The sequence below is a fragment of the Polaromonas sp. P1_E11 genome, assembly GCF_056405995.1.
On sequence record NZ_JBFUBA010000006.1, the window covers coordinates 1 to 55983 of the forward strand.

Below are 55983 nucleotides of genomic sequence, written 5' to 3' on the forward strand. Positions count from 1 at the left end.
CTCTCCAATACCAATACCGACAAGGACACGCCATGGCGTGTCCTTCTTCAGGTGTCCGGGTTCTGGTATTCGGTTGTTGGCTGTTCGGCATTCCTTCCCCCACCCTTTGTGGATGCGCCGAGGAGCGCAGGGCCAGACGGATCAGGGCAAAAACTTGTTTGAGCCGCAGGCGAGTTGTTTTTGACCCCGGCTGGACCGAGCACCGCAGGTTGCCCGTAGCGAAGCGAAGGGACGCAGGAACCAGGGTCGCCTTTCTTTTGCTTACTTTCTTTTGGCGAAGCAAAAGAAAGTGAGTTGCATGCCGGGCAACCCCCGGCCAGCAATCCTTAGCAAAAAACGCAAAGGCCGGAGCAAGACCCGGCCCGATGAAAACCTACCCCGCCAACTGCTTGCGCATCACCTCATGCCGGTGCCGGTAAGTCCCCAACACCTCTTTGAACTGCTCCCGCTGCGCACTGATGCCGGGCAGCTTTACCTTGGTGGTCTTGGCCCCCAACAGGCCTTTTTCAGTCATGGTAACCGTGAGGACATCGCCGCCAAACCCGTTTTCATAGCCAAGGTTCTGGATGTCATCCCACGAGAGTTCATCGGGCTTGCCAGGCAGCTGCAGGCCGCTGTATGTCACACCGACAGAGAGGGTGCCCTTGAGCTGAAACAGCACAGGGGGAAAGTAGCGCAGCACCAGTGCCTGCTCCATGTCATTGTCCGGCCCGTAGCGGTAAGCGAGGGTACGTTCATGGTCGGCGGCAAAACCCTGCTCGTATGCCGACCACAGTCGTTGCTCAATCTGCGGCGCGCTCTGTATGTCGTCAGCCCAGTTGCGCAATGGTGGATCAGTCACGATGGCGCCGAAGGCATCGGGCTTGACCAGGTGGCGCACGTTTTTCATGCGGTCCAGCATGGCCGGGTGCGAGTCAAACGGATGCGGCACGCTGGCTGTTCCCATGGCCTTCACGAATTTGGTAGAGGCGGCGTAGGGTGCCAGGCCCGAGGCCACAAACTGCGCAATGCCGAGTTGCTGGCCGTGCTGCCGGTCGTGCTCGAACAGTTCACGCTCGATTTCCGAGCGGTAGCTCGCGTAGGCGGTAATCTTGATCAGCGATTCCACAATGGCCTGCGGCGAAACCAGCTTCGCGGCGGCGCGGTCGGCCTTGAATTCGCGCTCGCGGCTGTCGCGCATCAGCGCGAACTCAAAGATCACCCGGTACAGGTACATCAGGTGATAGACCGCCACCGTCAGGCCGCCGCCACGCATCAGGCCGAGGTAGTGGTCGTACTGCACCAGCTTGGGGCCAAGCCGGGCGCTGCTGGCGGCATCGCCACCGCGAAAATGCGCGAGCTCATGGCCCAGCACAGCATCGGCCTGGGCCCGGTCCAGCAGCCGCAACAGCGGCAGGCTGACAAACAGCGTGCGGCCGGTGAGCGCCTGGCCGGCCACCGTGAGCGGCGCTTCGGTGACAAAAAAATTGGTGTCGATGCCCGCCACGATCTGTTTGGGCGGTGCGGTCTTCAGGCGTGCAGCCAGGGCGCGGGTATTGGCCCACAGGCCCGGCGCGTCGCTGTCGCTGACCAGCGCCCCGTCGATGGTGTTTGCCATTGCGGGGCGCCGCAGCAGCCCGGCAATCGCAAAGAACACCGCGACAGCCACCACAAAGCCGATCAGCGCGATCAGCTTGATGTAATACACGTGAAAGAAAAATGCCGTCACCCAAAAGGACAACCAGACAAGCATGGTGCCCTGCACGAGCATTTGCGCCGCGCTGGCAAGGCTCAGCAGGCGCCAGCCGGTCACAAAACTCAGGTACTGGGCCTTGCGGTTCCAGAAAGCCACGGCGCCCAGCAACAGTTCGAGCAGCAAGATGGCCACACCGCCAGCGATCGTCCATTTGGCGATGACATGCGCTGCGTAAAACTGCCAGACTTCGGAGAACGGCTCGCAGAACATGTCCCTGTCCTGTACGAGGTCGGCGTTGGCGTCGGCGCATATGCGGGAGACCGGGTTGTCACGGTAAAACTTCTTGGTGTGCGCCTTGCTTTCGGCGGACATGCTCGAGTCCTGGTCGACCTGCCGCTCTATCGACTGGATGATGGTGCGGTCGAGTTGCTGTTGCGCGTGCCTGGCGAATAGCAGGGTTGAACCCGGAACCAGAAACAGGGTCACCAGCGCCAGGGCCAGAACCTTCAGCAGGTCTTTGCGGATCCTGCTGCTTACCGTATTGCTGTCTTCACCAGCGACTGCCATGCGTTACCCCCCTTTTTTTATTAACCGCTTCGCTCAAATGGCGAATAGGTGGCTAATATACCGGCGCTTATCGGCACTTACCGGCTTCGAAGGCGGGGAAAAAGCAGGCGCCGGCGGTCAAACCGGCCAGACCACGCCCTTGTCGTTCAGGATGGCATCGAGCGGAATGTCGTGCGGCTCGGGCTCCATGTCGGGCAGCCAGCCCTGGGTATAGCCCAGGCCCACTGTGAAAGGCCGTGGTTGCAGCGTGGCCAGCGTGCGGTCGTAAAAGCCCCCGCCATAGCCCAGCCGGTAGCCTCCGGGCCCGTAACCTACACAGGGCACGAACAGCAGAGTGGGAATAATCACCTCTGTATCTTTTGGTTTCGGAATACCGTAGGCGTCTTCTTCCATGGGGCAGCCCGGGTACCAGGCATGGAAAGTCAATGTCTTGTGCAGCTTGTTGACCACCGGCAGACCGATCTTGCGCGGCGACCGCGCTGCTATGCTTTCAGTAGCTAGTTGCGCACGTTCCACTTGGTCCAGCGCCGGATTTGATGATGAATCCTGGCTCAAAATGGCATCTTCCTGCCAGCGGTACAGCGCAGGCAGCGGATCGAACTCGCCCTTGATGGGCCAATACGCGCCAATCACCTCGTGCGTGGAACCTACCAGCCAGATGCGCATCACACGCTGCAGCAGGTCAGCCCGCACCAGGCGGTCAGGCATGTTCAGTCGCGCTTCCACCAGCGCCTTGCGTATGCTTAATTTGTCCATAATGTCCCGATGCTATACAAATTTCTTAACGGCCCGGTACGTGCGGCCTCCCTGCCCGCCATTTTTTCCGCGATTGCCTCCCTGACGCTGCTCGTCCCTGCAACCGCCCAAACCACCCTTCCCGCAAGCGCCAGCGCAGCCGACAACGTGATTGTGGAGATGAACAAGGCTTTCAAACGAGGCGACAAGGGCCGGCTGGCACAACTGCTGCCCCAGGCCCGGGGCCACGCGCTCGAACCCTGGGCCGCCTACTGGGAGCTCAAAGCCCGCCTGGGGGAAGCCAGTGCGCAGGAAGTGCAGGATTTTTTCGGCCGCTACGCCGGCACCTACCAGGAAGACCGCCTGCGCAACGACTGGCTGCTGCTGCTGGGCCAGCGCCGCGACTGGGCCGGCTTTGCCGCTGAATACCCCAACTACCGGATGAACGACGACAAGGAAGTACGCTGCTACGCACTGCTGGTCGAACACCTCAAAAATCCGGTGGCTGATGCGCGCCTGGCCGACGAAGTGAAAAAAAACTGGTACGCCCAGCGAGAGGCAGACGACGGCTGTAACTCGGCCGCCGAGCGGCTGGCCTCCACCAAAAACCTCACAGCGCAGGACGTCTGGATCAAGGCCCGCCTGGCCACCGAGGCCAACCGGCCACGCGCAGCGACCAGCGCGGTACAGATCATTGCGCCCGACGCTGTCGGCATGGTCAATGAACTGAACGCCAGCCCCATCAAGTTCCTGTCCGGCAAACACCTGGCGATCAGCAAGGCGCGGCGTGAAATCATTACGTTGGCATTGATCAAAATGGCGATTTCCGACACCGAAGGCGCCGCATTCCAGCTGGAAAACAAATGGGGCATGCAGCTGAACACCGAGGAGCGCAACTGGGTCTGGGGGGCAATCGGCCGCCAGGCCGCCACACGCCTGGGCGCCGCACCGGCAGGCGACGCACTGCAATACTTTGCCAAGGTCACCAAGGACACCGACCTCACCGACGACATGCTGGGCTGGAAAGCCCGGGCGGCATTGCGCGCGGGCACACAGCCCAACTGGACGCTGGTGCTGGCGGCCGTCAACGCCATGAGCGACGACGCACGCAAGGACCCCACCTGGAGCTACTGGAAAGCGCGTGCGCTGCTGGCCACCGCGCCGCCTGACGCGGCGCCCAAAGTGCCTGTGGTCGTGGCAACCACCCCGGGGGTTACGCAAACCATCAGCACCGGCATCACCATCGCGCCGCAACGGGCCGAGGCCCTGGCCCTGCTGCAGTCCTTTGCGTCGACCCGTGGCTTTTATGAACAACTCGCGCTGGAAGAGCTGGGCCAGAAGATCACGGTGCCGGCCAGGCCAGCGCCGCTGACGGCCGAGGAAAAAGAGACTGCACGGCTGAACCCGGGCCTGAACCGCGCCGCTTATGCCATTGCCATCGGCCTGCGCCCCGAAGGCACGCGCGAATGGAACTACAGCACCAACCTGCACAAGCGCGGCGGCATGGGTGACCGCGACCTGCTGGCAGCTGCCCAGTTCGCCTGCGACCGCCAGATCTGGGACCGATGCATCAACACCAGCGAACGCACCAAAGGCGAGATCGACTTCGAGCAACGCTTCCCGATGCCGTTTCGCGAAACGGTGACCAAACGCAGCCAGTCCATCAACCTGGATCCGGCCTATGTGTATGGCCTGATCCGCCAGGAAAGCCGCTTCATCATGGACGCGCGTTCCGGCGTGGGCGCCTCAGGCCTGATGCAGGTCATGCCCGCGACGGCGCGCTGGACCGCCAAAAAAATCGGCCTGGAAGGTTTCACGCAAGAGCAGCTCAACGACCGCGACACCAACATCGCGATCGGTACGGCCTACCTCAAGTTCGCACTGGACGACTTCAACGGCTCCATGCCCATGGCCGCGGCCGCCTACAACGCCGGGCCAGGCCGGCCGCGCACCTGGCGCAACGGCCCGGTGCTGGACGCTGCGATCTGGGCCGAAAACGTGCCGTTCAGCGAAACGCGCGACTACGTGAAAAAAGTGCTGTCCAACACCACCAACTACGCGGCCATCCTGACGGGGCGGCCGCAGTCGCTGAAAGCCCGGCTTAGCACCGTGGGGCCGAGGGATGCGGCGCAGCCGGAACCTTATAAAGATTTGCCTTGAAGTCCTTTAGGGACGGGCGCGAGCAGCTATTGAATTAATAGCGGTTTTTAGGATCGTCATTGATTTGACGGCGCGCTCTTTGCTGAGGATAGTTGGCCGGGGGTTGCCCGGCCAGCAACCCTCAGCAAAAAGCCCAACGCCGGAACAAGCCCGACCGCTATCCGGCCCAGCCTAAGCCGGGTAGATCGCCCCCAGCACCCGCAACCCCTTTGCCCCCGTCACGCTCGGCAAATTACCGAGCCTGCGCAACAACGCCTGCTGTGCCAGCCATGCAAAGGCCGCCGCCTCCACCTGCAAAGGCGGCAAGCCATGCTGGCCGGAAGTCTCAACCTTGAGCTGCGGCAACCCGGCCTGCAGGCGCTCAAGAAGGTAGGTATTGAAGGCGCCGCCGCCGCAGACAATCAGCAGGCTGCTGGCTTTTCCATGGCTGTTGACGTCCGCCGCGCAGACGCTGGCAGTGAATTCAGCGAGGGTGTTCTGGACGTCTTGTGGCCGCGCCACAGAAAAGGGCGCGAGCTTGCCGGCCAGCCAGGCCATGCTGAAAAGATCGCGGCCAGTGCTTTTGGGAATCGGTTGCGAAAAATAGGGCTCGTCCAGCAGGCTGGCCAGCAGGTCTGGCAACAGCTTGCCCGTGGCGGCCCAGGCGCCGCCGGCGTCATAAGGCTGACCGGTATGTTGCAGGCACCATGCATCCATCAGGGCGTTGCCCGGTCCACAGTCAAAGCCCAGCACGGGTGACGACGCTCCAGGCGGCAGCACGCTGAGGTTGGAAATGCCGCCCAGGTTCAGCACCGACACCGTGGCGTCAGCATGGCCGAAAACGCCCTGATGAAATGCCGGCACCAGAGGTGCGCCCTGGCCACCGGCCGCCACATCGCGGCTGCGGAGATCAGCCACCACATCGATGCCCGTGAGCTCTGCCAGCAAAGCCGGGTTGTTGAGCTGGAGCGTGTAGCCTGCGCCCGCCGGGTCGGGTGATGTTCTTTGCGGCTGGTGCCGCACCGTCTGGCCGTGCGCGCCAATGGCGCGAACCTGCGAGGCGGCGATACCCTGTGCCGCAGCCTGGGTAAGCAGCGCATCGACGACTTTGGCATAGGCTGCCGCAATATGGTTGGCGGCTATGGCAGCGCGGTGCAGTTCATTGTGCGTAGGCGAATTCAGCGCCAGCAGCTCCGCACGGAAAACCCCATCAAAAGATTCAGTCGCCGCGGCAAGAACGCGCAGTTTTCCACCGGAAAGATCGACCAGCACGCCATCAGCGCCGTCGAGCGAAGTGCCTGACATCAGGCCAATGTAGTAATCGGACGTTATAGGCATGGGCCTATTTTGCCGCAGCGGGCGAATGTGAACGCACCGTCTTTACCAGCAGGGGCCGCGGGCAGTGTCCTCTGAACTCTTAAACCCAGCATGAGCCGTGGAACCGGCTTTGCCGGGCCACAGGCGGGCGGCCCCCTCGGGGGGCAGGGAGCTACACGAAGTGAGCGACCGTGGGGGCCACTTACTCAGCGCGGGTTTGCGTGATGGTGGCGGCCGCTTGCAGCTGAGTCTTCACGCCTGCTGAGAGCTCCCTGAATGCCGGCATGGCGGCCGTAGACACGGGAATGGTCTCGCTCTGCTTGGCGATCGTCATCGGGTCCTGCTGGGTGCCGTTGACGCGGAACTCGAAATGCAGGTGTGGGCCGGTGGCCCAGCCGGTGGAGCCGACAAGACCGATGGTCTGGCCCTGGCTGACGTTCTGGCCGCGCTGCACCATGATTTTGCTCAGGTGGGCATAGACGGTTTCATGGCCGTTGCGGTGGCGAACGAACACCACGTTGCCGTAACCGTTTTGGACACCCGAAAACTCCACCACGCCATCACCGACGGTACGTGCAGGCGTTCCCGTAGCCGCTGCGAAGTCGGTACCCAGGTGGGCGCGCCATTTTTGCAGGATGGGGTGAAAGCGCATCGAAAAGCCGCTGCTGATGCGCGAGAACTCGACGGGCGAGCTCAGGTAGGCGCGGCGCAGGCTCTGGCCGTCGAGGGTGTAGTAGCCGCCCCTGTTGGCAGCGCCCGTGGCGTCCACGCCCGGAGGCTGGAACCACATGGCCTGGTAGGCCTTGCCGGCGTTGACAAACTCGGCCGACAGCACGCGGCCGGTGCGCAGCGGCTCGCCGTCGGCTTCCAGGCTTTCATAGACCACGTTGAAACGGTCGCCCTTGCGCAGTGCGCGGCGGAAATCGATGTCACTGGAGAAAATTTCGGCCATCTGCACCGCCACGCCGTCGGGGATGCGGGCGTCGTCGGTGGCGGCGAACAGCGATGTCTGGATGCTGCCGCTGGACAGGCGCGCAGTGGCGACGTAGGGCGCGGTTTCGATGCGCGATGTGAAGCCGGTGGCGCCGCGCTCGACCACGAGGCGCTTGAACATCGTTTCGTCATCCGTCGGCCAGCGCATGCTGAGCTTGAGCAACTGCTGGCTGTCGCTGGCTTCGGCGGTCACGTTCTTGCCGGCGCGGCCCGCAAGAATGGTGCGGGAATTGGCGTCGCTGCGCAAGAAGGCGGCTGCGGCGCTGTCATCAATGTTCAGGCGCTTGAGCAGGGTGTCGGCGGTGTCGCTGCTGCGGGTGCTTTCGGTGCGGAACAGCTTGAAACGGAAATCGGTGAGGGAGTCGGTCTGTATCTGCGTGGGCAAAGGCTCGACCGCTTCGAGTATCTGGCGGACCGGCAGGTTGGCCGCATCGGGTGCCAGGGGCGCAACGCCGAATGCGGTGACGCCTGTGCCCAGCAGCAGCGCTGCAAGGCTGGCGGTGACCCGTTTGGGATGGCGACGGAGGCTGTCGGCGATGGGAAGCAGTATCTGGGAGGGAGATGGCAGTGACAAAGCAGTATTCCCAACAAAAGTGCATCGGGCGCTAGGGAGCACCGGACTGCTGTATAAAAGGTGGAGAGCTTTGGCGGCCAGCCCTGAATGCAGGGGTGGGGCCGGAGCCATCCGGTAATGAGTTTCCTGATCAGCAAATTGCAGGCCAACTAAAATGGCTCCGCCGCTGCAGGAGAGCCGCCAGTATATCTGTCGGACAATTCCTCGACATGTGAAAAACCCTTATGAATCAAGAGCTTGTTACAAAATTCCCCGTCACCGACCGCGTCAGGGAGGCCTTGGCTGTGTCCTTGCGCGGCTGCGATGAGCTGATCCCGGAAAACGATTGGATACAAAAACTGGCCAAATCGGAGGCCACGGGCGTCCCGCTGCGCATCAAACTGGGGCTGGATCCGACGGCGCCTGACATTCATGTCGGACATACCGTGGTGCTGAACAAAATGCGTCAGCTCCAGGATCTGGGCCATACAGTCATTTTTCTTATAGGCGACTTCACCAGCCTGATCGGCGACCCGTCCGGCCGCAACACCACCCGGCCCCCGCTCACGCCCGAGCAGATCAAGGTCAACGCCGAAACCTACCGGGCCCAGGCCGACAAGATCCTGGACCCCGCCAAAACCGAGCTGCGCTACAACAGCGAGTGGAGCGAACCGCTGGGCGCTACCGGCATGATCAAGCTGGCTTCGCACTACACCGTGGCCCGCATGATGGAGCGCAACGACTTCAACGACCGCTACAAGGCCGGCACGCCTATCAGCGTGCACGAGTTTTTGTACCCGCTGATGCAGGGTTATGACTCCGTGGCCCTCAGGAGCGACCTCGAACTCGGCGGCACCGACCAGAAGTTCAACCTGCTGATGGGCCGGCACCTGCAGCAGGAGTACGGGCAGGAGCCGCAGTGCATTTTGACCATGCCGCTGCTCGAAGGCCTGGACGGCATCGAGAAGATGTCCAAGAGCAAGAACAACTACATCGGCATCAGCGAAGACGCCAACACCATGTTCGCCAAGGTGCTGTCGATCTCCGATGTGCTGATGTGGAAGTGGTACACGCTGCTGTCGTTCAAGAGCGAAGCCGACATCGCGGCGCTGAGGGCCGAAGTCGAGGGCGGGCGCAACCCCAAGGACGCCAAAGTGGCGCTGGCCAAGGAAATCACTGCGCGCTTTCACTCGCCCGCTGCGGCCGATGCCGCCGAGCAGGACTTCATCAACCGCAGCAAGGGCGGCGTGCCCGACGAGATTCCCGAGGTGTCGCTGTCAGGCGCACCGATGGGCATTGGTGCGCTGCTCAAGGCTGCGGGCCTGGCGCCCTCGGGCAGCGAAGCCACGCGCCTGATCGACGGCGGCGGCGTGCGGATTGATTCCAGCGTGGTGAGCGACAAGGCGCTCAAGCTGGCAGCCGGAACGTATGTGGTGCAGGTGGGCAAACGCAAGTTTGCCAGGGTCACGCTGGCCTGAAGCGCGGCACGGGGCGGCGACCGAGCGCTACAGTTTTAATAGCTGCTTGCGCCCGTCCCTATTGGGCTGCAGGGTAATTTCACTTGAATTCTGGCGATTTCCCTAGCGGACCTCGATGGCCACGCGCCGGTTGCGCGGTTCTTCCACTTCATCGGCGGTAGGCACGGCCAGGTCGCGTTCACCCCGGCCCGCCGCTTCGATGCGCTCCGCCGGAAACTGGCGGTCAATCAATATCTGGCGCACCTGCTGCGCCCGCTGGGCCGACAGCACGTCATTGCTGGCGCCAGCGCCCACAGTGTCGGTATGGCCGGTGATCACGATGTCGCCGCCACTTCGGGCCAGCGCATCGGCGAGCACGTCTTCCATGATCTTTTGCGACTCGGCGGTCAGCACCGTGCCGCCCGCATCAAAGTACACGGTGTAGCGCTTGCCCCGAGGCGGCGCCATGTCATACAGCGCAGCGTTATCGGCGCGAACCTTGGCCGGATCAGCCTGGTCCACCTTGGGGGCACCCGTTGAACCCCGCGCTGCCGTGGCGCGCTGAAAAGGCACGGACAGCACGGCTTCGGCGCCTGCGCCTTCCCTGGCGCGCACCACCACGGCGGACGGCGTACCGTCCTCCTGCGGCAGCAACACAACACGGGTGCCGGTGGAACAAGCCGCCAGCAACGTGCTCAGGAGAATGGCGGAGAGAAGGGGGAAATGGATCCTCATGGCTGTGGGTCCGCCTGCACGATGAAATCGGTGCCGCGAATGCCGATGAAAGCGGTCTTGGTCTCGATGCGCACGGTCTCGGGGTGGGCTTTGCCCACCAGGCCGCTCATCATGCGCAGCGACCCTTGCAGCAGGGAGAGCAGCAGGCCGCCCTCTTGTGTGGTGGCATCAAAGCTGAAACCCTTGATGTCCAGTTGCGAAGCCGGACCCACCACCACCGTGGTGCCGTCGCGCAGGACCAGGCTGGCGGCGGAGTCGGCGCCGGTGACGATGCGGCCGGCGGGCAACACGGGGTCTCCGGCCTTTGCCGGTCGCGCTGCGCCGCCGGCTTCCAGCAGCTTGACGTCACCGCGCAGGGTTTTCAGAAAGCCGGCCTGCCCGGGGGCGAGTGGAGGTGGCGGCAAGGGTACAGAAGCGGGTGGGGCCGATGCCTCGGCTGGCGCGGCTGCCGGAGTGGGGACGGCCACGGCAGGCTCCGGCGGGGTTTGTGCGGCGGCTTGCACGGCTGCAAGCATCAGTCCGGCCAAGGCTGTCAGATAGCGATGTTTCATGAAGACCTCTTTGGGCGGATTATCCATTACCTTTGGTTACGATTCACCGGGCAAGTCTTGTCACCCCGCCACCCTCTCCGGTTTGTTACCCGGCATGCCCCCATACCTCACAATGCACAAATGAATTTTCCCGCCTGGCAGTCCCTGACGCCGCAACGGCTGCTGCGCGCTTCCGTCGCAGTGGCCGCAGTCACCATCGTCCTCAAGACGGCAGCCTGGTACATCACGGATTCGGTGGGCCTGCTGTCTGACGCCATGGAGTCTTTCGTCAACCTGGCCAGCGCCCTCTTTGGCCTGGCCATGGTCACGATCGCACAGCGCCCGGCCGACGACGACCACCCTTATGGCCACCACAAGGCCGAGTATTTTTCGTCCGGCTTCGAGGGCGCACTGATCGTCGGTGCGGCAGTGGCCATCATCTGGGCTGCCGCGCACCGCATGCTGGATCCTCGGCCGCTGCAGCAGCTTGGCTGGGGCCTGGCGTTGTCGGTGGGCAGCTCGGCACTCAACGGCCTGCTGGCCTGGGCGATGTTCCGCGCGGCCCGGCTGCACCGGTCCATCGCGCTTGAGGCCGACGCCAGGCACCTGGTGACCGATGTCTGGACCTCAGCCGGTGTGGTGGTCGGCATAGGCGCTGTCATGTTGACCGGCTGGCTTTGGCTGGACGCCGTGGTAGCGATCGGCGTGGCCCTGAATATCCTGTGGGAGGGAGGCAGACTGGTCTGGCGCTCGTCACAGGGCCTGATGGATGAGGCAGTGGAGCCTGAAGTGCTGGCCGAGATCCAGAAAACACTCGCAGGCTTCAGCCACCCCACCATTCGCTTTGACCACCTGAGCACGCGCCGCGCCGGCCAGCGGCGCTTTGTCGATATGCACATGCACATGCCGGCCAGCTGGTCGCTGGGCCGCGCGGCGGCCGTGCGCGCCAGCGTTGAGCAGGCGCTGATGAGCGCCGTGCCCGGCCTGCGCGCCAGCATCCAGCTGCTTCCCAGCGATGTGGAAGCCCATTTCGACGACGAGGCCGACCTGATCTGACGTCCTGCCGCCCTCTTCCGGCCGCCGATAATTTCCCCGACCTTCCGACCTTCTACCCATTAGTCCAGGAGCCTTGATGACACGAACCCCTCTTGCGCTTGCCGCCCGCGTCCTTGCCTGCGCACTGCTCAGCGCCGCCGCGCAGGCGGCAGAGCTCCAGGTGCTGAGCGCCGGTGCCATCGAGCCCGGCCTCAAGGCGGCCGCGGCCGCTTTTGAAAAGCAGACCGGCCACACCGCCAAAATCACCTTCAACACCGCACCCGAGCTGAAAAAGCGCATGGACAGCAATCCGGCGTTTGACGTGGTGATTGCGCCGCCGGCCGTCATCGGCGAATTTGCCGCGGCTAGCAAGCTGGCGGAAACGCGCGCCAACGTCGGCCGTGTCGGCATGGGTGTGGCTGTGCGCGAAGGCGCGCCGGTGCCCGACATCGCCAATGCCGAGGCACTCAAACGCTCGGTGCTGGCCGCCGACTCGCTGGTGTTCAACCGCGCCTCCACCGGCTTGTACCTGGAAGGCCTGCTCAAGAAGATGGACGTGTATGCGCAGGTGGAAAGCAAAACCACGCGTTACCCCGATGGCGCCTCGGTGATGGAGCACGTGCTCAAGGGCAAGGGACGCGAGATCGGTTTCGGTGCGATGACCGAGATTCTTCTGTACAGGGACAAGGGCCTGAGGCTCGTCGGCCCGGTGCCGGCCGAGGTGCAGAACTACACGTCGTACACCGCCGCGCCGCTGGCTTCCGGCAAACAGCAGGACGTGGCCCAGCAGTTCGTCAGTTTCCTTGCCGGCCCGGTCGGCAAGCCGCTGTTTGTGGCTGCCGGTGTGACCGACTGATGAAGGCAGTGCTGCAGCGCGTGGCCGAAGCCCGCGTGGTGATTGCCGGCGAAACCGTCGGCCAGATAGGCGGCGGGCTGCTGGTGCTGGTGTGCGCCGAGCGCGGTGACACGGAGGCGCAGGCTGACAAGCTGCTGGCCAAGATACTCAAGCTGCGGATTTTTTCAGACAGCGCGGGGAAGATGAATCTGAGCGCGCAGGACGTCAAGGGCGGGCTGCTCATCGTGAGCCAGTTCACGCTGGCGGCCGACGCCTCGGGCGGCAACCGGCCCAGCTTCACTGGCGCAGCCCCGCCTGACGAAGGGCGCCGGCTGTACGACTACTTTGTGGCCCAGGCCCGCAGCCTGCACCCGCAAGTCGAAACCGGGCAATTCGCAGCCGACATGCAGGTGCACCTGGTCAATGACGGGCCGGTGACCATTCCCCTGCAGGTTCTGCCGGGCACGTGAACTCGCTATCAATTCAATAGCTTCTTGCGCCCGTCCTTATTGGTCTTCAGCCCAAAAATCCTTGAATCTCAGCGGTAAGGGTTTTGGATGCCCAGGCCAGCCAGGATCTCGATTTCACGCGCTTCCATGGCTTCGGCATCGGCTTCGCCGGTTTCATGGTCCCAGCCCTGCGCGTGCAGCGTGCCGTGTACCAGCAGATGGGCGTAGTGGGCCTGCAGCGTTTTTTTGTTCTCTTTCGCCTCTTTGGCCACCACCGGCGCGCACAGCACCAGGTCGGCCGTGACCACCGGCTCTCGTGTGTAGTCGAAGGTCAGCACGTTGGTGGCGTAGTCGCGCTGGCGGTAGTCGCGGTTCAGCGCCTGGCCTTCTTCGGCGTCGACGATGCGCACGGTGATCTCGCCGTCGTGCGCGAGCGCGTGGCGGATCCAGCGGGCCACGCTGTGGCGCGGCAGGGCTGCGCGGTGGCGGGCGGCGTCTTTCAGGTCACCAAACTGCAAGGACAGGCTCAGGTTTTTAAGAGCCATTTCGGCTCCTGGCGCTGGTGCGGCGTGCGGGAGCAGCTATCGAATCTGTAGCAACTTCTGCTGCGATGCCGGGCCGCGTCTTGTCGTACGCATCCACAATGCGGGCCACCAGCGGGTGGCGCACCACGTCGGCACTCGTCAGCCGCGTGATCGCAATGCCTTTGACGCGCTTGAGCACGCGCTCGGCGTCCACCAGGCCGCTCAGCTGCGTGCGCGGCAAATCAACCTGGCTGATGTCGCCCGTCACCACGGCCTTGCTGCCAAAGCCGATACGGGTCAAAAACATCTTCATCTGCTCGGGCGTGGTGTTTTGCGCTTCGTCGAGGATGACAAAGGCATGGTTCAGCGTGCGGCCGCGCATGAAGGCCAGCGGCGCGATCTCGATCTGCTGGCGCTCAAAGGCCTTTTGCACGCGCTCGAAACCCATCAGCTCATGCAGCGCGTCATACAGCGGACGCAGGTAAGGGTCCACCTTCTGGCTCAGGTCGCCCGGCAGGAAACCCAGGCGCTCGCCGGCTTCGACCGCCGGGCGGGTCAGCACGATGCGCTGCACCGTGCTGCGCTCCAGCGCATCCACCGCACACGCCACGGCGAGATAGGTCTTGCCGGTGCCGGCCGGACCGATACCGAAAGTGATGTCGTGGGTGGCGATGTTTTCCAGGTAGGTGCCCTGGTTGGTGGTGCGGGCGCGCAGGTCGGCGCGGCGGGTCGACAGCGCCATGGCGCCGTCGGGTGCGATGCTGAGCGCGGTGTCGCCGGCCAGCATCAGCTGCACGGTTTCGGGCTCTATGGGGCGCTGGGCGATTTCGTACAGGGCCTGCAGCACTTCCAGCGCCTGGTTGGCCTTCACCTTGGTGCCGTCGATCTTGAACTGCTCGAAACGGTGGGCAATCGTGACGTCCAGCGCCACTTCGATGGTGCGGATGTGGCTGTCCATGGGTCCGCACAGGTGGCCCATGCGGGTGTTGTTCGGCGGCGTGAAAGTGTGACGAAGAATCAAGGCGGTGGTTTTCCTGAAAAAACGGCGGTTAAAGGCGAAAAAACACAATTGTCCGCCCAAACAGGCGCCTGCGTCTGACTGATAAGATTTGCCCATGATTGGAAGACTCTCTGGCCAGCTGGCCGAAAAAAATCCCCCGGAAATCCTGGTGGACTGCAACGGCGTCGGCTATGAAGTGCTGGTGCCCATGAGCACCTTCTACAACCTGCCCGGCCTGGGCGAAAAAGTCAGCCTGCTGACGCACTTTGTGGTGCGCGAGGACGCGCAAATCCTCTACGGTTTCGGTAGCGCTACCGAACGCGCGGCCTTCCGCCAGCTCATCAAGATTTCAGGCGTCGGCCCGCGCACCGCGCTCAGCGTGCTTAGCGGCATGAGCGTCGAGGAGCTCTCGCAAGCCGTCACCCAGCAGGAGGCCGGCCGCATCATCAAGGTGCCCGGCATCGGTAAAAAGACCGCCGAACGCCTGCTGCTCGAATTGAAAGGCAAGCTGGGCGCCGACATCGGCATCCAGGTCAGCGTCGCCAACGATGCCCAGTCAGATATCCTGCAGGCCCTGGTGGCGCTCGGCTACAGCGACCGCGATGCGGCGCTGGCGTTGAAAGCGCTGCCGAAAGACATCGGTGTGAGCGACGGCATCAAGCTGGCGTTGAAGGCGCTGGCGAAATAGGCCGGTAACCCAGTATGAGCATACAAACCGACGATTTCGCTCCCGGGGACTTCCCGCCCGCCAAGCGCGTGATGTCGGCTGCCCCGGCCTCACCCGGCGAGGAAGCGATCGAGCGCGCGTTGCGCCCCAAACTGTTTGACGAGTACGTCGGCCAGACCAAGGTGCGCGACCAGCTTGAGATCTTCATCGGCGCGGCAAAAAAGCGCGGCGAGGCGCTGGACCACGTGCTGCTGTTTGGCCCGCCCGGTCTGGGCAAGACCACGCTCTCGCACATCATTGCGCATGAGCTGGGCGTGAACCTGCGGCAGACCTCGGGTCCGGTGCTGGAAAAGCCCAAGGACCTGGCGGCGCTGCTGACCAACCTTGAAAAGAACGACGTTCTCTTCATCGACGAAATCCACCGCCTGAGTCCCGTGGTCGAAGAAATCCTCTATCCCGCGCTGGAGGACTACCAGATCGACATCATGATCGGCGAAGGCCCGGCAGCGCGCAGCATCAAGCTCGATTTGCAGCCCTTCACCCTGGTGGGAGCCACCACGCGCGCCGGCATGCTGACCAATCCGCTGCGTGACCGTTTTGGCATCGTTGCGCGGCTGGAGTTTTATACGCCCGACGAACTGGCACGCATTGTCAAACGTAGCGCCAAGCTGCTGAACGCTCCAATGGATGAGGAAGGCGGCTTTGAAATCGCCCGCCGCTCACGCGGCACGCCTCGCATCGCCAACCGCCTGCTGCGCCGCGTGCGCGACTATGCGGACGTGAAAGGCACCGGCCACATTTCGCTGGACATTGCCAACAAGGCACTGGCCATGCTGGACGTGGACCCGCAAGGCTTTGACGTGATGGACCGCAAGCTGCTGGAAGCGGTGATCCATCGCTTTGACGGCGGCCCAGTCGGCCTGGACAACATCGCCGCCAGCATCGGCGAGGAGCGCGACACAATTGAAGACGTGATCGAGCCCTATTTGATCCAGCAGGGCTATCTGCAACGCACACCGCGCGGGCGTATCGCCACGCTGGCTGCGTATCGGCACCTGGGGGTGACCCCGCCGCAGACTGAAGGCGGGCTGTTTTCTGTGGAGTGAGGAAATGGCTTCTTGCGCAGGTGGAGCGCGCGCGAGTAGCTATTAAAAACAGAGCAATGCGACGGGCTTGGGTCCCATCCCATGTTGTGCGGAGCAGTGGGCTTATTTCAAGCCACGCAAGTCTCGCCATTGCAGCCGCGCAAACCATGCGCATACCGTGCCCAATACCGCGTAGAACGCAAACAGGCCCCAGTTCACTGCGGGAAAATCCCAGACGGCTCCGACGATGTACAGGGTGCTGATGGCGCACAGCAGGCCTGACAGTAGACACCATACCAGTGCCAGCACACGTTCCACGCCCGTTTTGACGGTGCCCAGGGCGGTTTGCGTTTGCTGCCAGGCATCGGCTGCGTCGGCCAGCGGGCTTTGCTGCTGCTCCGCCAGTGCTCCAGCGATCGACTGGCGCTGTACCAGTGCAGCAAAGTCACCTTGGCGGGGCCGCGCAGCACGCTTTCGCCACCACAAAATCAGAAACAGCAACACGACGGCCGTGATGATGAGGCCGGCATATAACAGCTGCTCCCACCACGGGTGGGCGGCTGCGTGCATCCAGTAATGCAGCATGGTGGAGTGCTTCAGGCGCTGGTTTCGTCCAGCGCGTTATCGAGCGGCGGCAGGGGGGCGCCGCAGGTACCGGCCTTGCCGCGCACAGTGCGCCAAGGGGATGTGGGAGAGGTGGGGACAGCGCGCACTGGGGCGAGGCGGTGCATCATGGAAGAGGTCCTGGCTTCGGGGAATGTTGCATCGACTATAGCCATAAGCGCTTGCGTGTTTCAGCCCGGGGACACGCTATAGTGACCAGCCCACCCTCTGCCCTCTGCCGTGTCCATCCAGACTGATGATTTTGCTGTGCCGCCGCCCAAGCATCGCCACGCTGGCCGCTTACCGTCACCTGGGTGTGGCGCCGCCGGTCAGTGGCAACGACATTTTCAATTAAAGGGCGGCAGCATGCGCAGGAACCTGTACTCTTCGGCTGGCGGCGTCACGCTGGCCGGCATTGCCCTTCTGGTAGCCGGCTGCACGGGCCCCGCGCCTACACCGCGCACGCCCAACCCAGCCGTCCCTCTGGCGGCCACCTCCAGCTTGCCGGAATTCCCCGAGCTGTTCCGGCAGATGAGCAAGCTCTACGCCGACCATCCGCAAGCGCCGGCGATGCAGGACGGCGACGGCATGGGGCAAAAGATTGCCATCGCACGGGTGCGCAAGCCCGGCGCGCTGGACGCCTTGCAGGCTTACCGTGCGCAGGGCGTGCATGGCCGCATCGTCGTGATTTCGCTGCTGGACGCCGAAGGCCGCTTGCTTGATGCGCGCGTGCTGTCGTCCACACATGCCGAACTCAATGAGGCGGTGCTGCAGTCGGCGCGGGAAGCAGAGTACCGGGGCGGGCGCATCAATGGCGCCCCTTCGCCGATGTACGCTGTTTACGGGGTGAACTTCTAGGCGCGCTGTTCTACGCGCAGGGGAGTCAGGTCAGCGCGCCGCGGGCGTCGACCTGGTAAATGCGCTGCACCGTACCGTGGCGCAAGCCACCGGCCACGCCGATCATGGCGTCGTGCAAATTCACGGTAGGGTCGCAGTGGCCGGGAATCAGCCACAGCATGCTGCCCAGGCCGGGCAGGCGTTTGCTGTCGCCGGCGGGCCGCAAAATGCCGTGCTCGTCACCGCCGTTGAAATAGGCCAGCTCGCTTTCACTGTCAAAGGCATGCACCAGCGGCAGGCCGGAATCAATGGCGTGGCTTTTGTGGCCGGCGTCGCACACGGCATGGCCGGCGTGCGTGCTGACGACCTGTGTTTTGACAAACAGCGCGTGCTCAAACTGCGGCTGCGACGGGTCTCTTTCGTTTTGGGCGTAGTCGGCGTCCATGAACATGAAAGAGCCGGCCTGCAATTCGCCGTAGACGCCGCTGGCGGCCTCCAGCATCAGGCTACCGGTGCCGGCACCCGTGACCAGGTCTACCGTGATGCCCTGGGCTTCTACCAGTTTGCGCGTCAGGAGCACGGCCTCCACCGCCCTGGCAATGGCGTCGCGCCTTTCCTGGGCGCTGCGCATGTGCTGGGCCTTGCCATGGTAGGCCTGCAAGCCGGCAAAACGCAGCGCGGGGTGTTTGCGGATTTCCAGCACCAGCGTGACAGCGGCGGCGCCGGGCTCGACACCGCAGCGCCCCTGGCCGACGTCGATTTCCACAAACACGTCGATCACGGTGGCACCCGCATTCTTGTTGTTGATGCGGGCCTCCGTCATGGCCTGTGCCAGACGGATCACACCCTCGGTGCTGTCCACCGCAATAGCAAGGTGGCCTCCCTGGGCCGCGACTTTTTGGGTGAGCGCCGCCACACGGGCCAGCTTGGCCGGGGCGATCACTTCATTGCTGATGTAGACGTTGTACACACCGCCGGCCACCATGATTTCGGCTTCGGACGTTTTTTGCACGCACACGCCAATGGCGCCGGCCCGCATCTGCGCCTTGGCCAGCGCGACGCTTTTGTGCAGCTTGGCGTGGGGACGCCAGCGGACATTGTGCTTCTTGGCAAATTCAGCCATGCGCGCAAGGTTGCGCTTCATTGCGTCCAGGTCGATGACCAGGGCGGGCGTGTCGATGTCGTTGACCGGTTTCCCGATCAGTTCGGCCAGGCGGGGCGGCTGTGTGCTCATGAGTGCATTGATGTTTATTCTGCGCTTATTGTGCGCCGAGACGGGCGCCGGCATCGCCGCTGGAAAATCCGTTGTCGTCCAGTGCGTCGTTTTCCAGGTGCTGCGTGTCGGCCCAGCCCACCAGGGAGAAGCCCTGGGGCGTCCAGAGCAGGCGGTTGATGGCCGTGTTGCCCAGCGCCCAGGTACGCGGGGCCTGGATGTCCAGCCGCGTGGCGGCGCGGTAAAGCACGTCCATCACCCCGCCATGGCCCACCATGGCGATCAGCTCGCCCGGGTGGGCGGCTGCCAGGCGCTCGGCGGTGGTGACCACCCGGCTACGCAAGTCGAGCAATGATTCACCGCCAGCGGGCGCAAATTCCGGGTCCCGCTTGCGCCAGCGCATCGACTGGTCAGGCAGCAGGGCTTCAATCTCCGCAAAGGTTTTCCCTTCGAAGTCGCCGAAGCCGCGTTCGCGCAAGCCTTCTTCGCGCGTCACCTCGATGCCCAGCACACGGCCCAGGTATTGCGCCGTCTCCCAGGCGCGCGTCAGGTCGCTGGCGTAGATCGCGGTGATCGGTTCGTCGGCCAGCGCGAGCGCCATGCGTTCGGCCTGCCGGCGGCCGGTGTCGTTGAGGGGAATATCCAGGTGGCCCTGAATGCGGGTGTCCACATTCCAGGTGGTTTCACCGTGACGTATGGCAATGACGCGCGTTGATTCCATTCTTATCGGGGAATCTCGACATTGATGCGGCGCGTACCCGGCGGCGGCTGCGGAAAGCCGCGCAGGGCCGAGTCCAGCATGGCGGGCAGCACGGCCGGCGTGTCCGACCAGACGCCGTCGTGCAGCGCCCGTGTTTCATAGGCGACCTGGTTGGTTCGAAGGTCGCGCATCACGATGCTCAGGTCCCGCTTGAAATAGGTTGGCTCCGAAATTCCGCCGCCGATTGGGAACGACAGGCCGACCCCGACGCCGCGGCTGCCGCCGCCCATGAACACACCGCTTCCAAACCCAAAACCGCCGTAGGGACTGTAGCCATAGGGACCGCGGTCCACGATCTGGGTGTTGGCCACAATCTGCACGCTGTAGCGTGCGGCGGGCGGATTGAGCTCCATTCCCACCTTGGCCAGGGCGCTGCGCGCCAGGCCTTCAACGGCATCCTGCGGTGAGCCGGCGGCCTGCTGGGAAGGCAGGCGCTCAAAGCGATACGGTGTGCCAGGCGCAGGCGGCGGGCCGTTCCAGTTGTAGAAGGCGGTGACGTCACTGTCGACCAGGCGCACGGTGGAACAGCCCGCCATGACAAAAGCCATGGCAGCCATGAAGAAAATCGCGAACGCACGTTTCATGAGGCCTCCAAAGCAATGAGTTGTTGAAAACGAAGAGCGCCGAAAAATCAATCAGCCCGAATGCACGCCGATCACGGACAGCCCCGGCGGCACCGGCTCCCGGAACTCTTCGGTATCAAAAGCCTTGTCGCCTTCCGGCTCGGCAATGCCGGTTGCCTTGATGCCCTTGAAATCATGGCGCTTGTTGTCCATCAGGTGCGAAGGCACGATGTTTTGCAGTGATGCGAACATGTTTTCCAGCCGGCCGGGGAATTTTTTCTCCCATTCGCGCAGCATGTTGCCGACCTGCTTGCGCTGCAGGTTTTCCTGGCTGCCGCACAGCGTGCACGGGATGATGGGAAATTCGCGCACCTGCGCCCATCGCGTCAGGTCTTTCTCGGTCACGTAGGCCATGGGGCGGATGACGACGTTCTTGCCGTCGTCGCTCACCAGCTTGGGCGGCATGCCCTTGAGCTTGGCCGCAAAAAACATGTTGAGGAAAAAGGTTTGCAGCATGTCGTCGCGGTGGTGGCCCAGCGCAACCTTGGTGCAGCCGAGTTCACCCGCGACACGGTACAAAATGCCGCGGCGCAGGCGTGAGCACAGCGAGCACAGTGTTTTGCCTTCGGGGATCACGCGTTTGACGATGCTGTAAGTGTCCTGGTTTTCGATATGGAAGGGTACGCCCAGCTTGCCGAGATAGTCTGGCAGGATGTGCTCCGGGAAACCGGGCTGCTTCTGGTCGAGGTTGACGGCCACCAGTTCGAAATTGATTGGTGCGCGCTTTTGCAGCTTGAGCAGGATGTCGAGCATGGCGTAGCTGTCTTTACCGCCCGAGACGCACACCATGACCTTGTCGCCTTCTTCAATCATGTTGAAGTCGACGATGGCGCGGCCGACTTCGCGGCACAGGCGTTTTTCGAGCTTGTGGTCTTCGCGCTCAATCTTCATGCTGTTTTGCACGCGTGCAGAACTCTCCTGCTGCTCATGCTGTTGTACGGCTTCTTCCCACACAGCGTCCATATCGTTCGCTCCCATATCGTTCACCACTGTCCCGTCTCGATGCGAATGGCTACTTCGCAGTCGTCAAAAATTTCAAGTTTGGCGATCTTCACCCGCACGCCCAGCACGCCGGGCAACTTCATCAGCCGGTGCGCCAGCTTGCCGATCAGGCTTTCCAGCAGGTTGACGTGTTCAGACGTGCATTCGGTGATGATGATCTGCCGCACCTTGCGGTAATCCAGCACATGGTGGATGTCGTCGTCATGGGGCAGCAGCGGCTGCGCGCCCAGGTTCAGTTCGGCATCGACCTGGATCGGTTGCGGCGCAGTTTTTTCGTGATCCAGAATGCCCAGGTTGGCGTCAAAGCGCAAACCGGTGAGGTTCAGGATTTGGGTGCCCCGGGAATTGAACATGGTGCCAGTCTGTAGTGGGTCGGTTGTGGTGATGTGTAAGCCGTTGCCGATGGCTTACATCAGCGAAAAATCGCGCTCGAACTTCATCAGGTGCTGGCCACCATCCACCAGCAGCGTGGTGCCGGTGATGGAGCTGTTCTCCAGTGCAAACTTCACCGTGGCCGCCACGTCGGCGGGGGTGGACGACCGGCCCAGCGGCGACAGCTTGTGGCGGGCCTCGAATTGTTCGTCGGTGAGCAGGTGGCTGGTGAGCGTCAGCCCCGGCGCAACGCCGACCACACGAACCTGTGGCGCCAGCGCCAGCGCCAGCATGGTGCCGGCTGCTTCCAGTGCAGCCTTGGAAAGCGTGTAGCTGAAAAAGTCGGGGTTCTGGTTCCAGAGCTTCTGGTCCAGCAGGTTGACGACGGCGCCCCTGGCACCGCGCGAGGCCACATGCGCATGCAGGGCCTGGGCCAGCACGATGGCGGCACCGGTGTTGCTGTGCAGATGCCGGTCCATGGCGGCGAAACCGAAGCTGGCGGCACTGTCTTGCTCAAAGGTCGAGGCGTTGTTCACCACGGCATCGACCTGGCCCATGCGCTCCACCACGGCCGGCAGCAGGCCGCGCACCGCCGTTTCGTCGTTTAAATCTGCATGAAAAGCGGCTGCAGCGCCCGACAGCTGTGCGCAAGCAGCTACTGTTTTAATAGCGTCTTCTTCGGAGCTGCGGTAGTGCACTGCCACCTGCCAGCCGCCGGCCGCGAGCGCCAGCGCGATGTCGCGGCCCAGCCGCCTGGCGGCGCCGGTCACGAGGACAACGGGTCGGGATGATGGCGGGGTTGGGGTCATGGGTGATAAGGGTTGGCAAAAAGGTCAGGGACGTATCGCCGACAATTGCAGGCGGTGACAAACATGACCCAGACGACCAATCCCCCCATTTTACCGACCGGCCTAGCCGACCACGTCGCCAGGGCCATTGACGCTGCCGGCGGCTGGATCGGGTTTGACCGTTTCATGGAGATGGCGCTTTACACGCCCGGCTGGGGTTATTACGCCAATGCCTCGCGCAAATTCGGCCTGATGCCGCAGTCGGGCAGCGATTTTGCGACGGCCCCGGAGATGTCCGCCCACTTTGGCAGGGCGCTGGCCAGGCAGGTGAAAGAAGCACTGGCGGCAACCGGCACCACGGAAATCTGGGAATTCGGCGCCGGCTCGGGCGCCCTGGCGCACCAGTTGCTGGATGCGCTGGGCGACTCGGTCACGCAGTACCGCATCGTCGATTTGTCGGGCAGCCTGCGTGAGCGCCAGCAGGAACGGTTGCAGGCTTTTGCCCACAAGGTGAACTGGGTAGCGGAGCTACCGGCGCAGATGCGGGGCGTGGTGGTGGGCAACGAAGTGCTGGATGCCATGCCGGTGAAGCTGCTCGCGCGGCTCAACAACATCTGGCATGAGCGCGGCGTAGCCCGCTTTGAGGGAGGATTTGTGCATGCCGACAACCCGACCGCGCTGCGTCCTCCCATTGAAGTGGAAGGCGAACACGATTACGTCACTGAAATCCATCCGCAGGCGGAAGGCTTCATGCGAACACTGGCCGACCGGCTGGAGGCCGGCGCTGTGTTCCTGCTCGACTACGGCTTCCCCGAACACGAGTACTACCACCCGCAGCGCAGCATGGGCACGCTGATGTGCCACCGCGGCCACCTGGCCGATGCCGATGCGCTGGCGGACGTGGGCGACAAGGACATCACGGCGCATGTCAACTTCACCGGCGTTGCCCTGGCAGGGCAGGAAGCCGGCCTGCAGGTGCTGGGCTACACCAGCCAGGGGCGATTTTTACTCAATTGCGGCTTGCTGGACGGCATGGAAAACGCCAGCCTGCCAGACCGGGTGATGCTGCAAAAGCTGGTGAACGAGCATGAAATGGGCGAGCTGTTCAAGGTGATCGGCTTTGGCGCAAAGGGAAGTCCACCATGGGAACCCATAGGCTTCGCCGCTGGCGATCGAATACACACACTCTAGAAGAAGCACCCCGTCCAGGCTCACCGCGCGTAGCCTGTTCCCCCTCAAGGGGACGGCTCCTGCAATCTGGCAAAGCCAGTCCCGCGGCGCCTTGGCTGTGCTCACTGAATTCCTAAGCCAGCATGAGCCGTGGAACCGGCTTTGCCGGGCCACAGGCGGGCGGCCCCCTCGGGGGCAGGGAGCTACACGAAGTGAGCGACCGTGGGGGCTAAACTAACCCCATGATCCGCTGGTTCATCGTTATCTTCCTGGCCCTGATGCTCATTAGCTGGTTCAGCCCGCTGCTGCAGAAGTTAGGCTTCGGCAAGCTGCCCGGCGATTTGCGTTTTCGCCTGTTCGGGCGCGAATGGTTCATCCCGCTCACCACCACGGTCCTGCTGAGCTTCATTGCCAGCCTGATCGCCAAGCTCATTTGAGAATAAGGCCCTGCACATGAAAGCCTGCGTCGACCTGGGCGGCACCAAGATTGCCGTCAGCCTGATTCCCTCAGCGCCCGAGATAACGCTCGCCCATGCCTCATTGGCCCTGCAGTCCCGGCGCACGGAACCCACCGGAAAAGAAGGCCCGCGCGACACACTGGCATGCCAGGTCTTGCGCATGCTGGACGAGGCCTGCCATGCGGCCGGCATCCGCGTACAGGATCTCGATGCGGTGGGCGTTTCGTCCTGTGGCCCTTTCGTGATGAGGGACGGCATGCTGGAGATATCCAACCCCAATATCTGCGGCGGTATGGCAGGCCCGGCACGCGGCCTGCCTAACGACTGGGTGAGCGTTCCGCTGGAAGCGCCGCTGCGCCGGTGCTTTGCCGAAAAACTCCGCATCGAGAACGACGGCGTGGGCGCCCTGCAGGCCGAACGCCGCTGGGGCGCACTGCAAGGCTCCAGCCACTGCGCTTACGTGACATGGAGCACCGGTATCGGCTTTGGTCTGTGCGTGGATGGCCGGATTCTGCGCGGCAAGCATGGCAACGCGGGCCATGCAGGCCATTCCTTTGTCAGCGACAGCAGCGATGCGCTGTGCGGCTGCGGCAATATGGGCGACCTCGAAGGCGTTGTGGCTGGCAACGCGATTGCGCGGCGCTTTGCCGGTGCGGGTTACCCCGGTGCTTCCGCATTGTTCGCCGCTGCGCAGGCGGGCGACGTGGCCGCCATCACAATCGTGGATGAACTGTGCCGGGTACTGGGACGCGGTCTCTACAACCTCGTCGTCACGCTGGACCTGGAGCGCATCAGCATGGGCGGCGGCGTATTCTGGAATCACCGCGATTACCTTTTGCCGCGTCTGCGGTCGCAGATTCACGGGAAGCTGCCCGCCTTGACGGATGATTTTGAGCTGGTGGCAGCAGGGCTGGGCGAACGGGTCGGGGACTTTGCAGCTTTGGCACTGGTGAGTTGACGCGGCTGCCGGCAGATAAAACTAGCCCTGCCCCGAAGCCTCGGTCGCTTCAGCCTTCTTCACCACCCTCACCTGCGGCGACAGCTGCCAGAAAATCCCCGCTGACGCCAGCGTGATCAGCCCCATTGCGGCAAACGTTGCCTGGAAGGAATGCAGCGTTTGCACGGCCTCGCCCGTGCCAAAGAAGCCCGTGAAAGCGGCCAGCACCGCGCCCGCTGCGGCCACGCCCATGCTCATCGCCAGCATCTGCACCATCGACAGCAAACTGTTGCCGCTGCTGGCCATGCTGCTGTCCAGGTCGCGCAGAGTCACGGTGTTCATCGCAGTGAATTGCATCGAGTTGACTGCGCCAAAACACGCCAGCTGGAGGATGTGCAGCCACAGCGGCTGCGCCGGTGTCACGAAAGCAAAACTCGCCATCGTCAAGCCCACCAGCGCGGTGTTCGTCACCAGCACCCTGCGATAGCCGTAGCGCGTGATCAGCGGTGTGGTGACGCGCTTGACCAGCATGCTGGCCACGGCAACCGGCACCATCATCATCCCCGCCTGCAACGGGGAATAGTCCAGGCTGACCTGCAGCAGGAGTGGCACCAGGAAGGGCATGCACGAGCTGCCCAGGCGTGAGAACAAATTTCCCAGCAGTCCGATGCTGAGCGTGGGAATAGAGAACAGCTGCGGCGAAAACAGCGGGTCAGGCCGTTTGGCAGCATGCAGCCAGTACGCGGTAAGGCTGGCCATGCCGAACACCAGCAGCACCAGCACGCTGGCTTGCTTCAGGCCCAGGCCCGACAGCCCATCCACCGCCAGCGAGACGGCCACCATGCCGAAGGCGAGCAAAAGATAGCCCGGCAGGTCGAAACGCGGCATTTGACGCCGTGGGTTGTCCGCCATGTAAAAAAGCGTCGCCAGACAGCCCAGCAACCCTACCGGAATGTTGATAAGAAACACCCAATGCCAGGAAGCCACCTGAACCAGCCACCCGCCCAGCGTGGGGCCGATCAGGGGGCCAACCAGGCCTGGAATGGCGATGAAGCTCATGGCCTGCAAAAAGCGCTCGCGCGGAAAGGCGCGCAGCACGGCCAGCCGCCCCACCGGCAGCAGCAGTGCACCGCCCATGCCCTGCACCACCCGCGCCGCCACCAGTTGCATCAGGTTGCCGGACAGCGCGCAGGCGATAGAGCCAATGACGAACAGCGAAATCGCCCCTACATACACCCGCCGCGTGCCGAAGCGGTCGGCGATCCAGCCGGACGCGGGGATCAGCATCGCCATGGTGAGGGAATAAGCCACCACCACCGACTGCATGCGCAAAGGGCTTTCGCCGAAGCTGCGGGCCATGGCCGGCAAGGTAGTGTTGACGATGGTGGCATCCAGCGTCTGCATGAAAAAGCCGATGGCTACGAGCCAGAGCAGCATGCGCAATGATTTTTCTTCTGCCTGCATGAATGAGAGATGCGAAAGGGCGAACTTGGTTCACCGCACGGGGAATGAAGTAGACGAGAAGGCGGCCGGACAGCAAAAAGCCGCCTCGAAGGCGGCTTTTAAAGCGAAGGCGCCGGGTCCGCCTCAGGCCGAGAAGCTGGATCCGCAGCCGCAGGTGCTGGTGGCGTTGGGGTTCTTGATGACGAATTGCGCACCTTCAAGGTCGTCCTTGTAGTCGATTTCGGCGCCCACGAGGTACTGGTAGCTCATGGCGTCGATCAGCAGGGACACGCCATTTTTGGTCATGGTGGTGTCGTCTTCGTTGGTGATTTCATCGAAGGTGAAGCCGTACTGGAAACCGGAGCAGCCGCCGCCCTGCACAAAGACGCGCAGCTTCAGATCCGGGTTGCCTTCTTCGGCAATCAGCTCAGCCACTTTGGACGCGGCGCTGTCGGTGAAGACAAAAGGCGCGGGCATTTCGGTCTGGATATTTTCGGCAACGGCACTCATGGGGGCTCCAATACATAAAGCGAATCAGGGTTCGCGATTCGAGGCTTTCAGGCCTCTGGCGACACTATGGGCAAATAGTACAGCAATTCAATCAACCATAACGCCCATGCGTGTTAGGCCGTGCGGTCTATTGTGAGCGCTTACTCGCTCAATTCACCCCGATCAATCAGATGTTGTTGGCGGCCAGTTTGAGCGTGGGTTTTTCTTCCAGTTCCGCGTGGCTGGTAGCGCGCAACTGTCCAAATATGACGGCACCCTGGTGCATTTCAAGCGCCTTGTAAGACACATCGCCCTCAATTTTGGCTTTGGGCTGCAATTCAAGCAGCTCGGATGCGTGGACAGGGCCCATCACCCGGCCATTGATGATCACATGGTCGGCATGAATATGGCCGGTCACAGTGGCCGACTCGCTGATCACCAAAATGCTGGAGCTGCCTTCGGCGGCGCGGATGTCGCCGATCACTTCACCGTCGATCCGCAGGCCGTCGGTGAATTTCAGGTTGCCCTCAATGCAGCTGCCTTGGGCGATCAGGCTTTTGATGGGCGGCTGCTTCTTTTTTCCAAACATACAAAGATTCCTGTGCTGGGGTGTCGCGGTGGAAGGGGAAATCGGGGAGAAATTCTCAAAGCTTGAAGGTCTGGGCAGATCTGACCGCTGTGCCCTCAATGACTTTAGCTGTAACTGTTTGTACCATGGCTTGGGGGGGCAAGTCGAGGACACCTTCCACGCGAAGGTACTGTTTGAACTGTAAAGTTTGCGGTCCGCCGGGCAAAGTCATCGTCCAAGGTTTTCCGTACTGCGTGCCATGAACCGTCAGGTCAAGTTTCCCGTTGAAATTAGGCGCACCCTTGACGGGCTGGATCACCAGGACCTGCCATTTGAGCTGGGTTCCCGACAATACCTCGGCCTGCAGGCTGCGGATGGCGACAACCTCGGCGCTACCAGCCGGCAAAAGCTTCTGAAAGAATCCCAGGTCGTCACGCAAGCTGCGGTTGTCGCTTTCCAGCTGCCGGATCTGGCTCATCATTTTTTCCTGCACCGCTTTTTCGGCCGTGAGCAGGCTGCCTGAAGTATTGGCAATCGATTGCGCCCTGTCGCGGTCTGCACGCAAAGTGACCACTTCCTGACGCAACACGCTGATCTCTTCCCTGGTATCGGTATCCACGCCCGCAATCCCCTTGCCGAACTCGAAGGCCCAGAGGGCGACCGCTGCAGAAAACCCCAGCATCAGGGCACCGGCGATCCACCGCAGGGGCCAGGGGAGCGAGCTGCGCACCGACATGCGCGGGGAACTGATCGTCAGGCGGCGGCGAAACAGGCGAAATTTCAAATCGGGGGCCCTGCAGTTTTCGGTTCGAGGAGCTGCATTGTGCACGCAGACATCCGCTGAACCGCCCTATTCAGCCGTAAAGCAGGGTAAGGCTTTGCATCAGGAAAACTAAACGCTTACAAAGCATTGACAGGGCGTTGTGGGCATCACACAAATGCGCCCACCCATGAAAAAAGCCGCCAGGCGAACCAGGCGGCTTTTTCGGGGACAGCGAAAGCGGATTAGCGCTTGCTGAACTGCTTGCGGCGGCGAGCTGAGCGGAAACCGACTTTTTTACGTTCGACTTCACGTGCATCGCGGGTCACAAAGCCAGCCTGGCTCAGGGCCGGCTTGAGCGTTGCGTCGTAATCGATCAGCGCACGGGTGATACCGTGGCGCACTGCGCCGGCCTGGCCGGACTCGCCGCCGCCGTGGACGTTGACCATGATGTCAAACGTCTCGACGTGGTTCGTCAGAAACAGGGGCTGGCGGCAGATCATGATCGAGGTTTCACGACCGAAGAACACCTGGATGTCACGGTCATTGATCGTGATCTTGCCGGTGCCTTTTTTGATAAACACACGGGCGACGCTGGATTTGCGACGGCCGGTGCCATTGTTCCATTCACCAATCATCAATGGCTCCTTAGATGTCCAGCACTTTAGGCTGTTGGGCGGTATGCGGGTGCTCTGCACCACCGTACACCTTGAGTTTCTTGATCATGGCGTAGCCGAGCGGGCCCTTGGGCAGCATGCCCTTGACGGCTTTTTCCAAAGCGCGGCCGGGGTGCTTGGCTTGCATGTCGCGGAAATTGGTGGCAGTGATGCCGCCTGGATAACCGGAATGGCGATAGTAGATCTTGTCGGTCGACTTGGCGCCGGTGACGCGCAGCTGGGCTGCATTGATGATGACGATGAAGTCACCGGTATCGACGTGAGGCGTATAAATGGCCTTGTGTTTGCCGCGCAAACGGAGAGCAACTTCGCTGGCTACTCGTCCGAGGACCTTGTCGGTCGCGTCAATCACAAACCACTCGTGCGTCACGTCAGCGGGTTTTGCGCTGAACGTTTTCATGAGTTTTCTTTCGAAAAAATGGTTTGTCGGGTTCTTTTCTGCGGTCGGTGTTCTTCTGATGAGAACCTCTTAGGCAGTATTTCAAGCTCTGCCGCGGAACCACTAGGCGCTGCAGAGCCCACGATTATATGAAAAATCAAGGACTTGCGTCAATATTCAGCCGGCTTTAAGGCATTTCTCCCCGGCAAGAAGGTAGGATAGACCCATGTTTTCCTATCGCCACGCCTTCCACGCAGGCAACCACGCCGACGTGCTCAAGCACACCACGCTGATCGCGTTGATGAAGTATTTGACCCAGAAAGACACGGCGCTAACCGTGATCGACACGCATGCGGGCGCGGGCCTGTACCGGCTTGACGGCGACTACACCGAAACCAGCGGCGAGGCCCAGGAAGGCATTTTCAGGCTGCTTTCCCAGCCTGTTTCCGAGACAAAGCCGGCTCCAGCCCAAGCGCAACGGGCGCAAGCAGCTCCTAAAACTGTAGCAAAGCCCGCCGCCGCCAAACCAGCCGCAGGCGGCTGGGCGCCTGCCCTGCAGGACTACATCGACCTGTTGCGCGGACTGAACCCGCAATTCGCCGAAAGCGGCGACATCGCGCACCTGAAGATCTATCCGGGCTCCCCTTTCATCGAGCAGCAATTCCTGAGCGGGCGCGACAAGCTCAAGTTGTTTGAATTGCATCCCACCGATTTCAAGTCGCTTTCCGGCAACATTGAGCAGTTGGGTGTCGGCCGCCAGGTGGCGGTTTCGCGCGAAGACGGCTTTGAAGCGCTGAAAACCTTTTTGCCCCCACCTGCCCGCCGGGCGATGGTCCTGTGTGACCCCAGCTATGAAATGAAGAGCGACTACGCGCGTGTGTCGGCCTGCATGGCAGACGCCGTCAAGCGCTTCGCCACCGGTACCTATGTCGTCTGGTACCCCATCATTCCGCGGCCGGAAGCCCATGACTTGCCCCGCAAGCTCAAGACGCTGGCCGTCAAAGCCAGCCGAAGCTGGTTGAATGCCACTTTAACGGTGAAATCGAGCAAATTAACAACAGATGCCGCCGGTGACGTGGTGCGGCCAGGCCTTCCTGCCAGCGGCATGTTTGTCATCAACCCGCCCCACACCCTCAAGGCAGAGCTGCAAACGGCCTTGCCGCAAATGGTGGCCCTGTTGGGGCAAGACCGCAATGCCGGCTTCACGCTGGAGCATGGCGGCTAGGGCTTTCAGGATAACGCCCCGCAAGAGGGGGATGGCAGCCGGCACCGCCAACCGGTTATGCCATGTTGGCTGTGTTGTGCGCCCAGACTTTCCTGTCTTTACCGCCGCAGTGAGTTGTGGCAAGGTTGTCCCGTAAGCTTTCCCAAAGTCTGCGCCTCCATTGTCCCGCCCCTGTTATCGGCGCTTCCCGTGTCCTGATCTCCGCTTCCTTTTCTCCTTTTTCTCCTTTTTCTCTTGGCTCTCCCCGCTCCCTCGGTGCTCCACCATTAACATGCCCATCCAGGCTCAAGCTCTCCCGTCCGCCGCCCCGGATACGCCGGGCCTCGGACCGCGCGTGCGTGGGAAAACAGCCAGGCCTGCGGAAAAGGGCATCAACGCCGGCACAGCAAGCGGCACGGCGATGGGCACGCCAGAGGGCATGGAGCATGAAATCGAGCGCCGGGTTGCGCTTCGTACCCAGGAGCTTCGTGCATCGCTGGCGCGCTACCAGACCATGGTGGACCTCGCGACCGAAAACATCTGCGTCGGGCAGGAAGGACTGCTCCGTTTTGCCAATCCGCCATGCCTGGCCTTGCTGGGTACAGAGGCCGGCACCATGGCCGACCGGCCCATGATCGAGTTCATCCATCCGGAAGACCGCAACTTTGTTTCCGGCAAGCACAAGCTGCGCGCCGCAGGCAATGTCGTCCCGGCCTTCGAGGCGCGATTCCAGCGCGACGACGGTACGATTTCCCTGGTGGAAATCAATGGCGTGCTGGTGGACTGGGAAGGTGCGCCGGCGGACCTTTTTTTCCTGAAGGATGTCACCGAGCGCAAAAGACTCGAGGCCCTGACCCGATCAGCCGCCGAGCGCTACCGGGCGGTCGTGGAAAACGTCAACGACGTGATCCTGGTGGTGCAAAAAGGCATCGTGCGCTTTTCCAATACCAGCGCCCAGGCCATGTTCGGCCTGACGCTCACCGGACTGCCGTCCATGCACCTGATCCACCCTGACGACCGCGGCATGGTGCAGCGCCAGCGCGAGCTCATGCAGTCAGGCACCATGGTCAGCGCCTACGAGGCCCGCTTCATCACGCCTCCGCGCGAAACGATGGCGCCGGACCTGCGCACCGGCTGGGCCAGCATCTACGGCACGCGCATTGAGTGGGACGGCGAACCTGCCCTGCTCGTGCTCATGTCCGACATCAGCGAGCGCCGCCGGCTGGACGAAGAACTCAAAACCGCGCTGACGCAGCGCGAAGCCATCCTCGAGACCACTGCCGTCGGCGTGACCTTCCTCAAAAGCCGGCGCCACCAGTGGCTCAACCGCACGCTGGCGGCCATGCTCGGCTACAGCCCCGCCGAACTGCTGGGCCAGGAAACGCGCGTTCACTATCCCAGTGACGAGGATTTCGAACGCACCGGCGAACTCGCCTACGCGCAGATCGCGCAAACCGGATCGTTCTCGCTGGAAACGCGCATGCGCCGCAAAAGCGGCGAGCTGATCTGGGTTCAGCTTGACGGCTCCGCGCTCGACCGCAACCGCCCGCAGGAAGGCTCGGTGTGGACTTACGTGGACATCACCCGGCGCAAGGAAGCCGACGAAGAAGCCCGGCGGGCCCTGGCGCGCGAACGCGAATTGGGTGAGCTCAAAACGCGCTTTGTGTCCATGGCCTCGCATGAATTCCGCACGCCGCTTGCCACGATTCTTTCGTCCGCCGAGTTGATCGAACACTACGGCGAAAAAATCACGCACCGCGAGCGCCAGGACATCATGGCCGACCTGGTGATCGCAGTCAAACGCATGCAGGGCATGCTTGAAGACATGCTCACCGTCGGGCAGGCCGACGCCGGCAAACTCAAGCTCAACCTGAAACCGCTGGATATCGCGGCCCTGTGCCGCAAGCTCGTGACCGAAATGCACACCAGCGACGCCGGCCAGCATGCGATTGAATTTGAAGCCCCCATCGGCCACGACGCTTTTTCGCAGCTGGTCCTGCTCGACGAACGGCTGGTCCGGCACATTGCCAGCAACCTGCTGGCCAACGCCTGCAAATATTCGCCCGCCGGCAGTGTGGTGGTGCTCACGCTGGACCGCCGGCAGGACGAATCCGGGGACCACCTGATCCTGCGCGTCAGCGACGAAGGCATCGGCATTCCGCCCTCGGACCTGCCACGCCTGTTCGAGAGCTTTCACCGCGGCTCCAATGTGGGCAACCGCCAGGGCTCCGGGCTGGGCCTGGCCATTGTCAAACACGCCGTTGACCTGCATCACGGCAAAATCGAGGTGGCAAGCATGCCGGGAACGGGCACACAGTTCACGATCAGCCTGCCCATTTCTCAAGGAACCCCATGACCCTGATCCTGATCGTTGAGGACGACGACGCCATCCGCAGCAACATCGTGCGGCTGCTCAAACTTGAAGGTTTTGAAACAGCCGCGGCCGCAGATGGCCGGCAGGGCCTCGAGCAGGCCCGCGCAAACCGCCCCGACCTGATCGTCTCCGACGTCGGCATGCCCGGCATGAACGGCTTTGAACTGCTGGCAGCCGTGCGCGCCGACCCGCAGCTGGTCAACACCCCCTTCATGCTGCTGACCGCGCTGGACGACCGCGAAAGCATGCGCCGCGGCATGACGGCCGGCGCCGACGACTATTTGTCAAAACCCTTCAGCCGTGCCGAGCTGCTCGATGCCGTCAATGCGCAGCTGAAGAAAAAAGCACGGGTGCGTGAAGCCATCGACTCGGGTGTAGCCGCCGGCGAAGAACGCCTGCGCGCGGCTTTCGCCAGCCGCATCAGCGGCAGCCGCCCCGACAGCGTACCGGTTGATATTCCGGCCAGCGCGCAAACCGAAGAAATCGCCAATGCCACCGTGCTGGTGGCCAGTATCCGCAATTTCACCTCGCTGGCTGAAAAGCTCAATGCGGCGGAAGTGTCGCAACTGCTCACCGAATATTTTGAGCGCATCTCCGAACCCGTGCTGAAAAACAGCGGCCGGCACATCAAGTTTGTCGGCGATGGATTGATGGCGGTGTTTGTCGACACCGCCTCGGGTTCGCCGCTGCCGGCCCCGCGCCGCGCCATTTCTGCGGCCCTTGCCATGGCGCTGGCCACGCATGAATTTCGCGACTGGCTGGAGCAGCGCTTCGGCGGCCGCGCGCTGCCGCCGTTTGCCATGGGTATCGGCATCCACAGCGGCGCCGTCACGCTGTGCCAGCTCGGCACGCAGCAGACCAAGGAACTCACCCCCGTGGGCGAAACCGTGACGCTGGCCTCGCGGCTGGAAGATGCCACCGAAGAAAAGGGCTGGACGGTGATGGCCAGCGAGCAGACCCTCGGCGAAGCCGGCACCGGTATCCAGACCGGCATCCACACCTCGCTATCGCTGCCCGGCCGCAACCTCGCCATCGATGTGGCCGAGGTCACGGGCCTCATCACCACCATGGACGACAAGATCCATGGCATGGCCAGCCTGACCGAGCGCGCCAGCGAGATCAGCGACGCTGTGCGCGCCAATTCGGACATCACCGCACGCGCGGTCAAGGGCGCGCTGGACGCCAAGCTCTCGGCCCTGAAAGACCTGCGCTTTGACGCCAGCAGCGAGGCGGTACGCCTCAAGGGCTACCGCATCACGCGCAAGATCGGCGCCGGCGGCATGACCGAGGTCTACCTGAGCGAACGTGAATCCGACGGCCTGCCGATCGTGCTCAAGGTGCTGGACTCTCGCGGCAAGGAAGCCTCTGAACACCTGGTGCGTTTCATCCAGGAATACGCCCTGCTCTGCAAGATCGACCATCCGCACGTGATCAAGATCTACGACCAGGGGTTCACCGACGAGCACGCCTACATCGCGATGGAGTACTTTGAACGCGGTGACCTGCGCAGCCTGTTCGGGCCCGACCTGGCCCGCTCGCAGGCACTGACGGTGGCGCGCGAGGTCGCCCAGGCGCTGTCGGCCATCCATGCGCACGGCATTGTCCACCGCGACATCAAGCCTGAAAACGTCATGCTGCGCGCCGACGGAAGCGTGGCGCTGGCCGACTTCGGCATTGCCAAGTCCATGCTGCAGGCCCCCAGCATGGGCCTGACCCAAACCCACCACGGCGACGTCGTGGGAACGCCCTACTACATGAGCCCCGAGCAGGCCACAGGCCGCAAGGTAACGGCCCAGTCCGACCTCTACAGCCTGGGCGTCATGCTGTTCGAAATGCTGGCCAACCGCAGGCCCTACGTTGCCGAATCGCTCGAGCTGCTGCTGGCCAAACACCTGAATGCCGACACCCCCGCACTTCCCGAAGTGCATGCGGAATTGCAGGGCGTGGTCAACAAACTGATGGCCAAAAACCCCGAGCACCGCTACGAATCGGCCGAAGCCTTTTTGCTGGAGCTGGAAGCCATAGCCCCCGCTCCCGAGATCAGTCTTTAGAAAAGCTCCCCCCGTCCAGGCTCACTGCGTGTAGCCCGTTCCCCCCTCAGGGGGCGGTGGATGTGGCCCCCACGGTCGCTCACTTCGTGTAGCTCCCTGCCCCCCGAGGGGGCCGCCCGCCTGCGGCCCGGCAAAGCCGGTTCCGCGGCTCATGTTGGGTTGAAGAGTTCAAGCGGGAGCACTCAGTAGATGCCGCGGGACTGGACTTGGTCTTCCTCCGCCTGAGCTGAACATCAATACTTCAATGCAGTGCTCTTTCCCCAGAACACACGGTAGGCGAACACGGTGTAGCCGATGATCATCGGCAGCACCACGGCTGCGCCGGCCAGAATCACGCCCATGGCTTCGGGGGCGCTGGCCGACTGCCAGATCGTGAGCTTGTCGATCACCAGCCACGGGAAGAGGCTGTAAGCCAGGCCGTAGAAGGCCAGCAGAAACACGCCCACCGTCGCACCAAAAGGTACCCAGGCGCCGTATTCATTGCCTTGGGCCAGGCGCACCGGCAGGCGCTGCAGGCTGCGGAAAATCACGCCAAACAGCACCGCCGTGGCCGCCGGGATCGGCAGCAGGAGCACGATGTTCGGAAACGAAAACCATTTGTCGAAAATGCTCTGGCTGACCAGCGGTGTGGCCACCGAAATGGCGCCGATGCCGATCACAGTGAACAGGAGGCTGCGCCTGGCCCAGCGCACCGCTTGCAGTTGCAATTCGCCTTCGGATTTGATGATGAGCCAGCCGGCGCCGAGGAGGCAGTACGCCGCGACCAGCGCCGCGCCGATGACGGCGTTGAACACGATCGTCCACCAGGTCGCCGCAAAACCGGTGATCAACGAGCCCAGCATGTAACCCTGTGACCAGCTCGCCAGCAGCGAGCCGGTGTAGAACATGCGGTTCCACAGCGGCTTGTGGCTGGCGCGCGCCTTCACACGGAAGTCAAAGGCCACGCCGCGCAGCGTGAGGCCGATCAGCATGAAGGCCACCGGCAAATACAGCGCGCCCAGAATGACGCCATGCGCCAGCGGAAACACGGTGAGCAAAATACCGACGCCCAGCACCAGCCAGGTTTCGTTGGCATCCCAGAAGGGGCCGATGCTGGCGATCATGGTGTCCTTGTCGTCATCGCCGGCGGTGCGCATCAACACGCCCACGCCCAGGTCGTAGCCGTCCAGGATCACGTAGGCCAGCATGGCCAGGCCCATCACCACCAGGAAGACGATGGGCATCCAGCCGGCGGCTTGCGTCAGGTCAGGGGCAAGGTCAAGCATGGGGAGTTCCTTCTTTTTCAGGGTAGTTCACGACGTTGAGGTCCTTCTCGGGCTCACCGGCGGTGTCGTCATCGCCGAACGGCTTGTCCGCATGTTTCCTGTGCCGCGCGAGGTAAAACACCACCGACACATAAGACACCAGAAGCACCGCATACAACGCGAGGTAGAGCGTCAGCGTCAGTGCAATGCGTGGCGCCGGCACTTTTGAGGCGGCATCGGCTGCCGTCAGCACGCCCGTCACAAGCCAGGGTTGCCGGCCGATCTCGGTCACGTACCAGCCGGCGATGAGCGCGACCCAGCCGGCGAATGTCATGGCCACCAGCACGCGCGCATGCCATACCGTGAGCGTGCGCGCCGGGTCCTTCTTCCATGGGGCGAGTTGCAGCACGCTGGCCCAGCTGACCAGCAGCATCAATACGCCCACGCCCACCATGATCCGAAAGGCCCAGAACACCGGCGCCACCGGTGGATGTTTTCCCTCGAACTCGTTCAAGCCCTTGACCTCGCCGTCCAGGCTGTGCGTGAGGTAGAGCGACGCCAGCTTGGGAATGCCGATTTCATAGCGGTTGGATTTGGTGGCCTGGTCGGGCAGCGCAAACAGTACCGCGGGCACGCCTTTTTGGGTTTCCCAGATGCCTTCCATCGCGGCCAGCTTGGCCGGCTGGTGCTCCATCGTGTTCAGGCCGTGCTGGTCGCCCGCAACGATCTGCAGCGGAATCAGCATCGCGGCCATGTAGATGCCCGTCTTCAGGCCGGCCATGACTTCGGCCCCGCGGTCGTCACGCAGCCAGCGGTAGGCCGAAACGCCCGCCACCAGAAACGCCACGGTCAGCCCCGACGCCAGCAGCATGTGCGTGAGGCGGTAAGGAAAGGACGGGTTGAAGATCACCGCCAGCCAGCTCGTCACATGCGCCTGGCCGTTGATCATTTCAAAACCCGCGGGCGTCTGCATCCAGGAGTTGAGCGCCAGAATCCAGAAAGCCGACAGCGTGGTGCCGCCCGCCACCAGCAGCGTGGCGATGGTGTGCATGGTCTCGCTCACGCGTTCACGCGCGAACAGCATCACGCCCAGCATGGTGGCCTCCAGGAAGAAGGCCGTCAGCACTTCGTAGGCCAGCAGCGGCCCGGCGATGTTCCCCACTTTCTGCATGTAGCCCGGCCAGTTGGTGCCGAACTGGAAGCTCATGGTGATGCCGCTGACCACACCGAGGGCAAAGGTCAGCGCGAAAATTTTCACCCAGAACTGGTAGGCGTCCATCCAGTATTGCGCTTTGGTTTTCACGAAGCGCAGCTTGAAGTACAGCAGCACCCAGCCCAGTGAAATGCTGATGGTGGGAAACAGGATGTGGAAGGTGATGTTGGCCGCGAACTGGACGCGGGCCAACAGGAATGCGTCTAAACCGTCCATCATCAACTCCTGTTTTCGTCGGGAAGGTTGGCAGCGGGCGCTGCGGGGCCGGGAAGCTCGCCGGAAGGCTTCGCCGCCACTTTGCTGGATGCGGTGCGGCCTGTCAAACCGGCCTTCATGCTGCTGGCGACCTTGTCCTTCACCTCCAGCAGTTTCTGCACCTTGGCGCCCATCTTCATCAGGCTCATCAGCGTGGCCGAGTCCATCTTCTGCACGTCGGCCAGCCAGCCCGTCATCAGCTCGATCAAATCGTGCATCTGCTTCATGCGCGCCTGGGCATGGATGTCATCCTGGTTGGCCGGGTGTTCCATCAGCGCATCGCGCAACATTGAAAGCGTCGGGTCAATCTCGCGCTTGCGGCGCTCTTCGGCCAGTGTCCGGAAGATGGCCCAGACGTCTTCCGGCGCGCTGAAATACTCGCGCCTGTCGTTCGGCAGGTGCTGCAGCCGCACCAGGTTCCACGACTGCAATTCCTTCAGCCCCATGCTGACGTTGGACCGCGAAAATGCCAGCGCCTCGCCGATTTCGTCGGCATTCAAGGCTCGCGGCGAGACGTACAGCAAGGCATAAATCTGCCCCACGGTCCGGTTAATGCCCCAACGGCTGCCCATTTCACCGAAATGGAGGACAAATCGCTGGGTCAGGGGGGCAAGGTTCATGGCGCCGGGGCCTCTTTGGTTTATTGAATTTTCAGGAATTACTGAAATTCTAATAAATTGAAACGATTTGCGCTGGCGGCTGGATTGACCCTGTGTGCAGCTGGGTGAAGCCTGTCGTGCGTTGACCTGACCCCACACCGGTCGGTGCTGGCAACGCTGTCATCAAGTGACCCATCAATTTGCTATTAAATTCATAGCGGTTTGCGCCCGTCCCTACTGGGCTGGAGGCCCCTTTCATGCCTGAAAAAGCCTCAGAACAGCATCAAAAGCAGTTCCCGAAGCGTTCACGGCAACTTGATGCTGTTTCTCGGGCAGTTTTAAGGCTATTTATTGTGGAAAAACCGCCTTCAACCCAATGAGGACGAGCGCAAGCAGCTATTAAATAGATAGCAAAAACAGCAAGCAACTCAGGGCTGTGGCGACAGGATTTGCGTCGAAGCGAAAAGGCCGGTTGCCGGGTCGGGTCAGCGCTATTGGCAAGGCCGTCGCAACATGGGCATACTGGCCCGCCCTTACACAACACCCCAAAAAAGGATTCCATGCGCCATACCACCACCGTCCTCGGCTTTTCCGTCACCCTGGCTTTTGTGGCCGGGATTGCGCTGTCGCCGCTGGCCCAGCACGCCCTGCCCGATGCGCATGCGCAGGCCGTGCCCCTGGCGCCGGCGATGATTGACCTGGCGGCGCTCAAGCACAGCGACATTCCCGGCACACCGAATCCCGAAATGAATGCGAAGGGGCTGGTCATCACCGACAACGCCACCATCGGCATTCAGTCCGGCAATGTGGCCAAACACATTCACCCGAAAACCGACGAGATCCAGTACATCATCGAAGGCAGCGGTGCCATGTGGCTGGGCGGCGAGCGCAAGGAGTTCAAGCCGGGCACGCTGATCATCATTCCCAAGGGCACGGCACACGGCGGCACCTTGGTGACCAGCGGGCCCGTCAAGGCATTGGCCATCAAGATCCCGCCGCAGCCCAGGGACGATGTGACTTTTGTGAACTAAGCGAGCGCGCCTCGGTCAGCGAGGCGATTCAGCGCGGCGTACGCGGCGCCGCTGGGCGCCGCCTTGCAGGCGGGCGCTTCCGGGTCGCAGGCGCGGGTGTCGTCGCGACCTCCGGTGTGGACTCGGGCACCAGCAACACGACTTCCTTCAGCCCCATGCCCAGCATGCCGAGCTCTTCCGCCGCGGCGCGGCTCAGGTCGATGATGCGGTTGCCGCTGTAGGGTCCGCGGTCGGTGATGCGGACGTCCACATCACGTCCGTTGACCAGGCTGTGGACACGCACCATGGTGCCAAAAGGCAGCGTGCGGTGCGCAGCGGTGAACTCCTGCATGTCAAAGCGTTCCCCACTGGCGGTGCGCCGGCCGTTAAAACGCGGGCCGTACCAGGAAGCCTGGCCGCGCTGGAATTCGCGGGGCACTTCGCCGGCCAGCAGCGACGGCCTGGGTGCAGCGGCAGAAGGCGGCACCTCGTCGGCCATCTCACCGGTCGCGGGTGATGCATCGGTGACGGGACGTGAAGGACGCGGCGCCGGTGCAGCAGCACCAGCGCCCGGCGCGGTGGAGGGTTTGTTTGGTGGCGGCGTGGCGCACGCGGCCAGCAAGGCCAGCAGCACCGCAGCGCTGAGGGTGACGGCAGACCGGCGGGCACCCTGCTGCATGGCGTGTAGCCTCAGGCGCGCTGCAGTCGCCCGATGATTTCGGTCGTCGCTGCGGCCTGGTTCATCGTGTAGAAATGAATGCCGGGCACGCCTGCAGCGTAGAGCTGCTCGCACAGGCCGGTGATCACGTCCAGGCCGAAGCTCTTGATGGACGCGGTGTCGTCGCCAAAGCCCTGCAGGCGCAAGCGGATCCAGCGTGGAATCTCGGCACCGCAGGCATCGGAAAAGCGCATAAGTTGCGTAGAGCTGATGATGGGCATGATGCCCGGCACGATGGGCACGTCCACACCCAGGGCCTGCGCGTCATCGACAAAACGGTAGTAGGCGTCGGCGTTGAAAAAATACTGCGTGATGGCGGAGTTGGCGCCGGCCTTGACCTTTTGCACAAAGGCCTGCAGGTCGGCATCGGCCGACCTGGCCTGGGGATGAATCTCCGGGTAGGCGGCCACTTCGATGTGGAAAGCGTCGCCGGTTTCGGCGCGGATGAAGGCCACCAGGTCGCTGGCGTAATGAAACTCGCCGCCCGCGCCGTAGCCGCTGGGCAGGTCGCCGCGCAGGGCGACCAGGCGCTTCACGCCCATGATCTGCAAGGTGGTGAGCTGCTGGCGCACGGTGGCCTTGGTGGCGCCCACGCACGAGAAATGGCAGGCCGCCGCCACGCCTTCGGCCAGGATTTCGTTCACCGTGCCAAAGGTGCCGTCTTGTGTGGAACCGCCCGCGCCAAACGTCACCGAGCAGAACTCGGGCTTGTGCGCATACAAGGCCCGGCGCGCCACGCGCAGCTTCTCGGCGCCTTCGGGTGTCTTGGGCGGGAAAAATTCAAAACTGAGGGGAAGGTTCAGGCTCATCACGGATCTCACTCGTCGTTATTTGTCGTATCGGTTTTGTTGTCGCGCCGCTTGCCACGCGCGGGGCCGGGCTGGCCGGCATGCGCGAGTTCGGAGTCTTCGTGCGGCGCGCGGGAGGCGCGCATTTCGCTGCGTGGCACGCGCTTGGCAACCTTGCGCTGCGGTGCGGCCGGCAACGGCTGGTCTTCGCCCGCCACATCCTGGCCCTTGACGGCCTGGATAAAAAATTCGCGGTTGCCGTCGCCGCCTTCAATCGGCGACGCCAGCCAGGCTTTCACTTCCAGCCCCAGCGCTGCGCAGGCATCGCGCAAGCGCTTTTCGACAAACTCGAAATGCGCCGGGTCGCGCACGATGCCGCCCTTGCCGATCTGGCCGGGCTGCAATTCAAACTGCGGCTTGACCAGCATGAGCAGGTCGCCGCCGGGTTTAAGCAGGCGAACCACCGCGGGCAACACCAGCGTGAGCGAGATGAAGGACAAATCACCGGTCAGGAAGTCGAAGTTGGCTTCTGAGGCTGGGCCCGCTTCATCCAGGTCAGCGTCATCCTCATCGCCATCGAAGTCATCCGGAAAATCCATGTCGCCGCTGTCGCCTGCATGGCCGGCCACCAGGTCGGCGGCGGTCATGGAACGGGCGTTCAGGCCCTCGACGCACACCACACGCGGGTCATCGCGCAGGCTGGCATGCAGCTGGCCGTGGCCCACATCCACACCCACCACCTGCACGGCGCCGTGCTGCAGCAGGCAGTCGGTAAAGCCGCCGGTGGACTGCCCCACGTCAAGGCAGCGCAAACCATCCACCTTCAGGCCGGTAGCTTTCAGCGCGCCTTCGAGCTTGAGCCCACCGCGCGAGATGTACCTGGCTTCGGTGGTGTCCAGCAGCTGCAGTTCGGCGCCGGGCGGAATCTCGTCGCCGTTCTTGGCGACCTTCTTCCAGGCCGCATCGGCTTCAGGACGCCACTGCACCCCCGAAGCGATCAGGCGCTGGGCCTGCGAGCGGGTGGCGGCATGGCCGTGTTCGACGAGGAATAGGTCAGCGCGCATGTAATGTCTTCCGGTATTCCAGCAAAAGCCTTAAGGGCGTAGCGAGCGGCCCGAGGGCAAGGCGCGGGCGTCAGGCAACCGGAATGCACTTGAGGTGCATGAGGATTGCCTGATCGGGACCCGCAACGTCGCTATCGGGTCGCGCAGTAGCCAGGAAAAATCAGTAGCGGTACGTATTAGCCTTGTAAGGGCCGGCCTTGGAGACACCGATGTACGCGGCCTGCTCGTCGCTCAACTCGGTCAGCACAGCGCCAACCTTCTTCAGGTGCAAGCGCGCGACCTTTTCATCGAGGTGTTTGGGCAGCACATAAACCTTGCCCACTTCGTACGCGTCCTTCTTGGTGAACAGTTCGATTTGCGCGATGGTCTGGTTGGCAAAGCTCGAAGACATCACGAAGCTCGGGTGGCCGGTGCCGCAGCCGAGGTTGACCAGGCGGCCCTTGGCCAGCAGGATGATGCGCTTGCCGTCCGGGAAGATCACGTGATCGACTTGCGGCTTGATCTCTTCCCAGGTGCATTTTTCGAGCGAGGCAACGTCGATCTCGTTGTCGAAGTGGCCGATGTTGCAGACGATGGCCTGGTCTTTCATCTTCGCCATGTGGTCATAGGTAATGACGTTCTTGTTGCCGGTGGCGGACACAAAAATGTCGGCCTTGTCGGCGGCGTATTCCATGGTCACGACCTTGTAGCCTTCCATCGCGGCCTGCAAGGCGTTGATGGGGTCAATCTCGGTCACCCACACCTGGGCGCTCAGGGCGCGCAGGGCCTGGGCCGAGCCCTTGCCCACGTCGCCGTAGCCGGCCACGAGTGCGACCTTGCCGGCGACCATCACGTCGGTGGCGCGCTTGATGGCGTCGACCAGCGATTCGCGGCAGCCGTACAGGTTGTCGAACTTGCTCTTGGTGACGGAATCGTTCACGTTGATGGCACGGAGAGCCAGCGTGCCCTTGGCCGACATTTCATTCAAACGCAGCACGCCGGTGGTGGTTTCTTCGGTCACGCCGATGATGTTTTTCAGGCGGCGGCTGTACCAGGTCGGGTCTTGCGCCAGCTTGGCCTTGATCGAGTTGAAGAGGCAGATCTCTTCTTCGCTGCCGGGCTTGGAAATGAGGCTGGCATCTTTCTCGGCCTTGGTGCCCAGGTGCATCAGCAGCGTCGCGTCGCCGCCGTCGTCCAGGATCATGTTGGGGCCTTCTTCAGGCGTGCCCTTGGCACCGCTGAATTCGAAGATCTTGTGCGTGTAGTCCCAGTAGTCGGCCAGGGTTTCGCCCTTGATGGCGAACACCGGCGTGCCGGCGGCGGCAATCGCGGCGGCGGCGTGGTCCTGCGTCGAGAAGATGTTGCACGAAGCCCAGCGCACTTCAGCGCCCAGGGCCTGCAGGGTTTCGATCAGCACGCCGGTCTGGATCGTCATGTGCAGCGAACCGGTGATGCGCGCGCCCTTGAGCGGCTGCACCTTCGCGAATTCTTCGCGGATGGCCATCAGGCCGGGCATTTCAGTTTGCGCGATGTTCAGTTCCTTGCGGCCCCAGGCGGCAAGCGAAATATCGGCAATGATGTAGTCGGTGGAAGGTTTCAGGACGGCGCTCATACGGTTCTCCAAATATCAAACGTCAACTGGGCAAAATCGCCACGGGCATGGCTTTCAGGGGAAGGGAGAATTCAGTCATTCACCCGGCTTGAGAGCACATGCGGGTGAGCGTGGTTGCAATGAAGTCCTGAGCCTGGTCCACGTGATGTGGCTTGCAACGCTCCTCAGGAAGGTGTTGATTGTACCCAAGCCGTCCGGACTTGCCCAGCATGCGAAAATTTCACCATGCAAGAACTCTCCCGCTGGCCCACCGCGCAACGAAAAGCCGTCACCGGCCTCTTTACCGACATCGACGACACACTGACCACCGAGGGCGAGATCACGCCCGATGCGCTGGAAGCTTTGGGTAAATTGAAAGCCGCTGGTTTCAGGATCGTGGCGATCACCGGTAGGCCGGTTGGCTGGAGTGAGCCTTTCGCGGCGCGCTGGCCTGTGGATGCCATCGTGGCCGAGAACGGCGCCGTGGCCCTCCTGCCGGACGCCAAAAGCCCCCCGCCGCGGCCGCTGGCCAAGATCTACCAGCAGGACGCGGCCACACGCAGCGCCAACTTCAGCCGCATGCAAGCCGTGCTGGCGCGCATCGAGCGCGAGCTGCCGGGCGTGACCCGCGCGACCGACTCACCGGGCCGCGAAACCGACATCGCCATCGATCACAGTGAGTTTGTGCAATTGAGCGATGCGCAAATCGCCGCAGTGGTGGCGCTGATGAAAAGCGAGGGCATGCACGCCACCGTCAGCAGCATCCACATCAACGGCTGGTATGGCAGCCACAACAAGCTCGAAGGCGCGCGCTGGATCGTCCGCCAGCTCTGGCAGCGCGACCTGGACGCCGAGATGGACCAATGGGTCTATGTGGGCGATTCGACCAACGACCAATTAATGTTCAAGACCTTTGCCAACAGCGTGGGCGTGGCCAACATCGCGCGCTTTGTGCCGCAGCTGGCGCACTTGCCACGCTATGTGACGCGGGGTGAGCGCGGTGCAGGTTTTACTGAGGTTGCACGCGCTCTGCTGGATTAACAACCGTGCCTGCCCCGCGTTAACTCAGCGGGTGCCGCGGATCGGGCTTTGCCCGGCCGCAGGCACCGTCCCCTGAAGGGGAGGGGACGCTACACGAAGTGAGCGTCAGCAGGGGTTAGCTACATTGGCGGCGCACTGAGCTCCAGCGCAACCAGGCGCCGAGGGCCGCCACGGCCAGCACCAGCGCGGCGTAGCCCTCTACCGTAGCCGGCAAGCCCAGCGGCGCAATCAAACGGCCTGCCAACATGGCCGGCACGCTAAAGGCCAGATAGCTGGTGGCATACAGCGCGGCAAACAGCTCCGCCCGCTGATGCGGCTGCGCCAGTGGCGCGAGGGTCTGCACCTGCGCCGAAAACGCCGAGCCGCCGCCAAAACCGGCCAGCGCCGTGCCGGCAAAAAACAGCGCCACAGAGCGCGTGGCCAGCGACACAGCCACCAGGCCGGCGCCCACGGCCAGCAAGCTCATGCCGACGGCGCTCATGCGCACCGGCGACAGTTTTTTCAGCAAAGTTGGCGACGCGGCGCCCAGACCGAAGAAGGTGGCAATGGCCAGGCCATTGACGATGCCGTCATGGATGCCAAAGATTTGCTGCAGCATGGAAGGCACCAGCGACAGGTACAGCCCTGCGAGCGACCACACCGCCAGCATCGTCGGCACACCGCGCACAAATTCGCCGCGCGCCTGCACCGGGATTGAAATGCGCGGCACCAGCGAAGCCAGCGCGCCGGGGCGTGGCGTGGCGCTTTCGGGCAGAAAGAGTGTGGCCACCGCACCCACGACGCAAATCGCTGCCAGCACGCCAAACACCAGCGGCACCGGGTGCAAAGCAAACTTGACGGCAATGCCGGTGAGCAGCGCGCCCACGGCCAGCCCCGCCAGCGGCGAGACGCTGCCGATCATCGCGCCCAGGCGCTTTTGCGCAGCCGGGGCGGCCTCCACCACCGCCGCCGTCAGTGCGCCGCTGACCATGCCGGTGGCAATGCCCTGCACGATGCGCGCGGCAATGATGCCATTGATGCTTTCGGCCAGCAAAAAGGTGAGCATCGCACTCGCCTGCAGCAGCAAGGCGGTAAACACCACAGGCCGGCGGCCTATGTGGTCAGACAGCGAGCCCGCCACCAGCAGCGAGGCCAGCAGCGCAATCGCGTAAATCGCAAACGCCACCGTCAGCAGCGCGGGCGAAAAGCCCCACTGCTGTTGGAACACGACAAAGAGCGGCGATGGGGCGCTGCCCGCCACGAAGAACGCGAACAACAGGATCGCCAGCAGGGGGAAGGCAGCTGCAGGCGGCAGTTGCCAGCGGGCCGCCGTCAGGCGGGATGGTTGCAATGAGGGCTCGACGGGAGCAGCAGGGGTAGTCATGGGAAACGCTCAACCTTCTTAAAGCTAATTTATTCGCGTTTGTAAATTCTATACCTGTTTAAAAATTAACGCAAACATCGTTGCTTTTAGGCTAGAATTCGCCCTGATGAGCACCCCCCAAACACCCCAGAACAAACGCCCCGGCGGACGCAGCGCCCAGGTGCAAACCGTGGTGCGCAAGGCGCTGGAAGAATTGATTGCCCAGGAGGGCCGCGACAAGGTCACTGTGCCGGCCGTCGCCGAGCGCGCAGGCGTGAGTGCCTCCAGCATTTACCGGCGCTGGGGCGACGTGAACGGCCTGCTCGGCGAAACCGCCCAGCAGCGGCTGGACCCGAACCGCCCCTTGCCTGAGACGGGCGACCTGAAAGCCGAACTCACGGCCTGGGCCAAGGAACTGATCAACCACCTCAACAAGCCAGGCAATGCCTCGCTGCTGAAGGCCGCGGCCGCGCTGGCGGGATCAGAAGAAACCAACTGCCTGAAAAACCGCCGCAACGAAGCCACGGTTCTGGTCAAACGCGCCCAGGCTCGCGGCGACGCCACACCCACCGTGCAACAGGTGCTGGACCACATGATGGCCCCCATCATTTACCGTTTGATTTTTGGCGCCGGCGTCGAGCCCGCATTGGCTGACCAGCTCGCCGACGAGCTATTTGTCTTGGCAAGCCCGGTCAGCAAATAGACCCGAAGAAACCCAGGAGGCCGCGGAACCGGCTTTGCCGGGCCGCAAGCCTCGTCCCCTGCGAGGGGAAAAGAGGCTACACGCAGTGAGCCTCGATAGGGGTGTACCAATCTTCAGTTGGGCTTAGCTAACCCAAGCTTGTCTATCAGCACTTTTTCGCGCCCAACTGTGTCCTGCGCAAACTTCGTGTAGTCCGCCGAGCTCAGGTAGTTGGGCAGCATGTCGTAGCGGCCCAGCGCCGTGACGTAGCTGGGTTCTTCCATCGCTTTCTTGAACGCGTCGTGCAGGCGCTTCACCACTTCGGGCGGCGTGCCTTTGGGCGCGCCTATGCCGAAGGGCGAGTTCTGCACGATGTCATAGCCCAGCTCTTTCAGGGTGGGTGCATTCGGGAATTTATCGAGCCGCTTCTCGCCCCAGGTATTGAGCACGCGCAGCTTGCCGGCTTCCACCTGCGGCGCAAAACCGGTGCTGTCGGCGCCTGCCATCAGCTGGCCGCTGACCAGCGCCAGCATCAGGTCGGCGCTGCCTTTGTAGGGCACGTGCTGCAAAGTGATGCCCGCTTTTTGCGCGATGAGCTCGGTCGTCAGGTGCGGGCTGGTGAGTGTGCCCGTCGAGCCGTAGGTCAGCTTGCCGGGGTTGGCCTTGGCATAGGCGACAAAGTCGGCCCAGGTCTTGAAAGGGCTGTCGGCAGGCACCACGATGCCGAAGGCGTAGCCTGTCACATTGATCACGTAGCTGATGTCCTTGACCGGGTCCCAGTTGATCTTGGTGGTGTAACCAAGACGAAACACGCCCAGCGGAATTTGCGCCAGCGTGTAGCCGTCGGCCTGCGCGCTTTGCAGTTGCTGCGCCGGCAGGGTGCCGCCCGCGCCAGGCTTGTTCTCAATGATCACCGTCTGCCCCAGAATCTTCGAGGCGTTGTCGGCCAGCGAACGCATGGTGATGTCGGTGGGCCCGCCCGCCGGGAAGGCGATGATCAGCTTGATCGGTTTGACCGGGAAATTTTGCGCATGGACCGCGCCCCACGCGCCGGCGAGTGAAATGGCCAGGGCGGCGGTGATCTGCAGTAAAGGGCGGCGTTGCATCGGGGGGTCTCCTGATCCTGAAGGTGTGGCGGGCGTGAAGACCATATCATGCGTGCCGCAAGCCGTCACCGCATCAGGGCAACACCTGAAAGGCTGTCACGTCGGTGTCAGCCAAATCTTAAAGCGTTTTAAACGTTTCAACCATGCAGGACGAGCGCAAGCAGCTATCAATTCAATAGCAAAAGCCTGCCGCAGCGTTGACTCCATCTCTGCCAGCAGGGGCCGCGGAACTGGCTTCGCCAGGCCGCAGGCGCCGCCCCCTCGAGGGGGGAAGGTGCTACGCGAAGCGAGCATCCGACGGGGGTGCTATCTGTTTAATACGCTGCTCAAGGCCTTCCCGGTGTGCGTGCCCAGCTTGACGACAGCCTCGGGCGGAGCCGAAGCCACCACACGCCCACCCGCGTTGCCGCCGTCCGGCCCCAGGTCGATCACCCAGTCGGCTTCGGCGATCACGTCCAGGTCGTGTTCGATCACCACCACGCTGTGGCCGCCGTTGACAAGGCGGTGCAGCACGTGGATCAGCTTTTCCACGTCGGCCATGTGCAGGCCCACCGTTGGCTCGTCCAGCACGTAGAGCGTGTGCGGCGCCTTCTGGCCGCGGCGCGTGATGTCGTCGCGCACCTTGCTGAGTTCGGTCACCAGCTTGATGCGCTGCGCCTCGCCGCCCGAGAGCGTCGGCGACGGCTGGCCCAGCGTGAGGTAGCCCAGGCCCACGTCTTTGAGCAACTGCAGCGGGTGGCTGATGTTGGGCATGGAAGAGAAGAAATCCACCGCTTCGTCGACTTCCATCTTCAGCACGTCGCCGATGTTTTTGCCGCGCCAGGTCACGGCCTGCGTTTCGGGGTTGAAGCGCGCACCATGGCAGGTTTCGCACAGCACCTTCACGTCGGGCAAGAAACTCATGCCGATGGTGCGCACGCCCGCGCCTTCGCAGGTGGGGCAGCGGCCTTCGCCGGTGTTGAACGAAAAGCGCCCGGCGCCGTAGCCGCGCGCGCGGGCTTCCAGCGTGTCGGCAAAGAGCTTGCGTATCGTGTCCCAGAAGCCGATGTAAGTGGCGGGGCAGGAGCGCGGCGTCTTGCCGATGGGCGTCTGGTCGACTTCGAGCACGCGGTCTACCGCCGCATAGCCTTCGATGCGTTCGCAGCCGGTCCAGTCGGGCGTCTTGCCCTTGTCGTCGGCGTCGCGTCCAGATTTGGTGGAGCGCTGCATGACACCCGCATGCACATTGGTCAGCAGCACATCGCGCGCCAACGTTGATTTTCCGGAGCCCGATACACCCGTCACCGCCACCAGGCGGTACAGCGGCACGGTGACCGACACATCCTTGAGGTTGTGCAGGTCGGCATTGACCACGGTGAGCCAGGAGGTGAAAGGCCCGGCTGCCGCCGGCGCTGCGTTATGCAGCGCGCTGGCGCTGGCCGCAGCGGCCTTGAGCGCCGCAGCTTTCTGCGTGGCCGCCCTCTGCTTGCTCACGGGTTTGGCGTTCACATCAACGGGCACCTCTTTCACCACGGCCAGGGGTGCCACGCCCTTGCGTGTTTCGCGCCGGATCTGTAGCGGGTGAATAAGCGGGTTGGCAAGGTAGCGGCCCGTGAGCGACTCCGGCACGGCCGACAGCTGCGCCGCCGTGCCTTGCGCGACCAGCGTGCCGCCGCGCTTGCCCGCGCCGGGGCCGATGTCGATGATGTTGTCGGCGCGGCGAATCGTGTCTTCGTCATGCTCGACCACCACCAGCGTGTTGCCTCGGTCGCTGAGCTTGCCCAGCGCGCTCAGCAAAATCTGGTTGTCACGCGGGTGCAAGCCAATCGTCGGCTCGTCCAGCACATAGCAAACGCCCTGCAAGTTGGAGCCGAGTTGCGCCGCCAGGCGAATGCGCTGCGCCTCGCCGCCCGAGAGCGTGGGCGCGCCGCGGTCCAGCGTGAGGTAGCCCAGGCCCACATCCTCGAGGAATTCAAGCCGGCTCTTGATCTCTGGAATCAGGTCGCGCGCGATGCCGGCCTCACGGCCCAGCAGTTCGAGTTTTTCGACCCAGCCCCGCACATCTGTCACGGACAGTGCCGCGATGTCGGCAATGCCGACGCCCGCAAACTTCACCGCGCGGGCCTTGGCGTTGAGCCGCGTGCCTTCGCAGGTCGGGCAGGCGGTGCCGGCGACGTCTTCCACTTCGGGTTCGGCAAAACTTTGCTCGCGGCCCTTGTTGTCGTCGTCCATCACCGAGTCGTCAAACACCTTGCGCTGCTCTTTGGTGAGCTTGACGCCCGTGCCCACGCAGTCGGGGCACCAGCCGTGTTTGCTGTTGTAGCTGAAGAGGCGCGGGTCGAGCTCGGCATATGAGGTGGCGCAAATCGGGCAGGCACGCTTGGTGGAAAAGGCGATGAGCTTGCCGATGTTTTTGGCGCTGGCGCCAGCCATCATCGCGCCGCGCAAACCATCAAGCGGGGCCAGCACATGGACAACGCCCTTGCCGTGCTCCAGCGCGGTTGCCAGCGCAGCGCGCAATGCGGCCTCGTTGTCGGGCGACACATGGATGTCGGCAATCGGCAACTCAACCGTGTGCTCCTTGAATCGGTCAATGCGCGGAAAACCGGTGGTCGGCAAGAACTCACCGTCGATGCGCAGGTGCGTGTAGCCGCGCGGGCGTGCCCAATCGGCCAGCTCGGTGTAGACGCCTTTGCGCGCAATCACCAGCGGGGCCAGCAAGCCGATGTGCTGGCCGCGGTAGGTTTTGATCAGCTGTGCGGCGATGCTTTCGGGGCTTTGCGGCATCACGGCCGCGCCGTCTTTGGTGCAATGCTGGATGCCCAGCTTCACATACAGGAGGCGCAGGAAATGCCAGACCTCGGTGGTCGTGCCCACGGTGGACTTGCGGCCGCCGCGCGAGAGGCGCTGCTCGATCGCCACAGTGGGCGGAATGCCGTAGACCGCATCGACCTCTGGCCGGCCGGCCGGCTGCACGATGCTGCGCGCATAGGCGTTCAGTGATTCGAGGTAGCGCCGCTGCCCTTCGTTGAACAGGATGTCAAAGGCCAGCGTGGACTTGCCCGAGCCCGACACGCCCGTCACCACATTGAACTTGCCGCGCGGAATATCGACCGACAGGCTCTTGAGGTTGTTCTCTTTCGCGTTGACGATCTGGATCAGGTTGGAGAAAGCCGGACGTGTGGCCCAGACCTTGGGGCGCGACTCTTCCACGCCGTGCACCTTGCCCATGGCCTGCTCGTACTCGCGCAGCGCCAGCGCGGTGTGTGAGGTCGGGTGCTGGCGCACCTCTTCGGGTGTGCCTTGGGCCACCAGCAGGCCGCCGGCCTCCCCGCCTTCGGGGCCCAGGTCAATCAGCCAGTCGGCCGAACGGATCACGTCGAGGTTGTGCTCGATGACGATCAGCGAATGCCCGGCTTCGAGGAGCTTGCGCAACGCGCGCATCAGCTTGGCGATGTCGTCAAAGTGCAGGCCGGTGGTCGGCTCGTCGAACAAAAACAGCGTGCCGCGGCCCGGCTGCCTGAGCGCCAGCGCCTGTTTGCTGGCGCTCGCCGTCTTGCTGGCATTGGCCAGAAAGCCCGCGAGCTTGAGGCGCTGCGCCTCACCGCCCGAAAGCGTGGGCACGGGCTGGCCCAGCTTCACGTATTCAAGGCCGACATCGACGATGGGCTGCAGCGCGCGCACCACTTCGCGGTCTTGCGCAAAGAGGGCAATCGCCTCGCTGACCGTGAGGTCCAGCACGTCAGACACATTGAGCAGGCGCGGCTTGACGTCGCCCATCGCCTTGCGTTCAATCGTCACTTCCAGGATCTCGGCGCGGTAACGCTTGCCGTCGCAGTCGGGGCAGCGCAAGTAAACGTCGCTCAAAAACTGCATCTCGACATGCTCAAAGCCCGAGCCGCCGCAGGTCGGGCAACGCCCGTCACCGTTGTTGAAGCTGAACTTGGTGGCGGTGTAGCTGCGTTGTTTGGCCAAAGGCGCCAGCGCGAAGAGGTCACGCACCGCGTCCCACGCCCCCACATAGCTAGCGGGGTTGGAGCGCGCCGTTTTGCCGATGGGCGACTGGTCGACAAACACCACGTCGGTCAGGTGGTCGGCGCCCATGAGGCGGTCATGCAGGCCTGGCGTTTCGGTCGCCTTGCCGAACTGGCGCAGCAGCGCGGGCGCGAGGATGTCCTGCATCAGCGTGGACTTGCCCGAGCCGCTGACGCCGGTAACGCAGACCAGGCGCTGCAGCGGAAAGTCGACGGTCAGGTTCTTCAGGTTGTGGTCGCGCGCGCCTTCGAGGATGAGGCGCGGGGTGTTGTCGGTCACCGCGCGCTTGAAGCCCATGCCCACCTGCTTGCGTGAGCCGAGGTAGGCGCCGGTCAGCGTGTCGGCATGTTTGATGTCGTCAGGCGTGCCGTCAAACACGATCTGGCCGCCCTTCTCGCCCGGGCCGGGGCCCATGTCGATCAGGCGGTCGGCTGCCAGCATGACGGCCGGGTCGTGCTCGACCACCACCAGCGTGTTGCCGGCGTCACGCAGGCGGTGCATGGCCTGGGTGATGCGGTTCATGTCGCGCGGATGCAGGCCAATGGAGGGCTCATCCAGCACAAACAGCGTGTTGACCAGCGAGGTGCCGAGGGCGGTGGTGAGGTTGATACGCTGCACCTCGCCGCCCGAGAGCGTGCGGCTTTGCCGGTCGAGCGTGAGGTAGCCGATGCCGACGTCACACAGGTATTTGACGCGGGTCTGGATTTCTTCGAACAGGGACTTGAGCGCCTGCAACTCGGCATCGTCGCCCATCACGTCGAGCGACAGGCCGCTGAAGAACTGCCGCAGCCTGTCGATCGGCAGGCGCATCAGGTCGTGCAGCGCCAGGCCCGGCAGGGCTTCGAGCTGCTCGCGGCTCCAGTGCACACCCACGGGCATGAAACGCTGGCTGGGCGGCAAGACCGCGTCGGCGGCTTCCTTCGAGCCCAGGCGCCAGAGCAAAGACTCGAGTTTGAGGCGTGCACCGCCGCAGGTCTCGCATTGCGTGTAGCTGCGGTACTTGGACAGCAGCACACGAATATGCATCTTGTAAGCCTTGCTTTCGAGGTATTCGAAGAAACGCTTGATGCCGTACCACTGCTTGTTCCAGTTGCCGTCCTTGTAGCCCGGCATGCCGTTGATAACCCATCCCTGTTGCGCCGGCGTGAGCTTGTACCAGGGCGTGTCGCGCGGGATGCCCGCGGCCTCGGCGTGGCGCAGCAGGTCGTCCTGCGCTTCTTTCCAGGCGGGGGTCTGGATGGTCTTGATGGCGCCGGCGCGCAGGGTGAGCTTGTCGTTGGGAATTACCAGGCCGTAGTCGACGCCGATGACGCGGCCAAAACCGCGGCAGGTTTCGCAGGCGCCCATGGCGGAATTAAAGGAGAACAGCGAGGGCGTGGGGTTGGTGTAGCGCAGGTCGCTGTCGGGGCAATGCAGGCCCGTCGAAAAGCGCCACATCACATCCGGTTGACCATCCTCTGCGTGTTGTACGTAGATGTTCAGTCGCCCGCCACGCTTCAACGCCGTCTCGATAGCTTCCATCACACGGGCTTTTTCCACCGCATGGGTGCGAAAACGGTCGGCCACCACGTCGAGCAGCTTGTGCGGGCCGGCCGGCGTGGCCACGTCGCGCTGGGCGTGCACGCGCGTGAAGCCGCTGACAGAGAGCCACTGCTCGACCTGCTCGGCGCTGGTGTTGCCGGGCAGCTCGACCGGGAAGGTCAACACCACGCGCGGGTCGCCCTCCTTCGTGCGCGCCATCAATTCGGCATAAATCGATTCAGGCGTGTCGTGGCGTACGTTCCGCGCGGTCTGTTTGTCAAAGAGCTGCGCGGCGCGCGCGTAGAGCAGCTTCAGGTGGTCGTTGAGCTCCGTCATGGTGCCCACGGTGGAGCGCGAGCTGCGCACCGGGTTGGTCTGGTCGATGGCGATGGCGGGCGGCACGCCTTCCACCTTGTCGACGGCCGGCTTGTCCATGCGGTCCAGGAACTGCCGCGCGTAGGCCGAGAAGGTTTCCACATAACGGCGCTGGCCTTCGGCGAACAGCGTGTCGAACACCAGGGACGACTTTCCCGAGCCGCTGGGGCCTGTAACTACCGTCATTTCACCGGTGCGGATATCCAGATCGAGGTTTTTGAGGTTGTGCTGGCGCGCGCCGCGAATGCGGATGGTTCCCTGGGACATGAGTGCGGTCTTTCCTGAAGAGGTCAAACATTCTAGACAGGGCAACCGGCTGTGCAGGATGTAGGGATTAATGTCCTTTTTGCACACTTTCAACTACGTCAATCAGGGCGGCTTCTGGTTTTCCTGATCGCATTTTTTGCGCTTTCATGGTTCACTTATGGTTACATCATTTCACCCCGGATGGAAACACTGTGAACAACATGAACAAACTCAGCCGATGGTGCGCCGCCATCGCGATGGTGGCCGTGGCCCAGGCCAGCCATGCACAACTCCTTGTCGGGCAAACCGCAGGGTTCACCGGCCCCGTGGGCGCCGGCGTCAAGGAAACCACGGAAGGCGCCAAGCTCTACATCGACGCCGTCAATGCCAAGGGCGGTGTGGGCGGGCAAAAAATTGAGCTGGTGTCGCTCGACGACAAGTTCGATCCCAAGCTGGCAGTCGAAAACGCACGCAAGCTGATCGAAGAACAAAACGTGCTGGCCATGTTCCTCACCCGCGGTACACCGCACACCGAAGCCATCATCCCGCTGCTCGACAAGAACGGCGTGCCGCTGATCGGCCCCTCCACCGGCGCCATGGTGCTGCACCAGCCCGTCAAAAAATATGTGTTCAACGTACGCGCCACCTACCAGCGTGAAGCCGAGAAAGCGGTCACCCACCTGCATTCCATGGGCATCACGCGTATCGGCATCGTGTATGCCGACGACAGCTTCGGCGCTGACGGCGTGATGGGCGCGCAAAAAGGGCTGGCGACTGCCAAGCTGCAGCCCGCTGTACTGGAAAAATTCGACCGCTCCAAACCCGACTTCGCGCCGATCGCACCCAAGGTTTACCAGTCCAATGCGCAGGCCGTCATCATGGTGGCCTCAGGGCAGGCCGTGGTCGACGGCATCAAGGCCTTCCGCGCGGGCGGCTCCACCGCGCAGATCGTGACGCTTTCGAACAATGCCTCGGGCGGCTTTGTGAAAAGCCTGGGCGACAACGCCCGCGGCGTGATCGTCACGCAGGTGTTTCCGTACGAGCGCTCCATCGCCTTCCCCATGGTGAAGGAGGCGCAGGAGCTGTCCAAGGCCAAGGGGCAAGCCGACGTGAGCCCCGCGATGCTGGAAGGTTTTGCCGCTGCCAAGGTGTTGGTGGAGAGCTTGCGCCGGGCCGGCGCCAAACCCACGCGCGAGAAAATCCAGGCCGCACTGGAAGGCATGCGCAAGCTGGATATCGGCGGGCTTGAGGTGAGCTACAGCCCCGAGGACCATACCGGGCTGGACTTTGCCGATCTGTCCATCATCGGCACCGACGGAAAATTCAAGAGGTAAATAGCACCCCCCTGCCGACGCTCACTTCGTGTAGCGTCACCTCCCCCCAGGGGGACAGGCGCCTTGCGCCCGGCGTAGCCGGATCGCGGCCCCTGCTTGGGAAGAGAATCCCCCCTGCCGACGCTCACTCCGTGTAGCGTCACCTCCCCCCAGGGGGACAGGCGCCTTGCGCCCGGCTTAGCCGGATCGCGGCCCCTGCTTGGGAAGAGAATCCCCCCTGCCGACGCTCACTTCGTGTAGCGTCACCTCCCCCCAGGGGGACAGGCGCCTTGCGCCCGGCTTAGCCGGATCGCGGCCCCTGCTTGGGAAGAGAATCCCCCCTGCCGGCGCTCACTTCGTGTCGCGTCACCTCCCCCTCCAGGGGGACAGGCGCCTTGCGCCCGGCATAGCCGGATCGCGGCCCCTGCTTGCGAATTCGCAAACCTGCGGCGCCAAGCCGTACGGTTTGCTCAGCCGTAAAGCGCGCTTTCGAGTTCCTTGAACTTCTCGGGGCCAACAGCTTCCTTGATCTTGGGTGCCAGCTCCTTGAGCTTGTCGATGTCGCCTGCGGCTTCCACCGCAAGGTTCAGGCGGAAACCCCGAAGGCCGAGGGCGGCCGTCAGCCGCGTGGCGATGGGGTAGGCCCTTGAATAATGCTCTTGCGCATTCAGGGTGGGACTGCCGTCTGCGTTTTGGGCCGACACCTCCGGAACCGGCTCATCAGGCGGCTGCACCGCGAGCGGCGCCAGCAGGCCCAGCGAAATCAGATGGTTGATGTCTTCTGCGGTTACGCCGAACCCCGAGGTGGCCTTGACCACATCCTCCAGGCTGCGTTTGCCGTCAAACATGATGAAGGCAGAGCGCTGCCGGGGGGTCAA

52 protein-coding genes and 1 riboswitch (1 of these 53 only partly in view) are annotated in these 55983 nt (G+C 63.1%); of the genes, 19 read left to right on the forward strand and 33 right to left on the reverse strand.

The window, feature by feature from the left end:
- Positions 1 to 373: 373 nt before the first annotated feature.
- Both AC1D11_RS18525 and AC1D11_RS18530 read right to left on the reverse strand, forming a co-directional pair.
- Positions 374 to 2242 carry a M48 family metallopeptidase gene (locus AC1D11_RS18525; protein WP_477648169.1) on the reverse strand — a complete coding sequence of 623 codons (1869 nt, stop codon included), beginning with the start codon at positions 2240 to 2242 and terminating at the stop codon, positions 374 to 376.
- Between the two features lie 117 nt (positions 2243 to 2359).
- Entirely contained in the window at positions 2360 to 2998 is a 639-nt protein-coding gene (locus AC1D11_RS18530; RefSeq protein ID WP_477651343.1) for a 5-formyltetrahydrofolate cyclo-ligase, read from the reverse strand.
- A gap of 9 nt (positions 2999 to 3007) precedes the next feature.
- Here AC1D11_RS18530 and AC1D11_RS18535 point away from each other — a divergent pair, with 9 nt between their 5' ends.
- The gene (locus AC1D11_RS18535) at positions 3008 to 5137 is read left to right on the forward strand and encodes a lytic transglycosylase domain-containing protein (protein WP_477648171.1); all 2130 of its coding nucleotides are present in this window, start codon (positions 3008 to 3010) and stop codon (positions 5135 to 5137) included.
- A gap of 171 nt (positions 5138 to 5308) precedes the next feature.
- On the opposite strand, the gene AC1D11_RS18540 is transcribed toward AC1D11_RS18535, so the two are convergent.
- Both AC1D11_RS18540 and AC1D11_RS18545 read right to left on the reverse strand, forming a co-directional pair.
- Positions 5309 to 6448 (reverse strand): anhydro-N-acetylmuramic acid kinase, encoded by a 1140-nt coding sequence (locus AC1D11_RS18540; protein WP_477648228.1) that lies wholly within the window; start codon positions 6446 to 6448, stop codon positions 5309 to 5311.
- Between the two features lie 187 nt (positions 6449 to 6635).
- Entirely contained in the window at positions 6636 to 8000 is a 1365-nt protein-coding gene (locus AC1D11_RS18545; RefSeq protein ID WP_477648172.1) for a peptidoglycan DD-metalloendopeptidase family protein, read from the reverse strand.
- Positions 8001 to 8224: 224 nt separating this feature from the next.
- Here AC1D11_RS18545 and tyrS point away from each other — a divergent pair, with 224 nt between their 5' ends.
- Positions 8225 to 9457 (forward strand): tyrosine--tRNA ligase, encoded by a 1233-nt coding sequence (gene tyrS, locus AC1D11_RS18550; protein ID WP_477648173.1) that lies wholly within the window; start codon positions 8225 to 8227, stop codon positions 9455 to 9457.
- A 102-nt stretch (positions 9458 to 9559) separates the two neighbouring features.
- On the opposite strand, the gene AC1D11_RS18555 is transcribed toward tyrS, so the two are convergent.
- Together AC1D11_RS18555 and AC1D11_RS18560 are read right to left on the reverse strand one after the other, a co-directional pair.
- Positions 9560 to 10171, reverse strand: a complete 612-nt coding sequence (locus AC1D11_RS18555; RefSeq protein WP_477648174.1) for an OmpA family protein — start codon at positions 10169 to 10171, stop codon at positions 9560 to 9562.
- Positions 10168 to 10722: a FecR family protein gene (locus tag AC1D11_RS18560; protein WP_477648175.1), complete on the reverse strand. Its 555-nt coding sequence runs from the start codon at positions 10720 to 10722 to the stop codon at positions 10168 to 10170. The genes AC1D11_RS18555 and AC1D11_RS18560 overlap by 4 nt, the downstream gene beginning before the upstream one ends.
- A 120-nt stretch (positions 10723 to 10842) precedes the next feature.
- Between AC1D11_RS18560 and AC1D11_RS18565 the strand changes: the two genes are divergently transcribed.
- The 3 genes from AC1D11_RS18565 to dtd all read left to right on the forward strand — a co-directional run bounded on the left by AC1D11_RS18565 (position 10843) and on the right by dtd (position 13041).
- Positions 10843 to 11757 (forward strand): cation diffusion facilitator family transporter, encoded by a 915-nt coding sequence (locus AC1D11_RS18565; RefSeq protein ID WP_477648176.1) that lies wholly within the window; start codon positions 10843 to 10845, stop codon positions 11755 to 11757.
- A gap of 76 nt (positions 11758 to 11833) precedes the next feature.
- Positions 11834 to 12592, forward strand: coding sequence for a substrate-binding domain-containing protein (locus AC1D11_RS18570; RefSeq protein WP_477648177.1), 759 nt, complete (start codon positions 11834 to 11836; stop codon positions 12590 to 12592).
- The gene (dtd, locus tag AC1D11_RS18575) at positions 12592 to 13041 is read left to right on the forward strand and encodes a D-aminoacyl-tRNA deacylase (protein WP_477648178.1); all 450 of its coding nucleotides are present in this window, start codon (positions 12592 to 12594) and stop codon (positions 13039 to 13041) included. The genes AC1D11_RS18570 and dtd overlap by 1 nt, the downstream gene beginning before the upstream one ends.
- Before the next feature lie 68 nt (positions 13042 to 13109).
- Here dtd and ybeY read toward each other — a convergent pair whose 3' ends face one another.
- Positions 13110 to 13565, reverse strand: a complete 456-nt coding sequence (gene ybeY, locus AC1D11_RS18580; RefSeq protein WP_477648179.1) for an rRNA maturation RNase YbeY — start codon at positions 13563 to 13565, stop codon at positions 13110 to 13112.
- Entirely contained in the window at positions 13555 to 14565 is a 1011-nt protein-coding gene (locus AC1D11_RS18585) for a PhoH family protein (protein WP_477648180.1), read from the reverse strand. The genes ybeY and AC1D11_RS18585 overlap by 11 nt, the downstream gene beginning before the upstream one ends.
- Positions 14566 to 14659: 94 nt before the next feature.
- Between AC1D11_RS18585 and ruvA the strand changes: the two genes are divergently transcribed.
- Together ruvA and ruvB are read left to right on the forward strand one after the other, a co-directional pair.
- Positions 14660 to 15232: a Holliday junction branch migration protein RuvA gene (gene ruvA / locus AC1D11_RS18590; protein ID WP_477648181.1), complete on the forward strand. Its 573-nt coding sequence runs from the start codon at positions 14660 to 14662 to the stop codon at positions 15230 to 15232.
- Positions 15233 to 15246: 14 nt separating this feature from the next.
- Positions 15247 to 16317 carry a Holliday junction branch migration DNA helicase RuvB gene (ruvB, locus tag AC1D11_RS18595; RefSeq protein ID WP_477648182.1) on the forward strand — a complete coding sequence of 357 codons (1071 nt, stop codon included), beginning with the start codon at positions 15247 to 15249 and terminating at the stop codon, positions 16315 to 16317.
- Positions 16318 to 16419: 102 nt separating this feature from the next.
- Here the strand turns inward: ruvB and AC1D11_RS18600 are convergent, their stop codons facing one another.
- A complete protein-coding gene (locus AC1D11_RS18600; RefSeq protein WP_477648183.1) occupies positions 16420 to 16881 on the reverse strand; it encodes a hypothetical protein in 462 nt (153 codons plus the stop codon).
- An 11-nt stretch (positions 16882 to 16892) separates the two neighbouring features.
- Positions 16893 to 17030: a hypothetical protein gene (locus AC1D11_RS18605; RefSeq protein ID WP_477648184.1), complete on the reverse strand. Its 138-nt coding sequence runs from the start codon at positions 17028 to 17030 to the stop codon at positions 16893 to 16895.
- A 235-nt stretch (positions 17031 to 17265) separates the two neighbouring features.
- Here AC1D11_RS18605 and AC1D11_RS18610 point away from each other — a divergent pair, with 235 nt between their 5' ends.
- Positions 17266 to 17757: an energy transducer TonB family protein gene (locus AC1D11_RS18610; protein ID WP_477648185.1), complete on the forward strand. Its 492-nt coding sequence runs from the start codon at positions 17266 to 17268 to the stop codon at positions 17755 to 17757.
- Between the two features lie 25 nt (positions 17758 to 17782).
- Here the strand turns inward: AC1D11_RS18610 and AC1D11_RS18615 are convergent, their stop codons facing one another.
- The 6 genes from AC1D11_RS18615 to AC1D11_RS18640 are packed head-to-tail and all read right to left on the reverse strand — an operon-like array spanning position 17783 to position 22515.
- Complete coding sequence (locus AC1D11_RS18615) at positions 17783 to 18970, reverse strand: DSD1 family PLP-dependent enzyme (protein ID WP_477648186.1); 1188 nt, start codon at positions 18968 to 18970, stop codon at positions 17783 to 17785.
- Between the two features lie 25 nt (positions 18971 to 18995).
- A complete protein-coding gene (locus AC1D11_RS18620; protein WP_477648187.1) occupies positions 18996 to 19670 on the reverse strand; it encodes a histidine phosphatase family protein in 675 nt (224 codons plus the stop codon).
- Positions 19671 to 19672: 2 nt separating this feature from the next.
- Positions 19673 to 20293, reverse strand: coding sequence for a DUF4136 domain-containing protein (locus AC1D11_RS18625; RefSeq protein ID WP_477648188.1), 621 nt, complete (start codon positions 20291 to 20293; stop codon positions 19673 to 19675).
- A gap of 51 nt (positions 20294 to 20344) precedes the next feature.
- Positions 20345 to 21295, reverse strand: coding sequence for a tRNA 2-thiocytidine(32) synthetase TtcA (ttcA, locus tag AC1D11_RS18630; protein WP_477651477.1), 951 nt, complete (start codon positions 21293 to 21295; stop codon positions 20345 to 20347).
- A gap of 20 nt (positions 21296 to 21315) precedes the next feature.
- Complete coding sequence (locus AC1D11_RS18635; RefSeq protein ID WP_348046741.1) at positions 21316 to 21687, reverse strand: dihydroneopterin aldolase; 372 nt, start codon at positions 21685 to 21687, stop codon at positions 21316 to 21318.
- 54 nt (positions 21688 to 21741) lie between these two features.
- Positions 21742 to 22515, reverse strand: a complete 774-nt coding sequence (locus AC1D11_RS18640) for an SDR family oxidoreductase (RefSeq protein WP_477648190.1) — start codon at positions 22513 to 22515, stop codon at positions 21742 to 21744.
- Positions 22516 to 22578: 63 nt separating this feature from the next.
- Between AC1D11_RS18640 and AC1D11_RS18645 the strand changes: the two genes are divergently transcribed.
- The 3 genes from AC1D11_RS18645 (at position 22579) to AC1D11_RS18655 (ending at position 25080) form a co-directional block, all read left to right on the forward strand.
- Positions 22579 to 23685: a class I SAM-dependent methyltransferase gene (locus tag AC1D11_RS18645; RefSeq protein WP_477648191.1), complete on the forward strand. Its 1107-nt coding sequence runs from the start codon at positions 22579 to 22581 to the stop codon at positions 23683 to 23685.
- 221 nt (positions 23686 to 23906) lie between these two features.
- Positions 23907 to 24101 (forward strand): DUF2905 domain-containing protein, encoded by a 195-nt coding sequence (locus AC1D11_RS18650; RefSeq protein ID WP_477648192.1) that lies wholly within the window; start codon positions 23907 to 23909, stop codon positions 24099 to 24101.
- Positions 24102 to 24117: 16 nt separating this feature from the next.
- The gene (locus tag AC1D11_RS18655) at positions 24118 to 25080 is read left to right on the forward strand and encodes an ROK family protein (RefSeq protein WP_477648193.1); all 963 of its coding nucleotides are present in this window, start codon (positions 24118 to 24120) and stop codon (positions 25078 to 25080) included.
- A 21-nt stretch (positions 25081 to 25101) separates the two neighbouring features.
- On the opposite strand, the gene mdtD is transcribed toward AC1D11_RS18655, so the two are convergent.
- The 6 genes from mdtD to rplM all read right to left on the reverse strand — a co-directional run bounded on the left by mdtD (position 25102) and on the right by rplM (position 29396).
- On the reverse strand, positions 25102 to 26523 hold the full coding sequence (mdtD, locus tag AC1D11_RS18660; RefSeq protein WP_477648194.1) for a multidrug transporter subunit MdtD: 1422 nt from the start codon (positions 26521 to 26523) through the stop codon (positions 25102 to 25104).
- Between the two features lie 123 nt (positions 26524 to 26646).
- Complete coding sequence (gene erpA, locus AC1D11_RS18665; RefSeq protein ID WP_122955163.1) at positions 26647 to 27012, reverse strand: iron-sulfur cluster insertion protein ErpA; 366 nt, start codon at positions 27010 to 27012, stop codon at positions 26647 to 26649.
- Between the two features lie 166 nt (positions 27013 to 27178).
- The gene (locus tag AC1D11_RS18670) at positions 27179 to 27580 is read right to left on the reverse strand and encodes a bactofilin family protein (protein WP_457282898.1); all 402 of its coding nucleotides are present in this window, start codon (positions 27578 to 27580) and stop codon (positions 27179 to 27181) included.
- Positions 27581 to 27635: 55 nt separating this feature from the next.
- Entirely contained in the window at positions 27636 to 28343 is a 708-nt protein-coding gene (locus AC1D11_RS18675) for a DUF6776 family protein (RefSeq protein WP_477648195.1), read from the reverse strand.
- 221 nt (positions 28344 to 28564) lie between these two features.
- On the reverse strand, positions 28565 to 28957 hold the full coding sequence (gene rpsI / locus AC1D11_RS18680; protein ID WP_007867568.1) for a 30S ribosomal protein S9: 393 nt from the start codon (positions 28955 to 28957) through the stop codon (positions 28565 to 28567).
- A 10-nt stretch (positions 28958 to 28967) separates the two neighbouring features.
- Complete coding sequence (rplM, locus tag AC1D11_RS18685; RefSeq protein ID WP_007867557.1) at positions 28968 to 29396, reverse strand: 50S ribosomal protein L13; 429 nt, start codon at positions 29394 to 29396, stop codon at positions 28968 to 28970.
- Positions 29397 to 29601: 205 nt separating this feature from the next.
- Between rplM and AC1D11_RS18690 the strand changes: the two genes are divergently transcribed.
- From AC1D11_RS18690 to AC1D11_RS18700, 3 genes are all read left to right on the forward strand, one after another.
- On the forward strand, positions 29602 to 30600 hold the full coding sequence (locus AC1D11_RS18690; RefSeq protein WP_477648196.1) for a 23S rRNA (adenine(2030)-N(6))-methyltransferase RlmJ: 999 nt from the start codon (positions 29602 to 29604) through the stop codon (positions 30598 to 30600).
- Positions 30601 to 30934: 334 nt separating this feature from the next.
- Complete coding sequence (locus tag AC1D11_RS18695; RefSeq protein ID WP_477648197.1) at positions 30935 to 32935, forward strand: sensor histidine kinase; 2001 nt, start codon at positions 30935 to 30937, stop codon at positions 32933 to 32935.
- The gene (locus AC1D11_RS18700) at positions 32932 to 35004 is read left to right on the forward strand and encodes a protein kinase domain-containing protein (protein WP_477648198.1); all 2073 of its coding nucleotides are present in this window, start codon (positions 32932 to 32934) and stop codon (positions 35002 to 35004) included. The genes AC1D11_RS18695 and AC1D11_RS18700 overlap by 4 nt, the downstream gene beginning before the upstream one ends.
- A 233-nt stretch (positions 35005 to 35237) precedes the next feature.
- On the opposite strand, the gene AC1D11_RS18705 is transcribed toward AC1D11_RS18700, so the two are convergent.
- From AC1D11_RS18705 to AC1D11_RS18715, 3 genes are read right to left on the reverse strand one after another with little or no spacing between them, the layout of a single operon-like run.
- On the reverse strand, positions 35238 to 36269 hold the full coding sequence (locus AC1D11_RS18705; RefSeq protein ID WP_457282893.1) for a cytochrome d ubiquinol oxidase subunit II: 1032 nt from the start codon (positions 36267 to 36269) through the stop codon (positions 35238 to 35240).
- A complete protein-coding gene (locus AC1D11_RS18710; protein ID WP_477648199.1) occupies positions 36262 to 37677 on the reverse strand; it encodes a cytochrome ubiquinol oxidase subunit I in 1416 nt (471 codons plus the stop codon). Before AC1D11_RS18710 ends, AC1D11_RS18705 begins: the two co-directional genes overlap by 8 nt.
- A gap of 2 nt (positions 37678 to 37679) precedes the next feature.
- Complete coding sequence (locus AC1D11_RS18715; protein WP_477651344.1) at positions 37680 to 38336, reverse strand: GbsR/MarR family transcriptional regulator; 657 nt, start codon at positions 38334 to 38336, stop codon at positions 37680 to 37682.
- A gap of 236 nt (positions 38337 to 38572) precedes the next feature.
- Between AC1D11_RS18715 and AC1D11_RS18720 the strand changes: the two genes are divergently transcribed.
- Together AC1D11_RS18720 and AC1D11_RS18725 are read left to right on the forward strand one after the other, a co-directional pair.
- Positions 38573 to 38695, forward strand: a complete 123-nt coding sequence (locus AC1D11_RS18720) for a hypothetical protein (RefSeq protein WP_477648201.1) — start codon at positions 38573 to 38575, stop codon at positions 38693 to 38695.
- Between the two features lie 180 nt (positions 38696 to 38875).
- Complete coding sequence (locus tag AC1D11_RS18725; RefSeq protein WP_477648202.1) at positions 38876 to 39346, forward strand: cupin domain-containing protein; 471 nt, start codon at positions 38876 to 38878, stop codon at positions 39344 to 39346.
- 28 nt (positions 39347 to 39374) lie between these two features.
- Here AC1D11_RS18725 and AC1D11_RS18730 read toward each other — a convergent pair whose 3' ends face one another.
- The 4 genes from AC1D11_RS18730 to ahcY all read right to left on the reverse strand — a co-directional run bounded on the left by AC1D11_RS18730 (position 39375) and on the right by ahcY (position 43486).
- A complete protein-coding gene (locus tag AC1D11_RS18730) occupies positions 39375 to 40004 on the reverse strand; it encodes a septal ring lytic transglycosylase RlpA family protein (protein WP_477648203.1) in 630 nt (209 codons plus the stop codon).
- 11 nt (positions 40005 to 40015) lie between these two features.
- Complete coding sequence (metF, locus tag AC1D11_RS18735) at positions 40016 to 40852, reverse strand: methylenetetrahydrofolate reductase [NAD(P)H] (protein ID WP_477648204.1); 837 nt, start codon at positions 40850 to 40852, stop codon at positions 40016 to 40018.
- 8 nt (positions 40853 to 40860) lie between these two features.
- Positions 40861 to 41895 (reverse strand): TlyA family RNA methyltransferase, encoded by a 1035-nt coding sequence (locus tag AC1D11_RS18740; RefSeq protein ID WP_477648205.1) that lies wholly within the window; start codon positions 41893 to 41895, stop codon positions 40861 to 40863.
- 160 nt (positions 41896 to 42055) lie between these two features.
- Positions 42056 to 43486, reverse strand: coding sequence for an adenosylhomocysteinase (gene ahcY, locus AC1D11_RS18745; RefSeq protein ID WP_477648206.1), 1431 nt, complete (start codon positions 43484 to 43486; stop codon positions 42056 to 42058).
- 99 nt (positions 43487 to 43585) lie between these two features.
- Positions 43586 to 43658, reverse strand: a riboswitch (S-adenosyl-L-homocysteine riboswitch).
- 53 nt (positions 43659 to 43711) lie between these two features.
- Between ahcY and AC1D11_RS18750 the strand changes: the two genes are divergently transcribed.
- Positions 43712 to 44506, forward strand: a complete 795-nt coding sequence (locus AC1D11_RS18750; RefSeq protein WP_477648207.1) for an HAD family hydrolase — start codon at positions 43712 to 43714, stop codon at positions 44504 to 44506.
- A gap of 115 nt (positions 44507 to 44621) precedes the next feature.
- On the opposite strand, the gene AC1D11_RS18755 is transcribed toward AC1D11_RS18750, so the two are convergent.
- Complete coding sequence (locus tag AC1D11_RS18755; protein WP_477648208.1) at positions 44622 to 45869, reverse strand: MFS transporter; 1248 nt, start codon at positions 45867 to 45869, stop codon at positions 44622 to 44624.
- A gap of 106 nt (positions 45870 to 45975) precedes the next feature.
- Between AC1D11_RS18755 and AC1D11_RS18760 the strand changes: the two genes are divergently transcribed.
- Positions 45976 to 46551: a TetR/AcrR family transcriptional regulator gene (locus tag AC1D11_RS18760; RefSeq protein WP_477648209.1), complete on the forward strand. Its 576-nt coding sequence runs from the start codon at positions 45976 to 45978 to the stop codon at positions 46549 to 46551.
- A gap of 113 nt (positions 46552 to 46664) precedes the next feature.
- Here AC1D11_RS18760 and AC1D11_RS18765 read toward each other — a convergent pair whose 3' ends face one another.
- Together AC1D11_RS18765 and uvrA are read right to left on the reverse strand one after the other, a co-directional pair.
- Positions 46665 to 47636, reverse strand: coding sequence for a Bug family tripartite tricarboxylate transporter substrate binding protein (locus tag AC1D11_RS18765; protein ID WP_477648210.1), 972 nt, complete (start codon positions 47634 to 47636; stop codon positions 46665 to 46667).
- Positions 47637 to 47942: 306 nt separating this feature from the next.
- Positions 47943 to 53813, reverse strand: a complete 5871-nt coding sequence (gene uvrA, locus AC1D11_RS18770) for an excinuclease ABC subunit UvrA (protein WP_477648211.1) — start codon at positions 53811 to 53813, stop codon at positions 47943 to 47945.
- A 200-nt stretch (positions 53814 to 54013) separates the two neighbouring features.
- Here uvrA and AC1D11_RS18775 point away from each other — a divergent pair, with 200 nt between their 5' ends.
- Entirely contained in the window at positions 54014 to 55126 is a 1113-nt protein-coding gene (locus AC1D11_RS18775) for an ABC transporter substrate-binding protein (RefSeq protein WP_477648212.1), read from the forward strand.
- Positions 55127 to 55575: 449 nt separating this feature from the next.
- Here AC1D11_RS18775 and AC1D11_RS18780 read toward each other — a convergent pair whose 3' ends face one another.
- On the reverse strand, positions 55576 to 55983 hold the 3' portion of the coding sequence (locus AC1D11_RS18780) for a hypothetical protein (RefSeq protein WP_477648213.1). Its footprint extends 57 nt past the window's final position; 408 of the gene's 465 nt are visible here — the last part of the coding sequence; its start codon lies beyond the right edge, outside the window; the stop codon is at positions 55576 to 55578.

Coding starts and splice junctions, on each gene's coding strand:
- AC1D11_RS18525 (WP_477648169.1), bottom strand. CDS start 2,242: ATGGCAGTCGCTGGTGAAGACAGCAATACGGTAAGCAGCAGGATCCGC.
- AC1D11_RS18530 (WP_477651343.1), bottom strand. CDS start 2,998: ATGGACAAATTAAGCATACGCAAGGCGCTGGTGGAAGCGCGACTGAAC.
- AC1D11_RS18535 (WP_477648171.1), top strand. CDS start 3,008: ATGCTATACAAATTTCTTAACGGCCCGGTACGTGCGGCCTCCCTGCCC.
- tyrS (WP_477648173.1), top strand. CDS start 8,225: ATGAATCAAGAGCTTGTTACAAAATTCCCCGTCACCGACCGCGTCAGG.
- AC1D11_RS18555 (WP_477648174.1), bottom strand. CDS start 10,171: ATGAGGATCCATTTCCCCCTTCTCTCCGCCATTCTCCTGAGCACGTTG.
- AC1D11_RS18560 (WP_477648175.1), bottom strand. CDS start 10,722: ATGAAACATCGCTATCTGACAGCCTTGGCCGGACTGATGCTTGCAGCC.
- AC1D11_RS18565 (WP_477648176.1), top strand. CDS start 10,843: ATGAATTTTCCCGCCTGGCAGTCCCTGACGCCGCAACGGCTGCTGCGC.
- AC1D11_RS18570 (WP_477648177.1), top strand. CDS start 11,834: ATGACACGAACCCCTCTTGCGCTTGCCGCCCGCGTCCTTGCCTGCGCA.
- dtd (WP_477648178.1), top strand. CDS start 12,592: ATGAAGGCAGTGCTGCAGCGCGTGGCCGAAGCCCGCGTGGTGATTGCC.
- ybeY (WP_477648179.1), bottom strand. CDS start 13,565: ATGGCTCTTAAAAACCTGAGCCTGTCCTTGCAGTTTGGTGACCTGAAA.
- ruvA (WP_477648181.1), top strand. CDS start 14,660: ATGATTGGAAGACTCTCTGGCCAGCTGGCCGAAAAAAATCCCCCGGAA.
- ruvB (WP_477648182.1), top strand. CDS start 15,247: ATGAGCATACAAACCGACGATTTCGCTCCCGGGGACTTCCCGCCCGCC.
- AC1D11_RS18600 (WP_477648183.1), bottom strand. CDS start 16,881: ATGCTGCATTACTGGATGCACGCAGCCGCCCACCCGTGGTGGGAGCAG.
- AC1D11_RS18605 (WP_477648184.1), bottom strand. CDS start 17,030: ATGATGCACCGCCTCGCCCCAGTGCGCGCTGTCCCCACCTCTCCCACA.
- AC1D11_RS18610 (WP_477648185.1), top strand. CDS start 17,266: ATGCGCAGGAACCTGTACTCTTCGGCTGGCGGCGTCACGCTGGCCGGC.
- AC1D11_RS18615 (WP_477648186.1), bottom strand. CDS start 18,970: ATGAGCACACAGCCGCCCCGCCTGGCCGAACTGATCGGGAAACCGGTC.
- AC1D11_RS18620 (WP_477648187.1), bottom strand. CDS start 19,670: ATGGAATCAACGCGCGTCATTGCCATACGTCACGGTGAAACCACCTGG.
- AC1D11_RS18625 (WP_477648188.1), bottom strand. CDS start 20,293: ATGAAACGTGCGTTCGCGATTTTCTTCATGGCTGCCATGGCTTTTGTC.
- ttcA (WP_477651477.1), bottom strand. CDS start 21,295: ATGGACGCTGTGTGGGAAGAAGCCGTACAACAGCATGAGCAGCAGGAG.
- AC1D11_RS18635 (WP_348046741.1), bottom strand. CDS start 21,687: ATGTTCAATTCCCGGGGCACCCAAATCCTGAACCTCACCGGTTTGCGC.
- AC1D11_RS18640 (WP_477648190.1), bottom strand. CDS start 22,515: ATGACCCCAACCCCGCCATCATCCCGACCCGTTGTCCTCGTGACCGGC.
- AC1D11_RS18645 (WP_477648191.1), top strand. CDS start 22,579: ATGACCCAGACGACCAATCCCCCCATTTTACCGACCGGCCTAGCCGAC.
- AC1D11_RS18650 (WP_477648192.1), top strand. CDS start 23,907: ATGATCCGCTGGTTCATCGTTATCTTCCTGGCCCTGATGCTCATTAGC.
- AC1D11_RS18655 (WP_477648193.1), top strand. CDS start 24,118: ATGAAAGCCTGCGTCGACCTGGGCGGCACCAAGATTGCCGTCAGCCTG.
- mdtD (WP_477648194.1), bottom strand. CDS start 26,523: ATGCAGGCAGAAGAAAAATCATTGCGCATGCTGCTCTGGCTCGTAGCC.
- erpA (WP_122955163.1), bottom strand. CDS start 27,012: ATGAGTGCCGTTGCCGAAAATATCCAGACCGAAATGCCCGCGCCTTTT.
- AC1D11_RS18670 (WP_457282898.1), bottom strand. CDS start 27,580: ATGTTTGGAAAAAAGAAGCAGCCGCCCATCAAAAGCCTGATCGCCCAA.
- rpsI (WP_007867568.1), bottom strand. CDS start 28,957: ATGATTGGTGAATGGAACAATGGCACCGGCCGTCGCAAATCCAGCGTC.
- rplM (WP_007867557.1), bottom strand. CDS start 29,396: ATGAAAACGTTCAGCGCAAAACCCGCTGACGTGACGCACGAGTGGTTT.
- AC1D11_RS18690 (WP_477648196.1), top strand. CDS start 29,602: ATGTTTTCCTATCGCCACGCCTTCCACGCAGGCAACCACGCCGACGTG.
- AC1D11_RS18700 (WP_477648198.1), top strand. CDS start 32,932: ATGACCCTGATCCTGATCGTTGAGGACGACGACGCCATCCGCAGCAAC.
- AC1D11_RS18705 (WP_457282893.1), bottom strand. CDS start 36,269: ATGCTTGACCTTGCCCCTGACCTGACGCAAGCCGCCGGCTGGATGCCC.
- AC1D11_RS18710 (WP_477648199.1), bottom strand. CDS start 37,677: ATGGACGGTTTAGACGCATTCCTGTTGGCCCGCGTCCAGTTCGCGGCC.
- AC1D11_RS18715 (WP_477651344.1), bottom strand. CDS start 38,336: ATGAACCTTGCCCCCCTGACCCAGCGATTTGTCCTCCATTTCGGTGAA.
- AC1D11_RS18720 (WP_477648201.1), top strand. CDS start 38,573: ATGCCTGAAAAAGCCTCAGAACAGCATCAAAAGCAGTTCCCGAAGCGT.
- AC1D11_RS18725 (WP_477648202.1), top strand. CDS start 38,876: ATGCGCCATACCACCACCGTCCTCGGCTTTTCCGTCACCCTGGCTTTT.
- AC1D11_RS18730 (WP_477648203.1), bottom strand. CDS start 40,004: ATGCAGCAGGGTGCCCGCCGGTCTGCCGTCACCCTCAGCGCTGCGGTG.
- metF (WP_477648204.1), bottom strand. CDS start 40,852: ATGAGCCTGAACCTTCCCCTCAGTTTTGAATTTTTCCCGCCCAAGACA.
- AC1D11_RS18740 (WP_477648205.1), bottom strand. CDS start 41,895: ATGCGCGCTGACCTATTCCTCGTCGAACACGGCCATGCCGCCACCCGC.
- ahcY (WP_477648206.1), bottom strand. CDS start 43,486: ATGAGCGCCGTCCTGAAACCTTCCACCGACTACATCATTGCCGATATT.
- AC1D11_RS18750 (WP_477648207.1), top strand. CDS start 43,712: ATGCAAGAACTCTCCCGCTGGCCCACCGCGCAACGAAAAGCCGTCACC.
- AC1D11_RS18755 (WP_477648208.1), bottom strand. CDS start 45,869: ATGACTACCCCTGCTGCTCCCGTCGAGCCCTCATTGCAACCATCCCGC.
- AC1D11_RS18760 (WP_477648209.1), top strand. CDS start 45,976: ATGAGCACCCCCCAAACACCCCAGAACAAACGCCCCGGCGGACGCAGC.
- AC1D11_RS18765 (WP_477648210.1), bottom strand. CDS start 47,636: ATGCAACGCCGCCCTTTACTGCAGATCACCGCCGCCCTGGCCATTTCA.
- uvrA (WP_477648211.1), bottom strand. CDS start 53,813: ATGTCCCAGGGAACCATCCGCATTCGCGGCGCGCGCCAGCACAACCTC.
- AC1D11_RS18775 (WP_477648212.1), top strand. CDS start 54,014: ATGAACAAACTCAGCCGATGGTGCGCCGCCATCGCGATGGTGGCCGTG.